This window comes from Ensifer sp., from assembly GCF_035999185.1.
Lineage (GTDB): Bacteria > Pseudomonadota > Alphaproteobacteria > Rhizobiales > Rhizobiaceae > Ensifer.
Genome location: NZ_DASYHB010000170.1, coordinates 229,043 through 286,713, shown reverse-complemented (window position 1 = coordinate 286,713; position 57,671 = coordinate 229,043). Strand labels below are relative to the sequence as shown.

Here is a 57,671-nt window from a genome sequence, read left to right as displayed (position 1 = left end):
ATCGCACATGGCCGACCGAAAGCGGCGATCTGCAAACGACAAACGGCGGCTTGCGCCGCCGTTCACCTATCCAATCCATCGTCTGGCCAAGTCCAGACGCAAACTGGAAACTCTCGCGCAATTACTCCGCGGCATAAAAACCGTAAAGCACCGGCATCAGCCCGACGAGCGCTTCGAAACGCTTGAAGGACTTGCGCTCCGGTCGCGTCCAGCCGGTTTCGGCGAGCGCCGAAAGCCGCGGGAACACGAGGCGATCGAAAACGGCGCGATCGGTCATCGGTTCCGACCAGATGCAGCACTGCACGCCGAGCAGGTGCTTTTTCTGCGCATCGGTCCAGCCCTCTACCGGATCGAAGGTGTAGAGCCTTTCCGGATCGGACCAGCCTGCCCAGCTGGCACCAGGCTCCGACCAGGCCGGGCTATTGGCCATGTCGAGATAGTAGACCTGTCCGGGGCAGACGACGATGTCGTAGCCTTCCTCGGCTAGCGCTGCCGACGCCTCGACGGTGCGCCAGCCGAACAAAAGCGACTTCGCCTTGTCGATGACGTTGCCGTGGGCCGCCTCCTGCCAACCACCGGTGACGCAATCGCGGTTCGCAAGGAACGCCTGAATGCGCGCCAGAAATTCGCCCTGCAGCACTGCGGCGCCCGATCCGTCGATCTCATCGGCGCCATGGGTGTTGGTGACGACGTTCAGGCGCTTGGCATGCGTTTCGGCAACTTCGTCCCCGGCGAGCGCCCGAAGCCGCGCGAGCGCCTCCGGCGAGCCCGACCAGGCTCCAAGCGGCACTTCGTCGGCGCCGACGTGGATCGCCCGCATGGGGAACAGTTCGATCAATTCGTCGAAGATGATCTCAAGCACGCGGTAGGTTTCTTCGCGCGCCGGGTTGAGGCAATTGTCCGGGAAACCCTGCACCGAGTGATAGCTGCCCTTTTCCTCAGGGTCGCGCAACTCCGGTATCGCCTGCAGCATCGCATAGGAATGCCCGGGAATGTCGATCTCCGGCATCACCTCGATGCCGAGGCTCGATGCGAGCGCCACGATCTGACGGATCGCCGCCTTGGTGTAGTAGCCGCCGGTCGGCTGCGGGCCCGAACCGAGCAGCGGCGGGATCTTGCGGCCATGGCCACGCCAGGCGCCGATTTCCGTCAGCGCCGGATAGGCGTCGATCTCGACGCGCCAGGCCTCGTCGTCGGTGAGGTGCCAGTGGAACCGGTTGAGCTTGTTCCAGGCCATCAGTTGCAGGAAACGCTCGACTTCGGCGGTGCTGTAAAATTGCCGGGCGACGTCGAGATGGGTGCCGCGCCAGGACAGCGCCGGCTCGTCCTTGATTTCCCCGCCCGTCGGAAACACGAAGGTGCCGGGATGAAGCCGCGCACCGCGCAACACCTGCCCGAGCGTGATCAGGCCATAGAGGATGCCGGTCTGCGTGCTGCCGGCAACGGCAACACCGGCTGGCGAGAAACGGATCGTGTAGGCTTCGGGGCCAAGTTCGGCAGCCTTCGACAGCGAAACCGGAAAGCCGCCCTCGGCCTCTGGCCGGACGATGCCCTCGATCGGGAACAGGCTTGCCGTCAGATCAGTGAAAGCCTTCGCCGCGCTCGCCGCTTCGTCGCCCTCCGCCGTGAGATCAAGGCCCGGAGGCGCCACGAGCTGGCCGGAAACGGAGACGGCCTCAGGCCACGGCACGATCGACACCGGAACCGGAGCGACCTTCGGCACGGGATAGACGGCAGCACCGCGCTTCAGTTCGGCATTGTCGCCATGGGCCCGCGAGGCGAGCACCGCAACCGGCGCCATCGCGCCATCGGGAAGCACCAGGAAGGCGGCGTTGGCGCCATCGGTCCAATGGCGCGGCTCGTAGCTCATGCCGTGCGCCTTGAGCGTCCAAGTGGCGCCTGGCGCGAGCTCGAAGCCTTCCGGTGGTGCGAACTCCGCGTAATTGGACAAGCGAACCAGCAACTTCCCGCCCTCGATTTCGGTTGCGGGATCGATGCGCGCCGGCCCGGAAACGCCAAGGCGAAAGCCCTTGAGCGGGCGATCCGAATTGTTGGTCAGCGTCAGCGCGTAGACGGACCGGTCAGCGGTGCCGACCGGGACCCAGAGCGTTTCCAGCAGGAATTCAGATTTGGCGGCAAACGTCATCAAGCGGCTCCATGGAAGACTGATTTCGAGAGCCGGCCGAATGGCCGGCGGGTTGTTCTTGAGGGGTGGCTGTCCTTGGTTCACATAGCTCACGTCGGGGCTTGGCCAAGGGCACGGACGAAATGGTTTACCGATACCTCTTCCACCGCATCCGACATCGGGCGGCTCGCACGCCGCACATTGTCGGCATGGGCGAGGAAGCGGGCGCTCTGCCCCGGAACGAAGGGGCGATCCGGGTCAGGCACGGCCGAAAGCAGAAGCTGGGTATAGGGATGGCGCGGATCTCCAATGACCGCGCTGGTTTCGCCCCACTCGACCATCTGCCCGGCAAACATCACCACGACCTCTTCGGCAATGTGGGCGGCCGTGGCGATGTCATGGGTGATATAGAGCATGGCGAGGCTTCGCTCGCGCTTGATGCGCGCGAGAAGCTCCAGAATATCAAGTCGGATCGACACGTCGAGCATCGATGTCGGCTCGTCGGCGACGAGCACGTCCGGTCCGACAGCGAGCGCCCGGGCGATGTTGACCCGCTGCCGCTGGCCGCCCGAGAGTTCATGCGGAAATTTTCGCGCCGTCACATCGGGGTCCAGACCGACATCGGCGAGCAGACGCGCGACTGCGACTTTCGCTTCGCCGGTGTTCTTCGCGTGGGCATGCAAAAGCAGCGGGCGCGCGAGGTGATGGTAGACGGAGAACACCGGATTGAGCGAGGCGAAGGGGTCCTGAAAAACCATCTGGATCGCGCGGCGGCGCAACTTCTCGGCGGCGCGGTCCCCCGCCTCGGTCACGTCGGCCCCGCGAAACTGCATCGTTCCGGCACTCGGCACATCGAGCCGCGCGACAATGCGGGCACAGGTGGTCTTGCCGCAGCCGGATTCGCCGACGAGGGCCAAGGCCCGCCCGGGCTTCAGCGACAACGAGATCCCCCTCAAGGCCTCCACGGCACCAAACGTGCGCTTGATATCCGTGAGGCGAACGATCGCGTCCTGTTGGTCAAAGGTTGTGTTCGAGACCGGCATCACGTTCATTCGACGACCCCAAGGCTGCGGTTGGCGTGCGGCAGTTGCGGGATCGCGCCCCAGAGTTTTCGCGTGTAGTCATGTGTTGGCGCGCGGCTGATCTGGTGGGTGTCGCCGACCTCGACCAGTTGCCCCTTCAGCATAACACCGATGCGGTGGCAGAGCTGCGCCATCAGCTGCAGGTCATGGGTGATGAACAGCACCGAGAAGCCGAGGCTACGCTGCAGGTCGACAAGCTGCTCCAGGATCTCCCGCTGCACCACCACGTCGAGCGCCGTCGTCGGCTCGTCCATGATGATCAGCTCCGGCTTCAAGGCGAGGCAGATGGCAATCACGATCCGCTGCCGCATACCGCCGCTGAACTGGTGCGGATAATCATCGAGACGGCCCGCCGGAATGCCGACGAGCTTGAACATTTCTTCCGCCCGGGCGCGCGCCTGCGGCCGCGTCGCGCCTGTGTGGCGGCGCAGCACGTCGAAGAACTGCGCCTCGACCCGCATCAGCGGGTTGAGCGAGTTCATGGCGCTCTGGAACACCATGCCGATCCGCCGCCAGCGGACTGTCTGAAGGGCAGCTTCCGGCATCTTGAGGAGATCCTGACCATCGAGCAGGATCTCGCCGCCGGCGACCCAGGCCGGTGCCTTCGATAGGCGGGTGATCGCATAGGCAATCGTGCTCTTGCCGCAGCCGGATTCGCCGGCAAGGCCGAAGAGCTCGCCGCGCCTGACCTCGAACGAGACGTTGTTGACCGCGCGGAAGGCACCTGCGTCAAGCAGGTAGTCGACGTTGAGATTGCGGATCTGAAGCAGCGCGTCGCTCATCGGGCCGCCTCCAGTTGCCGGCGGCGTAGCCGGGTGAGACGAAGCCAGCGGCTGAGCGCCGGACCGGAGCGAAGCTGCGGATTGGCGATCTCGTCGAAGGTGAAATTGATCAGCGCGAGACCGAGGCCGACAAGAGCGATGCCGGCGGCCGGGACGGCGATGTCCCACCAGGCGCCGACCATGATCGCGGAGGAATTCTGGGCGTTGTAGAGCATGGTGCCCCAGGTTACCCGGAGCGGATCACCGAAACCGAGATATTCGAGCGTCGTCTGGGCGACGATCGCATAGATGATGCTGCCGACGACGTTGATGCCGATCAGCGGCACCAGATTCGGCAGGATCTCGACGAAGATGACGCGCCAGTGCGGCTCGCCGACCATGCGTGCCGCCACCACGAATTCACGCTGCCTGAGCGCCATGGTCTGCGATCGCGTCATGCGCGCCCCCCAGGGCCAGGAGGTGAGCGCAATGATCGCCATGATCGCCAGCGGCCCGACCGTGCCGGCGAAGGAGGCAAGCAGGATCAGCAAGGGAATGTTGGGAATGACCAGCACCGCGTTGGTGGCGAGATCGAGCGTCGCATCGGTGCGCCCACCGAAATAGCCGGCGACAAGGCCGACGATGGTGCCGAGCGCGGTGATCGCAAGACCGGTGGCAAAGCCGACCGCCAGCGATGGCCGCGCGCCCCAGACGAATTGCGCAAAGACGTCGCGTCCCATCTTCGTCGTGCCGAAGTAGTGCTCAACGGTCGGCGGCTGGTGCGAGCGGCCGACCCGTTCGCTTGGATCTCCGGGCGCAATGACAGGCGCGAACAGCGCCATCAGGCAGAGCGTGACTATGATGACGAGCCCGGCGACGGCTTTCTTCTGCCGCCAGAACAAGGAGACACCCGCATTCATGCCCTGCCCTCCCGGATGCGCGGGTCGACCACGCCGTAAATGATATCGACGAGCAGATTGGCGCCGAGTGTCGCGATCGTCATCAACAGGAGCTGTCCCTGGATGACCGGATAGTCGCGCGCGACGCTTGCCGTGTAGAGTGTCAAACCGAGGCCGGGATAGTTGAAGACGATCTCGGTGACGATCGAGCCGCCGAAGACGGCCCCCAGCATCAGCGCGAGATTGGTGAGCACTGGCAGCATGGCGTTGCGCGCCGCATACCCGAACATCACGGCCGCTTCGGACAGCCCCTTGGCGCGGCCCATGGTGACATAGTCTTCGCCCAGCACGGAAATCATGCTCGAGCGCATCGTCGTCTGAAACTCGCCGATGAGATAGGGCGAGAGCGTTAGCACCGGCATGACCGCATGCAGGAAGACGCTGCTAAAGAAGGTGAAGTTCAAGCCGGGATCTAGGCTCGGATCATAGGCGTAACCGACCGGCAGCAGCCGGAGCGTGACGCCGAAGGTGAACAGCGTCGCAAGCGCAATGATCACCGGCGGCACCGCGATCAGCACGACCGAAAAGGGCGAAACGAAACTGTCGAAACGGCCGCCGCGACGCCAGGCGGAGACTGCGCCGAGCAGTACGCCGACGCAGAGCGAGAAGACGATGGCGGTGAAGACAAGGAACGCCGTCCAGCCGGCCGACCGGCCGAGCACCTCGACCACCGTCTGCGGATAATACTTGACCGAAACGCCGAGATCGAAATGGGCGAGCCCGACGACATAGTCGACGAACTGCCGCCAGATCGGTTGCTCGATCGCGCCGAAGCGCGCCTTGATCGCCTCGATGGCCGCGGGCGTTGCCCGCGGTCCGAGTTGGGCGATCATGCTGTCGACGGGGCTGCCCGGCATCATCCGGGGAACCGCGAAGTTCATGACGATCGCGAAAAGGAACGCCACGCAATAGACGGCAAGCCGTCGACGGGAAAGTCGCATCGTTGAGGCCCGCTGTCGCTTATTGCACGGGCTTGAGGCGGAGCAGATGCACCAGCCGCATCCGGTTGTTGTCGTGGTCCTCCGGGTTCATGACCGGCTCGTCCTTGGTCACCCAACCGGTGAAACGCTTGGTCGAGAACTGGTACCAGGTCGGACCGTTGAACACCGGCACGACCGGCAGGTTGTCGGCGACGATCACCTGTACCTGGTCGAACAGCGTCTTGCGCTCCTCGTCCGTGGTCGCGCGGCGATAGTCGTCGAAGACCTTGTCGAGTTCGGGGTTGGAATAGCGCGACGGCGCGCTGGTGATGCGGCCGCCAAACGCTGTTGACAGCGACTGGAAATAACCGCGGAACGGTGTCGGCCCGTCGGCGCGCGAGTTCATCACCGCTTCGAACGTACCGTCGAGGATCTGCTTCTGCCACTGCTCGTATTCGGGTGTGGCAACGGACGCGTTGACGCCGATCTTGCGCAGGCCCTCGGTTGCGATCTGCACGGCATCGATCCAGTCGGTCCAGCCATTCGGGACGATGATCGGGAAGGCAATCGGCTTGCCGCTCGGTGTGGTGCGGAAACCATCGCCGTCCTTCTTGTAGCCGGCGTCGTCAAGCAGCTTGTTGGCCTTGTCGATGTCATAGGCCATCCACTCGTCCTGCGTGCCCTCGGCTGCCTTGTTGCGCCAGCTGTCGAATCGCGGCGGCAGGCCGCTTGCATGGGTGTTGACGACGGGATAGCCAAAGCCGGCAATGTCGACCATCGCCGTGCGGTCCATTGCCAGGCTGAAGGCGCGGCGGAACGCCATATCGTTGAAGGCCTCGGCATTGCCGGCATTCGACGACTTGAGGTTCATCTGGAACGACACGGTTTCGGCCGGCGGCTGCCAGTAGCCGTTATGCTCGGCGTCAAGGCCGACATAGGTCTTGTCGATCTGCGGCAGGAACGAGCCGAACCAGTCGATCGACCCCTCGGGCAACAGCGCCAGCATCTGGTCGTTGCCGGAGATCTGCGGCAGCTTCAGGCAATCAACCTTCAATGAGGCGGCATCCCAGTAGTTGGGATTGCGGCACTGCTCATAGACCTGCGGTGTGAAGCGGCGAATCTCGGTCATCGGACCGGAACCGACGGGCGTCTCGTTCTTGAAGGCGAGCGGGTCCTTCACATCCTTCCAGATATGTTCGGGCACGACGGGAAAATCGGCAAGCGATTCTGGAAAGTGCGTATCGACGTCCTTGAGATTGATCTTCACTTCCGTCGGCGACGGCGCTTCGACCGAGGCAACGGTTTCACCAACGCCGACCGTATCGACCGCCGGGTTCTTCAGCATCATCTCTAACGTAAACTTCATGTCGGCAGAGGTGAGTGGCTTGCCGTCCGACCACTTGACGCCGTCGCGCAGCGTGTAGGTGATCGACTTCAGATCGTCGGCAAATTTGTAGGCCGTTGCCAGCCTCCAGACCGGCTTGCCGCCGTCATAGTCGTTGAAGATCACCAGCGGCTCGTAGACGAAATCCATGGTGCTCTGGCGCCGGCCGCCGAGGTCGAACGGGTTGAAATTCTGTACCCAGCTCGTCTGTTCCTCGATGTGCATGGTGAGAACGGATTCAGCGCGGGCTTCAGTGGCTGCCACCATCATCAGCGCTGCAGCGACTGCCCCGAGACGCCATCGCCCGGCGGTCGCCCTCGATTTTCCGGCCTCCCGCGCCAGACGCAAAAACCGCATTTCCTCGACTGCCGTCATGACGAATTCCCCCTCAGGTTTCGTTGATCGAACTATTAAGTCAAGTTATTTGACTTAACGATAAGACCGTCAAAGTCGCGCTGTCAATCGGGGTCTTTTCGCCCTGGCTAAAGTTATTACGAGAACCGCCAAGTGGTATTTGGAAGTCGAATACCACTTTCAAAAAATGCGATCTGATGGGGCATGCAGGCGGTCTCGACCGGGTCCGAAAGGTTGCTGGTCGCGTGTGTGGCGGGCAGAATCACGCCGTCATGGATACCGCCGAAAGCGCCGGGACTCCCCCGCTGAGCGGAGAGCCCCTGACGCACAACCTCAAAAGGGCGACCGTCGCGGGTTTGCCGCGACCGATCGAGTTTCCCGCATGCGGTCACAATACCGCAGTGCCCTGCCTGCCTTTATGAGACGGTGCGCGTGCGCCCGAAGGCGCGAAGCAACAGGTTCACCGAGACGGCGACCTTGTCGATATCGGGAATGTCTTGAGAATAGCGGCCGGTGTAGAGCTTGACGATCATCCTGTCGCGCTCGGCGCCGCTGAGGTCGTAGTAGAGATGCAGGTAGTAACGCCGCTCGTCGCCGGAGCGGGTGATGTCGCCGCGCCGCTGCGTGACATGCCTGAATTCCGCGCGAATGGGTTCGAAGCCGTCAAGTCTCAGCGTCACCTGGGTCGATTGGAAGCGCGCCTCATTGGCCACCGCCACGACGGCCTTGTCGAGCGAGAGGCTGACAACGCGGCCCGGCGTGCCATCGACATTGGCAGGCTCGTCCAGCTTGAAAGCCTGGAACAGACGGCGCGGCTTTTCGAAACAGATGAGCGAGGCAATAACGAGAACGACGATGTTGATGCCTGACCAGACAGCGCCTATGGCCGAGAACGACCCTTGGACCCGCGCCGTCTCCGGAACGAGATTGATCAGAAGACCGAGAGCCGTGACCGCAATGAAGCCGGCAATCCAGGTGAAGGTGTAAGCGTCGAAGGTGTTCGCATCGTTGCTGCTGCCCTTGGGCGTGACCTTGAACGGTTTGCCGAACGGTCGCACCAGGCTGGAGACGACCGTCGGCAGCATGCGGAAGGTCGCAAACGTACCAACGGCGCTGGAAACCACCGGTAGGTAGCGTGTCGGCGTGATCCAGAGCATCAAAAGGAAATATGCGGCCAGAACGGGGAGCTGGTTCGAGACGTAGTCGGCAATGCCGGTGAAATGCAACGGCAATGCGCCAAACCACAGATAAGCGATTGGAACGATCAGGACGATCAGGCGGACGACGTATTGCACCAGCCAGGACATGGGAAGGAACATGATGCGCTGGAAGAGCGTGAGGCCCGGCCCGCGCAAGGGTCCATTGTGAAGAAAGAGCGTCTGGATGCCGCCCTGGCACCAGCGCTCGCGCTGCACGAAATAGCCGGTAAGGTTTTCGGCCGCCAGCCCCATCGACAGGCGCTCGTTGAGGTAACGGGTCTTGTAACCCTTGTTGAGCATCGACAGCGTCGTGAGCAGATCTTCGGTGATCGATTCCGTTGGGAACCCGCCGATTGCATCGACCGCCTTGCGGCGGGCGATGGAGCAGGAGCCGCAGCAGAAGCTGACGTCCCAGACGTCGCGGCTCGGTGCGATCTCGTCGAAGAAAAGCCGCTGTTCGTCCGGCCAGATGTTTTCCAGGCCGAGGTTGGACTGGACCGGGTCTACGTTGAAGAAATGCTGCGGCGTCTGAACGATGCCGATCGCCTCGTCGGAGAAGAACGGCAAGGTACGCTTGAGAAAGTGGCGATAGGGCACGAAGTCCGCGTCGAAAATGGCAATGAAGTCACCCGAGCTCGCTCGCAGCCCGCTGTTCATATTACCGGCCTTCGCATGCGCGTTATCGGGCCGCGTAACGTGGGTCGCGCCCCGCTCCGCACAAAATTCCTTCAGCCATTCACGCCGGCCATCGTCGAGGACGTAAACTCTGAACTTGTCCTTCGGATAGTCGAGCGCCAGGGCTCCGACGATCGTGCGCTCCAGCACATCAAGTGGCTCGTTATACGTGGGAATGAAGATGTCGACGGTCGGCAGGTCGTGTTGATCACGGGAGAAGAACGCCTTTCCGAGGCGATCGGCCTCGGCGCTGCGATCGACATAACGGCTCATCAGAATGAGGAACAGCACAACCTCGGTAAAGGCAAGCAACTCGATGATGAAGACGAGCCAGACCCAATAGACGTTGGCGCCATCAGCAGGATAGGGGAGCACGGTTTCGGTGAAGCGCCAAAGCATGTAGCGCAGCGCGACGGCACCGACCACGGCGCAGGTGATGGCTCGCGCCCAGCTTTGATGCCGCGACCAGTTTGACGGCCCGAGCAGGAAGAAGGCGATCACCAGAAGCGTGGGCGCCAGCGCTAGAAGAGGTTGAACCACAGACCCTTGATCCACCGTGCCAGTTGGAAACTATGCTTGGAGATGCGCACCTGCGCCGTCCGGCCCACCTGACAAAAATTGCCAAAGTCCGAATTGAGGGCGGACGGCAGGAGCTGAATGCGGATCTGGGCGTCGCGTTCGTCGGCCTCCGGTTCCTTGGCGGCAAGGTTATCCTTTTCGACAACAGCAGAAGAGCCTTTGACCGCCTGCACTTTCCCTTTGAAGACTTCGCTGCGCCCGAGGAGACGAATCTCCGCCTCGCGCCCCGGATAGATCTCGTCGTAATCGACTTCGGGAACGAGGATATCGACGAAGAGTTCGCGACAGTCGAGGATGCGCATCAGTTCGTTGTTGAGGATGACATTGGAGCCGTTGACGACGTTGCGGCTCCAGACGACCCCACCGAAGGGTGAAGCGATGTCTGCAAGTTCAAGACTGCGAACGCGTTTCTGCTCCTCAAGCATTTGGCGCTTGGTCTCGTCGGCACGTGTCCTGTTTTCAGCGATGCGGGTGTTGAGATCGTTGATCCGCACGATCACTTCGTCCTGGCGCTGACGCGAATAGGGCACATCGTTCTGGCCATCGCCAACGACAAAGATCCCTTGGCGCAACGCTGCCAGGCGCTGCTCGAGCAGTTCCAGCGACAGATGGCTGATCTCGACTTCTCCGCCGGTCGCAGCGCCTGCGGCTTCGGCCGCCTCCACCATCTTGCGTGCAAAAATCCCCTTCGCCTCCAGTTCCTGACGCCGGTCGAGATCGACCTTCGCGGCGGAGTCCTGGGCACGCGAGACCTCAACCCGCTTTTGCAGGATGCGAAGCTCTCGTTCGACGCTGGCTATTGTCGCCGTCTTGAATACTTCGAGCCGCTCGGCAAGTTGATCGCGGAGCGCAATCAGTTCATTGCGTTCCCTTTCGAGCGCGATGACCCGATCGGTCGCTGTCTTCGATTCAGCATGCAAGGAGGCAAGAATTGCCCGATTGACCCGTTCGTTGCCGATGGTCAGCAGGGTCTCCCCTTCCGCAACAGGCGTCCCGATCCGCGGCGGCGCCTGGCCGATCTCGCCGTCAATGGGCGCGTTGATTGCTGCGAAGCGCGCGTTGACTGTGCCATCGAGGCTCGTAAAGCCCGTCAGGCCCGGCAGCAGCACCACAACTGCGAGCACCAGGAGCAACAGACCAACCGAAATGCGCGTGACGCGATGATTTAGGATCATTCAAGCCGTTCCCACCACAACCACGGCCCCGGCAAACGCCGAACGGCGCACTCGCCCAGCCGCGCACAGAGGATCGTGCAGGACAGCACAGCGAGCAATCCTCAGAATTGTGTGTTTTTTGCCAATCGGTTAACCATTTACGAATGGTTTTCGGTCGTCGATGACGCCTATTAGATGTTGTGTGTCGTCACCGCGCAGGTTTCAGGTCTGCGGGGATGGGGCCCCGCCCACGGCACCACAGTGCGACCCCTTGTCCGCCTGATTGCGTCGTGGCAACGGCGGAACCGAATGCGACCCGACGCCCATCGAGAGCTTACCCGGCAATCCGGAGGCTCGGTCGCGCGCGCGTTTCGGACAGGCCGACGGACCCGTTTGGATGGGAATGGCGCCCCATAGATAAAGCGAGATACCAATTCCCGAGCCGGGCCAATCTCGGCCAAGCCCGTTTATGCCAAAGGGCCTGTCACCCGGCGCGGGACAGTTCGAGGTCTATTCCGCTGCAACGGCCGGCGGATAGGGAACAATGGTTGTCTTGTCATTAGCCTTCGCCTCGACTTCGACCGGCTCCGTTGTCCCCTTCTTCGGCTCACGCCCGAAGAAAAGCGCGTAGCCAGCGGGCAGCACCAGAATGGTCAGCACGGTCGCGACCAGAATGCCGCCCATCATGGCGTAGGCGAGTGGGCCCCAGAAGACGCCGCGGGAGATCGGGATCAGCGCCAGCACCGCCGTCAGCGCCGTCAGCGTGATCGGGCGGAAGCGCCGGACGGCCGATCCGATGATCGCCTCGGCACGATCCATGCCGGCGGCAATGTCCTGGTCGATCTGGTCGACGAGAATGATCGAGTTGCGCATGATGATGCCGAGCAACGCAATGACGCCGAGGATCGCGACGAAGCCGAAGGGCGCACCGCTGATCAGGAGTGCCGCCGCCGCACCGATGATGCCAAGCGGTCCGGTGGCAAGAACCAGCATCGCCTTGCCGAAGTGCTGCAGCTGCACCATCAGCAGGATGACGATCACGCCGAGCATGATCGGCGCCTTGGCTGCGATCGAGGCCTGGCTCTCGGCGGAATCTTCCGCCCCGCCCTGGATGCCGATCGAGTAGCCGGCAGGCAGGCTGTCGCGCAGCGACTGCATGTCGCCGAACATCTTCATCGCCACGTCGTTCGGCTGCACGCCGTCAGGCAGGGTGCCGCGCACCGTGATCGTCGGCAGTCGGTCGCGACGCCATTCTATCCCCTGTTCGAGCACCGGCACGATCTTGGCGACCTGCGAGAGTGGCACGAAACCGCCGAAGTCGGTCGGGATCAGGATGGAGTCGACGGAGCTTAAGAGCTTGCGGCTGTCGGCCGGCTCTCGGGCGACGATGGCCACCGTCTCTTCGCCGTCGCGGAAATTGTCGAGCGGTGCTCCGGTGACGCTCGCCTGCAGCATCTGGCGGATACGCTGCGAGGTGACGCCAAGCGCGCGGGCGCGATCCTGGTCGATCACCAGTTTCATGCCCGGCACCGGCTCCAGCCAGTCGTCGTGAACGGCGCCCAATTGCGGGTTCTCATGGAACTTCGCCTTCACCCGGTCGGCGATGCGCCTGACCTCGTCGCGATCCGGTCCCATGACGCGCATTTGCACCGGCCAACCGGTCGGCGGACCGAGGAACAGGCGGTCGACCTTCGACCGGATCGACGGGAAGTCGGCGGCAAGGATCGCGCGCATCTTGGCAATCAGCCGCTCGCGCGCCGGCTCGTCCTTGGCCATGACAAGCAGCTGGGCGAAGTTCGGATTGCGTAGTTGCTGGTCGAGCGGCAGGAAGAAGCGTGGCGCGCCTTCGCCGATATAGGTGGCGATGAAGCGCTTGTCCTCGTCGTCCATCATCCGGGCCTCGAGGGCCTTGGCCTGCTTTTCGACCTCCTTGATGCTGGTGCCTTCGGGCAGCCACAGATCGACGAGGATTTCCGGCCGCGACGACTGCGGGAAGAAGTTCTTCGGAATGAACTGGAAGGCCCAGAGGCTGACGAAGAAAATCACCAGCGTTGTCGACAGAACGATGACGCGGTGGCGCACGGCCCAGGTGACCGTGGCGCGCAGGTTCCGATAGAAGCGCGTGTCGAAGACGTCATGATGGTTGCCCGCGTGGCTGCGCTGTTTCAGGAGCATGTTGCCGAGCCATGGGGTGAAATAGACGGCGACGAACCAGGAAACGACGAGCGCGATGCCGACCACGTAGAACAGCGAGCGCACATATTCGCCGGCTGTGGACGCGGCAAAGCCGACCGGGATGAAGCCGGCCGTGGTGATCAGCGTTCCCGTCAGCATCGGAAAGGCGGTGGAAGTATAGGCAAAGCTTGCAGCCTCGACCTTGACGAGCCCTTCTTCGAGCTTTCGTTCCATCATCTCGACGACGATCATGGCGTCGTCGACCAGAAGCCCGAGCGCGATAATGAGTGCGCCGAGCGAAATGCGCTGCAGATCGATGCCGAGCTCGTACATGATGGCGAAGGTGGCGGCGAGTACGAGCGGAATGGTGATCGCGATCACCAGGCCCGAGCGCCAGCCGATCGACAGGAACGACACGACGAGCACGATCGCAAGCGCCTCGCCGAGCGCCTTCATGAATTCGCCGACGGCCTCCGTCACGACTTCCGGCTGGTTGGAAATCTGGTCGACCTTGACGCCATAGGGCAAGGATTCTTCAAAACGCTGATAGGTCTCCTCGACCGCCTTGCCGACATCCGTCACCTTGAAGCCCTTGGCCATGACGACGCCGATCTGCACGCTGTCCTGGCCATTGAAGCGGAACTTGCGCTGATAGGGGTCCTCAAGCCCGGAACTGACCGTGGCGATATCGCCGAGCCGGGTGATCTGGCCGCCGGCCCGAAGCCTCAGGTTCTTCAGATCCTCCACCTTGTCCAGGCTGCCTTCGACCGAGATGCGCACCGAGCGCGCGCCTGTGTCGATGGCACCGGCAGGGTCGATGTTGTTCTGGCCGGCGATCGTGCTGCGCAGGTCGTTCAGCGTCAGGCCACGCTCAGCCAGGGCCTTGGAGGAGACATCGATATAGATCTTCTCCGGCTGGTCGCCGATGATGACCGCCTTCTCGACGCCGGGCGTCGTCAACAGCATGTCACGGGCCTGGATCGCGAACTTCTTCAGTTCCGGATAGCTGTATCCCTCACCGCTCAGCGAGTTGAGCGTGATGAACGTGTCGCCGAACTCGTCGTTGAAATAGGGGCCGAGCAAGCCTTCCGGCAGCTCGCTCGCGATGTCGCCGACCTTCTTGCGGACCTGATAGAAGGCATCCGCCACCTGCTGGGCGTTCGTATCGCCTTCGACCTGCAGCGTGATGATGGCGCTGCCGGCGCGGGTGTAGGAGCGCACGAAATCGAGATGCGGCGTTTCCTGCAGCTTGCGCTCGATTTTGTTGACGACCTGATCCTGCATCTCCTCGATCGAGGCGCCCGGCCAGAAGGCCTGCACGACCATGACGCGGAAGGTGAAATCCGGATCCTCCTTCTGACCCATGCGCATCAGGCCGAAGACACCGGCAAGAATGATGAGACCGAACAGGAAGCGCGCCATGCTCGGATGCGCGATTGCCCAGCGCGAAAGGTTGAAAGGCCGCTTTTCGTCAGAGGAGGAGGTGGTCATCGGATCGGTCCCGCGGGGTTTTCTGGGCTGTCAGCGCACGATGCTGGTTTCGCCGGCTGCGGCGGACTGGTGCGTGGCGTCGTTGGAGATCGTGACCTTGAGATCATCCGTCATGAACTGCGTTCCTGCGGCAACGACGAGATCGCCGACAGCAAGGCCGTCCGTGACCCTGACGCCGTCACCGGTGAAATCGGCAAGCGTGACCGGGCGGCTGCGGACGAGTTCCGTGCCGCGATCAACCACCCAGACGATCGGGTAGCCGTCCTTCTCCGCCAGCGCGCTCAGCGGCACGGACACGAAGGACGCACCGTTGCCGGCCGACGCCTCGACGCTCGCCGTCATGCCAAGCAGGACGCGCGGATTGTTCGGCAGGCTGACGCGCACGGAGAAGGTGCGCGACTGCTGGTCGGCGCTGCCGGCCACCTCACGTACAGTGCCGTCAAGCGACAGTCCCGCGTCGGCCCAGAGCCCGACCTTGACCCCCAAACCTGCCTTGAAACTGGCAATCTCGGTTTCGGGCACGGCGATCTGGACTTCCTTTTCGCCTTCCACGGCAACGCTGGCGACAGGCGTGCCCGAACCGACGACCTGGCCGACGTCGGCATTGATCGTGGTCACGATGCCGGGCCGGTCGGCGACGAGGCTGGTATAGGTCACCTGGTTTTTCGCCTGGGACAGCGCCGACTTCGCCGCGTCGCGCGTGGCGATCGCCTGGTTGTAGCTCAGCACCGATTGATCGAACTGGGCCTGGGAGGCAAACTTCCGCGCCAGCAGTTGCTCGGCACGATCGCGCACGAGCTTGACCGTCTCGACCTGGCGCTCGGCCGCGTCCAGGTTGGCGGACGCGCTGCGCACTGCGAGTTCATAGTCGGTCGCATCGACGCGGGCGAGCAGATCGCCGACCTTGACCCGATCGCCGACATTGACGGCCCGCTCGACGATTTTGCCGCTGACGCGAAAACCGAGGTTCATTTCGGTGCGCGCCCGAACGGAACCGGAATAGCTGAGCTGGCGCACATTGTCAGCCGCTGCGATCTCGACAACCTTGACCGGGCGCACGACGTCGGAGGTGTCGGCCTTTTCTTCGGAGCAGCCGGCCAGTGCCATCGAAAGGGTTGAAAGCAAAGCAACAGTGGCAAAAAACGAACGATGACGACCAATTTCAAAAGGCATAAACATATTCGCACTCCTAAAAAATAGGCCGATGCCGTCGCGCAGCATCGGAAGCATCCCGGCTAAATCTTCAGCGCCTTGATGGCGAATTCGATCAGTTCTTCCGGGCTCGCACGGTTCGACTTGCTCAGACATTGGGCAACCATCTGTGGATGACAGAGCGTGACCGTCGCGGCGCCAAAACAGCGCGACGCCGTATCTGCGTCCTGCTCCGGGAATTCGCCGCTCGCTATCCCCTCACGAATGACATCGGCAAGAAGCGCGTCGATCCTGTCGATATGCTTGTCGATCACGTGCCATTCTCGTTCGATGGCGACGACCACCATCTCGTGCACCTTCGTATTGTCGAGCATGAGCTCGACGGTCATCTGATGTTGCGCATGCACGTAGCGACGCAGGCGCTCGCTCGCGCTGACGGGCTGGCGGCAGATTTCCTGGGCAAGCTGGTAACTTGCAGCGAGCATGCGCGCGCACAGCGCCTGGTGGATCTCGGTCTTGGAGGCGAAGAACCTGTAGATGTTGGCCGGCGACATGCCGAGCTCGCGGGCAATGTCGGCAACATTGGTCTTGCTGTAGCCGAAATACCGGAACAGTCCCTCGGCCGCATCGAGGATACGCGTGATGTTGTCCTGCCGCGTCTGGTCCACGACGGTATCGTTGCTCACAGGCATCGTTTGTCTTTCGATTTACGACTGACGAATTTTGTATTTCGTCAGTCGTAAATCGAAATGGGACAGCGGTCAACGGCAAAGGTTGGTTCGGGCGATCACGATTTGAGACCGCCAGACGGTTCGCAAAAACCGCGAACCGCTCCGCGCCGATATTGCCGATGCAACGACCGTTGACTCGACACGCTATGGTGGTTACTCGCGATGAGCTTTTCGGATTCTCAAAGGGTTAGCAGTTCATGGCCACCGGTCTTATCGCCCTCCTCGACGACGTTGCAGCCATCGCCAAAATGGCGGCCGCCTCGCTGGACGACGTTGCCGCCCAAACCGCCAAGGCCAGCGTCAAGGCGGCGGGCGTCGTGATCGACGATGCTGCCGTGACCCCGCGCTATGTGGTGGGCCTGACGCCGGAAAGGGAGTTGCCGATCATCGCCCGGATCGCCGTCGGCTCCTTGAAAAACAAGCTGCTCTTCCTTTTACCCGGCGCGCTGCTGCTCGGCTATTTCGCGCCCTGGGCGATCACCCCGCTGCTCATGCTTGGCGGCATCTATCTGTGCTACGAGGGTGCCGAGAAGTTGTATGGCGCCGTTTTCCCGCATGCGGCGCACGCCCATGAGGAAGCGGTCCTCGGCGAAAAGAGCGATCCGGTGGCACTTGAAAACGAGAAGGTTTCCGGCGCCATCCGCACCGACTTCATCCTTTCCGCCGAGATCATGGCGCTGACGTTGTCAATGATCGCCGATGCCGGCATCTACATGCAGGGCGCGGTTCTCGCCAGCGTCGGCATCCTGATCACGCTCGCAGTCTACGGCGCCGTCGCGCTGATCGTCAAAGCCGACGATGCCGGCGTCGCGCTGGCAAAGAACCCGCTCTCCGCCCTGCGGCTCTTCGGCCGCGGCCTCGTTTTCGGCATGCCGGTGTTCCTGAAAATTCTTGCCTCAATCGGCACCGCGGCCATGCTCTGGGTCGGCGGCAGCATTCTCGTGCACGGCATGGCGCAACTCGGCAAGGCCGGACCGGAACACCTGATCCACGATCTATCCGAAACGGTCGCTCATGCGCTCGCCTTCGCACCGGGTCTGGTCGGCTGGTTGACGACCTCGGCGCTCCAGGCCTTGCTTGCCATCGTCGTCGGGGCCGTGACCATCGTCGTCATGGGCAATGTCGTCGCGCCGATCTGGGGTCGCCTCAGGCCCGCAAAGGGCTGATCCGGCGCGAAGCCGCGCCGCGATCGACTTCTCAAAACCTGCCCACCTCAAAGGTCCCCAGGCATGACCGCAAACGACAATGGGTATCGTCCGGCCGGGACGCACCTTCTCTTGGACTTTTGGGGAGCGAGCGGCCTCGGTGACAAGGATGGCATCGACGCTGCCTTGCGGGAAGCCGCCGACGCCTGTGGTGCGACGCTGCTTGACATGCGCCTGCATCAGTTCGGTGGCGAAGGTGGCGTGACCGGAGTGGCGCTCCTGGCGGAATCCCATATCAGCATCCACACCTGGCCGGAGAACGGCTACGCCGCGCTCGACATTTTCGTTTGCGGAGGCTGCGACCCCGAGAAAGCAGTCGCGCCGCTTCGGCAAAGGTTCAATCCGGCACGTTTCGAAATCACGACCGTCGCAAGAGGGCTGCGCGCGGATATTTCGAGCAAGGGTTGTACCACCCCCTTGAACGAAGCGCCGAAGCCCCATAAGCCTAGCTTCGATTTTTCATAGCGTACGATACAACGAGCCTTCGATGGACCTCAGGAATTTCGTTCTCGATGACGTGGCGCGAGCGCCGGCGTTCATCCTTCTCTACCTCGTGCTGTTCCTGCTTTCGAAATGGCTGAAGGGGGTGTTGCGGCCCTATGACATCGACCACGAGCTCGCGACCAAGGACAATCACGCCGTGGCGCTGGCGACCAGCGGCTACTATCTGGCGACGGCGGTCATCTATTGCGCGGCCCTTATCGGCCCCTCCAACGGCCTGCGAGAAGATCTCATTGCCGTGGGCGGCTATGCTTTGCTCGGGCTGGTGATGCTCAATTTCAGCGGCTGGTTCGCCGACCTCGCGATCCTCAGAAAGTTCTGCGACACGAAGCAACTTATTCAGGAAAAGAATGCCGGGGTCGGCGCGGCGCATTTCGGCATCTATCTGGCAACTGGTCTCATCGCGGCCGGCGCCGTATCGGGGGAAGGCGGCGGCGTCGTTTCCGCCATCGTTTTCTTTATCCTTGGCCAGATCTCGCTGCTCGTCTTCGGCTTCGTCTACGAGAGATTGTCGCCCTACGACATTCACGAACAGTTGCAGAACCGGAACACGGCTGCAGGCATCGCTTTCGGCGGCCACATCATCGCGCTCGCGATCATCGTGATGAATGCCGCAGCCGGCAATTTCATCGACTGGAAAAGCGACCTGGCACAGTTCGGCCTGGCAAACCTGATCGCCTTCATCTTCCTTCCGGTCATTCGGCTGGTGGTCGATCGCCTGGTCATCCCAGGCCAATCGCTGGCGCGGGAAATCCGCGACGACCGGAACGTCGGTGCGGGCATCCTGGAAGCGACGAGTGCCATCGCCTTCGCCGCCGTTCTTGCATTTCTGCTTTAGTCGGACGGCTGGCATGTCGAAGGTGCTCCCCGGGCAATCTAACAAGCGTGGCACACGAGCGGACCCGTCCGGTCTCGACTATGGCCGGATCGCGTCCGTCTATCTGGTCTTCGGCCTCCTTGGCCTGTTCACGGCCTGGGTCTTTAGCTGGCAATCGGAAAAGATCTTCGCGGGTCCGCCAAATCCTGCGGCAAGCGTGGCAGCGACAGATGAACCGCAGGAGGCCGGAGAACAGGTTCCGACGCAGAACTTCGGGCTGATCGGACCGTTTTCCGTTACCAAGGCCAACGAGGTTTTCCGTGTAACAGTGGCTGCCGACGTCCAGGTGAACAGGTGGTCTTTCGTCGAGGCCGAGCTGCTCGACGCTGAAAGGGACTACTTGTTTTCCTTCGGCCAGGAGCTTTGGCACGAGACCGGTTGGGACAGCGATGGCTCTTGGGCCGAGGCCGATGAAACCTACGAGATGAAGCTTACGGTTCCCTCGGCAGGCCAATACTACCTCAACATCAAGACGCAGGGCGCCGTCGCGCCGAATTACGTCACCGTCGCCATCCACCGGGTCTATGGCAGCAGTATCCCTCACCTGATTTTCGGCGTCCTGACGCTGCTGATCGGCATCGTTCTCAACGAAATTGCCAACCGGACAATCGTCCGGATCGCAGCGAGGGGCTTCAAATGAACGATGCGACCAGGCGCGTGGTGTATGCAACGGCGACGATCTTGAGTGCGATCTATCTCGTCCTCTTCTACTTCGCACTCGATGGCTACGGCTATTCCGGCCACGGCGGCTCTCACGCCCGCGCATCCCGTTGGTATTGGGGTGGCCCTGAAACCTTTCATGACCCGAACAACCGCGCCGGCAGCGTCGACGGCACCAACCGGCTGGGTGGCGGACCGGAAAGCGGCAAGTGAGCAAGGTTGACGACCAGGCACAGGCAAGCGGCAGCGCCAGGCAATCCCTGACGCTGGTCTTCTGCGCCTTCATCTCCGGGCTTTGCTCGATCATCTACGAACTGCTGATCGCCACCACCGCCTCCTACTTCCTCGGCGACAGCGTCAAGTTCTTCTCGCTGACCATCGGCATCTACATGGCGTCGATGGGGGTCGGCACGTACCTTTCGAAATACATCGAGAAGGACATCCTGGTCCGCTTCGTGCAGATCGAACTGGCGCTGGCGTTTCTCGGCGGCGTCAGCATTCCCGTGCTCTACTTCTCCTATGCCTGGACCAGCTTCTTCATTCATTTCTACCTGTTTTTCACGGTCGTAATCGGCGTCCTCATCGGGCTGGAGATTCCGTTCCTGACGCGGCTGATGGAGCGCTACAGCCAGCTCAAGGTGAACATCGCCAACATTCTCTCCTTCGACTATTTCGGCGCCTTGATCGCGACGATTTCCTTCCCGTTCTTCCTGCTGCCCTTCTTTGGCGTCTACCAGTCGTCGTTGCTCTTCGGCTTCGCCAACATGTCGATCGGCTTCGCCATCTTGAAAGTCTTTGCGGACGAGATCGGCGAGAGGTCCCGGCCGCTGATGCGCCTGACGCTGATCCTGACGGCACTCTTGGTGGCACTGATCGCGCTGTCGCACACGTTCCTCGATCGCTGGGACCAGAGCCTTTACGAGGACCGCATCATCTACAGCGAGCAATCGCGGTATCAGCGCATTGTCGCCACGCGCGACCGGGACGACCTGAGGCTCTATCTCGACGGCAATCTGCAGTTCTCGTCGATCGACGAATACCGCTATCACGAGGCCCTCGTTCACATCCCGCTGTCGCTGAGCCCAAGGCCCGCCACTCGCGTGCTCCTTCTCGGCGCGGGCGATGGCCTGGCGGCGCGAGAACTGCTGAAATATCCTGGTATCAAGGAGATCGTGCTGGTCGATCTCGACCCGGCCATGATCCAATTGGCCAGCACCAACCCGCAGATCCTGGCGCTCAACGGCGGCGCGCTGCAATCGGAGAAGGTCAAGGTCGTGCTCGCGGATGCCTTCGGCTTCCTGCAAGACAATCGCCAGCCCTTCGACTACATCGTCGCCGACCTGCCGGATCCGAACAACAGCGGGCTCGCCCGGCTTTACAGCAAGCAATTCTATCGGCTGGTTCGCAACAATCTCGTGCCGGGCGGATTGTTCGTGACCCAGGCGACGAGCCCGTACTTCGCGCCGAAGGCGTTCGCGAGCATCGCCAGGACCGTCGAAGCGGCCGGCTTCGGCAACCTCTATCCCTACCACGCCAACGTACCCTCGTTCGGCGATTGGGGTTTCGTGCTGGCAAGCGATACGCCGCTCGATACGTCACGCGTGGCGCTCGGCGTTTCCACACGCTACCTCGATCAGGCCAATGTGGCGAAGCACTTCCTGTTCGAGAAGGACATCGTCGCAAGCGGCGTCGAGATCAATACGCTCGATCGTCCCGTGCTGCTCGACTACTACCTCGCCGGTTGGCGGAACTACCGCTAAGCCTCCCGCCCTTTGCCTGGAGGCGCCCGCGCCGAAAAAGTGCAGGCATGATGGATGCCCGTCGAGCCTTCCATCATGCCGATTGCCGGCCTTCTTCGGGCTAGCGCTTGTACTTGACGCCCGGCAGTACGCAGAGCATTTCGTAGAGCAGGTTCGCGGCCGTGATCGCCGTCGTTCCCGTTGTATCGAACGGTGGGCTCACCTCGACGAGATCGGCGCCGACCAGATTGAGACCGCGGCAGCCGCGGATGATTTCGAGTGCCTGGATGACGGTGAGGCCACCGATTTCGGGCGTGCCGGTGCCCGGAGCATAGGCCGGGTCGAGACTGTCGATATCGAAGGTCAGATAGGTCTTGTGGCTGCCGATCTTCGCACGGATGCCTTCGATCAGCGGCGCCAGCGACTTGTGCCAGCACTCCTCGGCCGGGACGACGGTGAAGCCCTTGTCGCGCGACCAGTCGAAATCGTCTGACGCATAACCGGTGCCGCGCAGGCCGATCTGGAACACGAGGTTCGGGTTGAGGCAGCCGTCCTCGAAGGCGCGGCGGAACGGCGTTCCATGTGCGATCTTCTCGCCGAACATCGTGTCGTTGATATCCGCGTGGGCGTCGACATGGATGAGCGCGACAGGCCCGTGCTTTTCGGCAATCGCCTTCAGGATCGGATAGCTGATCGTATGATCACCGCCGAGCGTCAGCGGAATGCAGTCGTGCTTGAGGATCTCAGCGATGTTGCGGGTGATGATCTCCATGTTGGCCGGCAGGTTGAAGGTGTTGATGGCGATATCGCCAATGTCAGCCACCTGCAGGCTCTCGAATGGGGCTGCCCCGGTCGCCATGTTGTACGGGCGGATCATCACGGACTCGGCGCGGATCTGGCGCGGTCCGTAGCGCGTGCCGGAGCGGTTGGACGCGCCGATATCCATGGGGATGCCGACGAAGCAGGCATCGAGACCCGAAGCCGACGTCGCCGTCGGCAGGCGCATCATCGTGCCCGGGCCGCCGAAGCGGGGCATGTCGTTGCCGCCGAGCGGCTGGTTGAATGTCTCATCCATGGAAGCTCTCCCTTTTGATTTCGCCGGAACCCTATCAGGCGCTGCAGGCCGAGAAATGCCCAACGATCGAATGTTACTTCGATCGCCATCAAACCAACATGTCCGAACAGCGCAGGCGGGCGTCGATTGCCATGTACGACGACTGCTGGCCTGCCGCACCTAGCCAAAGGGAGTGTTGCCCTCGCGGGAGCCGCCAATCACTTTGGCGAAAACAAAAACAGGCCGTCCTTGGGAGGAACCATGCAAAACTTAACTCGCACCGCCCTGCGCTCCATATTTGCCGCGTCGCTCGCGGCCATCGCCGTCTCAACGACCGCCCGGGCCGAAGACAAGCTCTTCATCTACAATTTCTCCGACTACTTCGCCGAAGACACGGTCTCGAACTTCCAGGCACGCAGCGGTGTCGAGACGCGGGTCGACTTCTACGATTCCCTCGAGGTGCTCGAAACCCGGCTGCTTGCCGGCGGCAGCGGCTTCGATGTCGCCTTTCCGAGCGCGACTGTCGGCGAACGCCTGATCCAGTCCGGCGCGCTGAAGCCGATTGATCCAGCAAGCCTGAAGAACTACGGCAACCTCGACAAGGAGCTGCTGAAACTTGTCGCCGAACATGACCCGGACAACAAATATCTCATCCCCTACATGTGGCTGACGACCGGCGTCGCCTACAACGCGAAACTCGTCAGCGAGCGGCTGCCCAACGCACCGGTCAACAGCCTCGACATGTTCTTCAAGCCCGAGGTCGCCGCGAAGTTTCAGGATTGCGGCATCGGCATCGTCGATGCGCCGAACGAGGTGATCCCGATCGCGCTCAACTATCTCGGCCTCGACCCCTACTCCACCAAGCCTGATGATCTCGACAAGGCGAAGGAACTGCTGCTGAAGCTGCGTCCCTTCATCCGCCACATGCAGAGCGGCCAACTGGTGGCCGACATGGCCTCTGGCCAGCTTTGCCTGGCGCTGATGTGGAGCGGCGACGCCGGCATTGCCGCTGCCCGCGCCGAGGAAGCAGAGACCGGCGTTGCCGTCGACTATTCCATCCCCAAGGAAGGCACGATCATCTCCTTCGACACGATGGCGATCCCGGCAGACGCGCCCGACGCCGATCAGGCGCTCGCCTTCATCGATTACATCCTTGAGCCGAAGACCGTCGCTGCGATCAGCAACCATGTCTTCTACGCCAACGCGAACGCAGCGGCGACCGCAGAGGTTGATGCGGCGATCCGCGACAACCCGAACATCTACCCGCCTGCCGACGTCCGCTCCAAGCTCTTCGTCGACAAGTCGCTGCCGCCGCGTCAGACGCGCGAGCGCACCCGCGTCTGGTCGGCCTTCCGAGCCGGCCAATAGACGAACCGTCAACAGCAGGACCAGACCCCGTGCACTCCTATATTTCGATCGAGAACCTGGCGAAGTCCTATGGCGTCGTCAGCGCCGTCAACAACATCAACCTTGGTATCGGCAAGGGCGAATTCTTCTCGCTCCTTGGCCCCTCCGGCTGTGGAAAGTCGACGCTGCTGCGGATGATCGCCGGCTTCGAGACGCCGACATCAGGCGCCATCAAGTTGGAGGGGGCCGACATCACAGACGTCCCGGCCCATCGCCGTCCAACCAACATGATGTTCCAGTCCTATGCGTTGTTTCCGCACCTGACGGTCGGCAGGAACATCGCCTTCGGGCTGCAGCAGGATGGTCTGGCCAAGCCCGAGATCAAGAAGCGCATCGACGACGTCGCCGAGAAACTGCAGCTCACCGCGCTGCTCGACCGCAAGCCGGCGCAGCTTTCCGGCGGTCAGCGCCAGCGCGTGGCGCTGGCCCGTGCCCTCGTCAAACGACCGAAGGTGCTGTTGCTCGACGAGCCGCTCGGCGCGCTCGACAAGAATCTGCGCACCGAGACCCAGCTCGAACTCGTCCGCCTGCAGCGCGAACTCGGCCTCACCTTCATCATCGTGACCCATGACCAGCATGAGGCAATGACCGTTTCCAGCCGCATCGCCATCATGAAACAGGGCCAGGTGCTGCAGGTCGGCTCGCCCCTGGAAGTCTATGAAACGCCGCAGTCGCGCTATGTCGCGAAATTCCTTGGCGAGACCAACGTTTTTGCCGGCGGTCGGGCTGAGCGCAACGGCGACGAACTGCAGATCGACAGCGGCGAAGCGGGCGGGCGCGTGCATGCTGCCTTCACCGACAGGATCGCGCTCGATGCGCCGTTCTGGGTCTCCGTCCGCCCCGAACGGGTACAGCTCGCGACCTCGGGCGCCGGCCTCGAAGGCACTGTCGAGCAACTCACCTATACCGGCGTCGAGCGGCATTACCGGGTTCGGCTGACGTCGGGCGCAACGCTCGACGCGCGCCGGGTCAACCATGGCTGCGAGAGCGACCTTGGCGTCGGCGACCGGGTGTTTGCGAGCTGGTCACCGCAGGCAAGCCGCCTGCTGGCCGAATAGGGGGTCGACATGTCTGCCGTCACGACCACATCTGAAAGCGCGAACTGGGGCAGCCGCCTTCTGATCGCCATTCCCTATGCCTGGCTTCTCGTCCTGTTCCTGGCACCCTTCGCGCTCGTTGCCGTCATCAGCCTGTCGACGGTGCGCCTCGGCATGCCGCCGTTCGAGCCGTTGACCGCCTGGGACGGGTCGATCCTGAGCCTGAGGCTCAACTTCGAGAACTTCCTCTACGTCCTGACCGACGACACCTATCTCCTGGCCTACCTGACGAGCCTGAAAATCGCGGCGATCTCGACAGCGGTCATGCTGCTGATCGCCTATCCGCTCGCCTACGGCATTGCCTCCTGCGCGCCGTCCTCCCGTTCGCTCCTCGTCTTCCTGGTGATCGTGCCGTTCTGGAGCTCGATGTTGATCCGCGTCTATTCCTGGATGAGCATTCTCAGGAACGACGGTCTTTTGAACGCTTTTCTGTTGAAGGTCGGCCTCATCAGCGAGCCGCTGCGCATCCTCAACACCGAAACCGCGATCTATATCGGCATCGTCTACACCTACCTGCCCTTCATGGTACTGCCGATCTATTCTACGCTCGCGAGCGCCGACCGGACATTGATCGAGGCGGCACGCGACCTTGGCTGCTCCAGAGTTTCCGCCTTCTGGCGGGTCACATTCCCCTTGAGCCTGTCCGGCGTGGCTGCCGGTTGCGCGCTGGTCTTCATTCCGGTCGTCGGCGAATTCGTGATCCCGGATCTGCTCGGCGGTGCCGACACGCAGATGATCGGCCGTGCCATCTGGCTCGAATTCTTCAACAACCGCGACTGGCCGATGGCCGCCGCCGTGACCATCGTGCTCCTGGCGCTCCTGGTCGTGCCGATCGTCTATTTCCAATCGCGCCAGTCGCGCAGCCGCACTTGAGGAGCCAGACGATGACGAAACCAAGCTGGTTCAACCGACTGTCGATCCTGTTCGGCCTCGCCTTCCTCTACCTACCGATCGTCGTGCTCGTCATCTACAGCTTCAACGGTTCGAAGCTCGTGACAGTCTGGGGCGGGTTTTCGACGCAATGGTACGCGACGGCTCTCAACAATCCCTCGATCATCGAGGGTGCCAAGGTCAGCTTCCTCGTCGCGGCCGTGTCGGCAACGGTTGCCACCGGTCTCGGCATGCTTGCCGCCGTCGTCATGGTGCGGCTCAGGCGCTTCCGCGGCCGGGCATTGCTCAACGGCATGCTGCTTGCTCCAATGGTGATGCCGGAGGTGGTGATGGCCGTCTCGATGCTGCTGATGTTCGTCACGCTCGGGATCGACCGCGGGCCGCTGACCATCACCCTGGCGCACGCCACCTTTACGCTCTGCTTCGCAACCGTCGTGCTGCAATCGCGGCTCATCGAGCTCGACGCCTCGCTTGAGGAAGCGGCTCGCGATCTCGGCTGCCCGCCGGCCAAGGCATTCGTCAGCGTTGCCTTACCAAACATGGTCCCGGCGATCGTCTCTGCTTGGCTCCTGTCCTTCACCCTGTCGCTCGACGATCTCGTCATTTCGAGCTTCACCACGGGGCCGGGTGCATCGACCCTGCCGATGAAGATCTACTCGCAGATCAAGTTCGGCGTCACACCCGAGATCAACGCCGTCTCGACCATGATCCTCGGCATCGTCGTCCTAGGGCTGGTCGGCGCGCAACTGGCCTCGCGGCGCACGCAGCAAAAGGGCGGATAGCGCCCTTTTGCTAAGCACGGAACAGTTTGACGGACGCTGGCACAGGCGTCGAGCACTAAACCTCTAGGCCGCGTGACGGTTTGCCTAGAAGCCTAGTCCACGCACCGCAAGGTCGACCTGCTCTGCTGTCGGAAGAGCAACGTCAACGACAAGGCCATCCTCGTCCGGGCCCAGAGGCTCAAGGGCGGCAAGCTGGGATTCAAGCAGCGAGGCGGGGAAGAAATGTCCTGCGCGGTGCGAAAGCCGGTCGGCCAGAACGTTGCGGGCGCCGTGGACATGCACGAAGCGCACCCGGGGCGCTCCGCTGCGCAGGATGTCGCGATAGGCGCGTTTCAGGGCCGAGCACCCGATCACCGAGGGGCGACCCGCCGCCTCGTCCTTGGCGATCTCTGCCGCAAGGGCTTTCAGCCATGGGCCGCGATCGTTGTCATCGAGTGGAATGCCGGCGGACATTTTGGCCACGTTCTCTGGCGGATGGAAGCTGTCGCCCTCGATGAAGCGCCAACCGAGCCTTTCGGCAAGCGCCTCCCCGACCGTGGTCTTGCCGCTGCCGGAAACGCCCATCACCACAATGTGCTGCAACACCATGCTCATAGTATCCACCAGCCGACGAGCGCGAAGGCAAAGCCGATGACGCCGAGCAGCGTTTCCATGACCGTCCAGGTTTTCAGGGTAGTGCGTTCGTCCATCTGAAGGAAGCGGCCGACGAGCCAGAACCCGGAATCGTTCACATGGCTCAGGACCGTCGCGCCGCAGGCGATGGCGATGACAAGGAAGCACAAGTCGAAGGAGCTCAGTCCGGTGGTCGCAGCCACGGTCGGCGCGAGAAGTCCCGCCGTCGTCGTCAGCGCCACGGTGGCCGAACCTTGCGCCACGCGAAGGGCGGTCGCGATCAGGAAGGCGGCCACGATCAGCGGCATGCCGATCGCCTCCAAGCTGCCGGCAAGCGCCTGACCGATACCGCTTGCGCGCAGCACGCCGCCGAACATGCCGCCGGCTCCGGTTACCAGGATGATGCCGCAGATCGGGCCAAGCGCACCGTCCATCAGCTTTTCCATATCCTTGGCCGTACGTTGGCCGCTCAGCACCCACATGCCGACAAGGACAGTAATCAGGAGAGCGACCGGTGTCTGCCCTGCCATCCGCAGGACGCTGACCCAGAGCGCATCCCCGTCGAGCACCTTGGCGGCAGCCAAGGTGCCGAGGCCGGTGTTCAGGAAGATCAAGGCAAGCGGCAGCAGCAGCACGAGCATGACAGTCGCAAAAGTCGGTGGCGTCTGGTCGTGCGAAACCTCGCTCGGGGACCCGAGAAGGGTCGGAACCGGCAACTCGAAGCGTTTTCCGGCCCACAGGCCGAAGAGGTAGCTGCCGAGATACCAGGTGGGCAACGCGACAACGAGGCCGACGAGCACGAGGAGGCCGATATCCGCCCCCAAAAGCTCGCTTGCGGCGACGGGGCCCGGATGGGGCGGCAGAAAGGCGTGCATGACGGCGAAGGCACCTGCCGAAGGCAGCGCATAGAGCAGCACCGAGCCGCCGAAGCGGTGGGCAACGCTGAAGATGATGGGAAGCATGACGACGAGGCCGGCGTCAAAAAAGATCGGGAACCCGAACAGAAGCGAGGCTACGCCGAGCGCCATTGGCGCGCGATCGTGGCCGAACTGCCCGATCAACCGGTCGGCAAGCACCTGCGCGCCGCCCGAGACCTCCAGCATCCGCCCGATCATCGCGCCAAAGCCAACCAGCAATGCAACGGAGGCAAGCGTCGAACCGAAGCCCTGCAGCAGCGTCGGGACCACATCCTTAAATGAGATGCCGGTCACAAGCGCGGTGAGCAGGCTCACCAAGACCAACGCCACGAAGGCATGAAGGCGGAACCGCAGGATGAGCAGAAGAAGCAGCCCTACGGCTGCAGCCGCGATGAGCAAAAGCGTCATTGTCCCGTGGACGGGTTCGATCGAAGTCATGAATTCCCTTTACGCAGAAGTCGGTGCGAAGGCCGTATAGTTTCTCGCCTCGTCCTGCAACCTCGGCCAGGAAGGGAATTGGGCATAAGCAAGTGCCCCGCGTCCTACGGTCACAGGCGCAGCCTGACTGGTCTACCGGGATCGCGCCGGGCCTGAGACACCGGAGAAAAAGGCATCAGCCGCTTCAGGATGAACTGCTGGCCGGGCGCCAGGCCGCGAGAAGCGCAAACAGGTTTTCGCCCGCGCCTTCGAACGCCATGGCGGTAACGATCAATGCGAAACGGGCGTGCCGCCTGGAGACAGATAGCTTGTCAGCGGATCCTCGAAGGCGCTGCTTGCCGACGAAACGGCGTCGATGAACAACGAGAACAGGGCCGTCTGTGAGGTGATATCAAGCTTGGCGTAGAGATTGCGGCGATGCAGTTTTACGGTTGCCGGCGAAATACCGAGCTTTTCCGCAGCACCCTTGACCGAGTAGCCGCGCAGGATCATCTGCGCGACCTGGCACTCGCGATCGGTCAGCACACTGCGGCCAAAATTGCGGACCGCCAGCGCCAGGGCGTTTTGAAGCGGTGAACCATCGTCGTCGCCGAGGCTTTCGGGGCGCAGATCACGATAGTGCCTGAGCACCGCCATGCTGAGCAACGGCGCAGCACCTTGCAGGAAATCCTGGTCTTCGCCGCTGAAGGCCGCATGCGAATGGCGACGCGCGAGCGAGATTGCGATCTTGGTATCGGCATCGATGCCGATGAAGACGTTGAACTCGTCGTGCAGGCCCGAATGCCGATAATAATCGCGATAATACTGCGACCGGTCGAAGGACGGGTCGATCTGCCTCAGGCGATAGAGCCCATCGTCACCGTTGTCGAGCGCCAGCCGATAGAACGGGTCCATCCGATAGGGCCCCTGCAGATACGCGCGGATATCGGAAAGCCCCTTGTCGGTGCGCCAGTCGTTAAAGAGGATCTTCGGCGCGGCACCGCGGCGATAAAGGAGCATCAAGCCGGCATCGATAGCAATATGCCGCTTCAGGGACTGCGCCAGCCGATCCTGAAAATCCGAGCAGCCGACACCCGCCATTAGCGACAGGGCCAGATCACCCATGCCTGGCGTCTGCTGCGTGCTTGCACACACTTTGACGATCATCTCGTTGCTCATGATGTTCTCCTCCGGGAGGCACATTAGGGGAAGGTTGAACGCGCAGCAAGCAATGGATGATCACTACGGATTTTCCAAAACTATCATTTGCCAAGGCAAAACAACGCCAAGCGACGCAACAGGCTGGCGGCCAAGGCCGGAGCGGGCCCCGAACAGGAGCCCTCCAACCCTGAACCTAGCCCTTTGGCGTATTCCGGGCGTTGCCGCGCGCGCTTAAAAAATGAGGCAAGTCGCGCAGCAAAGCGGCGGCGAACGAGGCGGATCTCGGCTGTCGGAACACGATCATTCTCCGACGACGATGCTTTCCGCCCGGACCGAAAACCCAAACTCTGGCGGCCGGCACGGGATGCCGCCCGCCTTCATGAAATGGAGTGAACATGTCGAAGGTCATCAAACTCGGGCGCAACGGCGTCGGCCTGCGGGAACTTGAGAAGTGCAGCGTCGTCCCGCCGGAAGCGATCCTGACAGGCTTTGCCGACGAGCTTGGCGACGTCCACTTCGAAAGCCCGGACAAGGCCGTGACGATCGGCACGTGGCAGTCGACGCCCTATGCGGAAATGCTCTCCTACCCCGACGGCAACGAGTACAGCGTCATCCTCTCCGGCAAGGTCGCGATCACCAATCCGGACGGATCGGTGGAGACCTTCGCGGCTGGCGAAAGCTACATCCTGCCGGCCGGTGTCGAAGTTCGTTTCGAAGTCATCGAGACGATGCGCAAGGTCTACGTCCTCTACTCCGCACCCGCCGCGAACTGATGTGAGCGCCCCATGACAAAGGTAAGAAGCAAAGCGCTTTCAGATGTAAAGATGACGCCTTTCTGGCTCGACCGGCCGGATGCGCCCGAGCCGAAAGAGCGACTGACGCGTCATCTGAAGGCCGATCTCGTCGTCGTCGGCGGCGGCTTTACCGGATTGTGGGGCGCCATCCAGGCGAAGCAACGCCAGCCCGAAATCGACGTCGTCCTGATCGAGAAGGGCTCTGTCGCCAACGGCGCTTCCGGTCGGCCCGGCGGCGTCGTCTCGACCTCGGTGATGCACGGCCTTTCAAATGCAGTGCGTATCTTTCCCAAGGACATCGCCGCGCTCGAGCGCTTGGGCCAGGAAAACATGCACGGGTTCCTCCAGACGATCGAGGACCATCAGATCGACTGTCACGCGGAATGGGGCGGCGAGCTGACGGTCGCCGTCGACGACGCCCATATCGAAGCGCTGCACGAAGAACACGAACTCCACCTGAAATACGGCCACCAGGCGACCTTCCTCGATCAAAGTGCCGTGCGCGCCGAGATCAATTCGCCGCGTTACAAGGCCGGCGTCTGGTCAAAACACATCTGCGGCACAGTCCATCCGGCGCTGCTCGCCTTCGGGCTGAAACGAGTTGCGCTGACGCTCGGCGTCCAGATCTTCGAAAACACGGAGCTGACGGGCCTCGAAGACCTCGGCAACGGCATGAAAGCTCACACGCCCTTGGGCAGTGTCACCGCGCCGAAGGTGCTGCTCGCCACCAATGCCTTTGCCTCCGGCCACAAGAAGATCAAGCACCGGGTTGTCGCAGTGCGTGACCGGGTTCTGGCGACGGAGCCACTCTCGGCGGAACGTCTGGCATCGATCGGCTGGAGCCATCGCCAGGGCGTTTACGACACGCGCACGCAGATGAATTACATGCGGCTCACCAAGGACAACCGCGTCATCTTCGGCGGACGCCTCGCCTATGCCTTCGCCGGCGATCCTTTCCCATCGGTCGACAAGGAACTCGATACCTACGAGCCTCTGGCCGCCGCGTTCTTCGATACGTTCCCGCAGCTCGAAGGGCTGCGCTTCAGCCACGCCTGGAGCGGCCCGATCGATCTGAGCACCCGCATGGCGGTGCATTTCCAGCGCTACCACAGCGACAAGGTCGTCTATGCCGGCGGCTATTCCGGTTTCGGCGTCTCTGCCTCCCGTTTCGGTGCGCGCATCGCGCTCGATATCCTCGACGGATCGAAGACCCCGGAGAGCCGCCTGGATTTCGCCACCAGCCTGCCGAACACCATTCCGCCGGAACCGTTCCGCTGGCTCGGCGCGCAGATCACCATGTATGCGCTCGACACCGCCGACAAATCCGGCGGCTGGCGCAAGCCCTGGCTGAAGATGGTCTCGGCCATGGGCTTCCCGCTCAGCTGACAATCCGCCGGGCGGTCGGCGAGACCGCCTGTTTGCAGTCATCGCCGGACGCGACTGGGGAACTGTCGCAGCCGGCGTGAGGCGTGCCCGCGCTTCCCGTCGGCTGCCAGGTGATACGGGCAAGGCGCGCCCTCCCACGGCAGAGCCCTCAAGGTCCAGGCGCAAGCTGTGGTAGCGAACCGTTAACCATGATTAGATAGCCGGGGTCATCAAGACCGCTGGCTGATTCGCGAGCGTTCGTTAGCACCGGTGCCATCCATGCGAAAAACACCGCTCGCGGTACTTTCCCAGCGTCTCGGCCTTTTCACGGCACTGGCCTCTTTCGCCTTGAGTGCACCTTCTCTCGCCCAGTCCGTATGGACCGGCAGCAGCGACAACGAATTCAGCAATGGCTCCAATTGGACGCCGGCCCTCCCCGGCGCGGGCGACGCAGCCGAGGTGAACACCGGCTCCCCGCAGGTCACCAACGATCCGACGATCCGAGAACTCGGCGTCAACGGCGGCAATGTCACGATCACCAATACCGGTGCGCTGACGGTCACCAACGGAAGCACGATCAATTCGGGCAGCATCAGCATCAACGCGGGCGGTGCCTTGAACTCGAACGTCGACCTGAACGGCGGCAGCCTGTCGATCGATGGCGACCTCAACGGAAGGCTGAACCTCAACAGCGGCAACGTGTCGGTCAACGGGACGCTCGATAGCGCCGTCGTCGGCACGACCACGGCGCTCAGCAACAACGGCCAAGTCGGCGACGTCAGCGTTTCGGCCGGCGGCACCTTCGTCAACAACAGCGGCGCGATTGCCGGCGCGGCGGTTAACGCCGGCACCGCCTCCAATGCCGGAACACTCGGCTCGCTGACGAACACAGGCGGAAACTTCACCAACAACACCGGCGGCACGATCACCGGGAAAACGACGGTCGCCGGCGGCACCGTCACCAACAACTTCGTCGTCACCGACGCCGATGTCGAAGCGGCCGCCGCTTTCGTCAACAACAACGGCGCGACCGGGGGCAACGTCAAAAACGCCGGCACGACGACCAACGCCGGCACGATGGCCTCGCTCAACAACGAGGGCGGAAGTTTCACCAACAATTTTGGCGGCGAAGTCACCGGTCAAACGACCGTCTCGGGCGGCAGCATCACCAACAACGCGACGCTTGGCGCCGTATCGGTCGGCGCAGCCGGGAGGTTCACCAACACCAGTGGCGCCATCGCCGGTGCCGTTGCGAACGGTGGTGCCTCGTCGAATGCCGGGACGATCGCCGCCTTGACGAACACGGGCGGAAATTTCACCAACAACGCCGGCGGCACGATCACCGGGAAAACGACGGTCGCCGGGGGCACCGTCACCAACAACTTCGTCGTCACCGACGCCGACGTCGAAGCAGCCGCCGCGTTCGTCAACAACAGCGGCGCCACGGCGGGCAACGTCACGAATTCCGGCACCGTCTCCAATGCCGGCACGATCGCTTCGCTTCGCAACGACGCCGGAACCTTCACCAACAACGGTGGCGGCCAAGTGACCGGCAAGACCACGGTCGCCGGCGGTAACGTCGTCAACAACGCCGTGCTTGCTGACGTCGATATTAGCGCGAAGGGTGCCTTCACCAACAACAGTGGTTCCCTCGCCGGCGTTGTCACCAATGCCGGGGCCGGCTCGAACGACGGAACGATCGGCTCGCTCGTCAACACCGCCGGGCTGTTTTCCAACACGGGAACGATCAGCGGCGCGGCCACGATCGCGGGTGGCGAGCTTGCCAACCAGGGCACCATTGCCGGGCCGGTTGACGTGTTTACCGGCGGCCTGCTCTCCGGCGGTGGCGTCGTCGGCGGACTGACGGTCAATGCCGGCGGCACGATTGCGCCCGGCCCGGGCATAGCGACCGTTGCCGTCAACGGCGACCTGACGTTGCGATCCGGTTCGATCTTCGAGGTGGATGTCGATGCAGCAGGATTATCCGACCGCCTCGCCGTTTCGGGCACGCTTGCCATTGAAGGCGCGAGGCTGGACATTCTTGCCGGAAGCGGCGTCTACGCTCCGACGACCAGCTATACGATCCTGACGGGTGGCGCCGTCACGGGAGCCTTCGGCGAAGTCACCAACACCCTCGCTTTCCTGTCGCCGACCTTGACCTACAACCCAACGGGCGTCGATCTCCGGCTCGACCGAAACGGTGTGGAATTCGCGGACTTGGCGCAAACGGCAAACGGACAGGCCGTGGCAAACGCCGTCGAAGCGTTGGGACCGTCAAACCCGCTCTTTCTCGCCATCCTGTCGCTGGACGCAGAAACCGCCAGCCAGGCCTTTCCGCAGCTGACGGGAGAAGTGCACGCCTCCGCCAAAAGCGCGCTGCTATGGGACAGCCGCTTCCCGCGCGAGGCCATTCTCGGCAGAACAAGCGCCGTGGCCGCCTCCCGTGCGGCGGACGACGGCGCTTTCTGGACATCGGGTTTTGCAGCATCGAGCAGATTGTCCGGCGACGGCAATGCCGCTGGCATTGACGCGCGCACCGCCGGCATCATTCTTGGTGCCGACTGGGTCGCTGCCGACGACTGGCGCTTCGGCGGCATCCTCGGCTACAGCCATCTCACGCTGCAACCGGAAGCAAGCGCGGATGCCTACCATGCCGGCCTCTATGCCTCCGGGCCGATCGGGCCGCTCGACTTGACGGGAGGCGCGATCTATTCGCACAACGAGGTCTCGACCCGGCGCGACGTTGCCTTCGGCTCGTTCTCCGACACGCTTAAGACGGACTACGACAGCGCGGTTGCGCAGGTTTTCGCGGATCTGTCCTTTACGCTCGAAACCGACGTTGCCCGCCTACAGCCTTTCGCAAATCTTGCCTATGTCAGGCTCGAAACGGATGGTTTCCAGGAGAATGGCGGCGCCGCCGCCCTGTCGTCCGGCGATGCTTCGGATGAGCTGACACTGACGACGATCGGCGTGCGCTGGTGGGCAGACCTGCCGGTGGAGCAACTGCCTCTCGCCGTGTCCGGCCTGCTCGGTTGGCGACATGCCGCAGGCGACCTGACGCCTTCGGCGCGGCTTGCCTTTGCCGATGCCAGCCCCTTTACCATCGCCGGCGTTCCCGTGGCGCGGGACACTCTGGTCGTGGAGGCGGGATTTTCCGCCAGGCTCTCCGACACTGCGCGGCTGGCGATTACCTATCTCGGCGAGTTCGGTAACGGCGTCCAGTCAAACGCCGGCCGGGCAAACCTGACCGTCGATTTCTAAGGCCCTCTCCAGACCGAACGCATGAAAGGCGCCGCGATCCGCGACGCCTCGAAATTCACCGGCACTTTGGCCGGAGGTGTCATTTTCCGACGGTGGCGACCGATGCCGTGTCGGCGAAGACGTCTGGATAGGAGTGCTCGAGCGTTTGTGCGATCGCGCCGGCAAACCGCTCGTTGGCGATCTTGTTGGGATGCGCGTCGGACGGCGACACCCAAAGCGTTTCCGGCACGAGATCCTCGACCGACGGGCGCAGATCGAGGAAGGGAACGCCCTCGCTCGCGGCGATTTTTTCAACGCCGGCTGTCACTTCCGGGAACGGGTACTGCTTGATCTCGTGCAGTTCGGGATAGTTGACGATAACAAGCTTGAGGCCATGCTCCTTGCAGTAGCGCGCAAGCTTCTGGATCGCCGCCTGCCCGTCTGTCCAGCCGGGCTGCCCGTTCTCATAGAGACCCCGGTAATACGCCTTCCAGTCGGCCCGCCCGAGGAAGATGCGCGAGATCTTGTCGACGGCGGAGGCCAGCACGACGTAGGCCTGTGAATACTCGCCCCAGCCCACCTTATGCCGGCGTGGAGTCTGCTCGGCATCGTTGATGAAATAGTTGAGAACGACGATATCCGGCTTGAGCTTGTATCCGTTGGTCAGGAAGTAGGCGACTTCCATCTGTGTGTTGTAGTTACCGACGCCGGTGTTGATCACCTCGTACTTGCGCCCTCCGGTCGCGGCACTATTGAGCACGGTCTCCAGTTGCCTTGACGGCGTATCCTCTTCCTTCACGCCCCAGCCGAAGGTCAGCGAATCGCCGAGCATCATCACGCGCACCGCGCCGTCTGGAACCGGCGCCACCTCCCTGTTGCGCAATCCGATCGAGTTGATGTCCACTTGCGCGCCCATGAACACGCCGCTGGTGTTGGGGATATGCTCGTGGCCGATCGCTGGCTCGGCACTGACGCGCTTGAGATCGCGGGCGTATTTCCACATCTCCAGGTCGAAATCCATGCCGTTGTCGAAAACGGTTCGCGCCAGACCTTCGATCATGAGACCGCAGAGGACGAGGCTGAAGCCGGCGGCGAGAATGGCGAGCAACGCGCGCTTCACCACGGACGACTTCGGTACGCTGTTTTCTTCCATTTGAACGGCTCGTGATGCGTTGGAATTCATCGGATCTTCCTCTCAGCGCCACCAATCATGATCCGACCTGCGAGAACTGGGTGCAATCGGGCTCAACCGGAGCGGTTTTTACGAAGTCGTGCTTGCCACCTGCCAGGCCTTTGCCGTCGCTCCAGCTGTTGAGCAGCCACTCGTCGATCGTCTCTGCCACCAGGAAATGCCCGAGCGGAGAAAGATGCTTGTCGCCGATGCCATAGGTCTTCATCGGGTTGTTGGCGGCGAGTTTCTCGGTCGGGTCGACCACATAGACACCGGGTGTCGCAGCGGCGAAGGCATTGATCATTTCGCGCTGCTTTGCCGGTTGCAGGCCGTCGTCGCGGCCCGCGAGTTCCGCCCATCCGGGAAGGACGACGACCAGCAGGTCGGCACCGTTTGCACGGGCGTCAGCGGCAAGGCGAACAAACAGCCTGCGTGTCAGTTCGATAGCGTGGCCCATGTCGCGACGGGACGCCCTGTCGCCGACATAAGGCCGAAGCAGCGTCGAATAGAACCAGTTGTAGAGCTTGCTGTGTTGCCACAGGTAGAGATGCGCCTGCAGCGCGAGGCTCGGCTTTTTCGTCTCGGTGCCCGCCGGCTCGACCGTGATGTCGACCGACTCCGGCGTCATCACCGCCCGCTCCGAATTGTCCTCGATGTCGGTGCTCAGCGACAGACCGACGATCACCAGCTTGTGCGGGATGTTGGGCGCCTTGTCCTCGTAGAGCCGGATCTCGTTCGGCTGCCCGTAGCCGCCCGTGCCATAGTTCTTGAGCAGGAGCTGCGGATGCCACGCGTTCAGGAGCGAACTGAAGGTCTCGCTTTCCTTGACGAGCGAGCCGCGGACCATCGAGTCGCCGAGGACGAACACCGGCGACCCGGTTCCCGTGGCATTGTCTCGGAAACCGTCGCTGTTGATCTGCACGCGGTTCCACGGATCGAGCGGGCTGAACCGCTCAAAGTAGCTGTTGCCCGGTATCTCGGTATAACCATAGAGCGCATGGGGCTGATGGCGCGCGCGCGGGATCCCGCAATAAACATACTCGCCTTCGCCGACCGGAAGCTGCAGGCTTGGCACGAAGCGCAAGAGCATTTCGCAAATGAGAATGGCCGCAAGACCCGAAACGACGATGATCAGCCCGTCCATCGCGCCGGCAAAATTGCGCGACCGGCGAATGCGCTGAAGAATGCCAGCTGGACGGGGTTTGTTTTGGCCAATGAAATCCGCCGGGGCGGCTGTTGGGTTGTTGAGCGCGTCCTGATGTTCGACTTTTCGGGACATGTTGGCTGACACCTTGATTGTGCGATCTTATTGGAACATTTACAGGTTGCGTCGCTTCATTCTTGATCAAGCACTTCCGAGTTCACGCAAATAGGAACGCGCCAGACTGGCCAAATAGGTGATCGTCCTTCTTTGCCCCTTCGGCGCGGACGAGCCGCGCTTCTGTTCGCCAGGGGTCACAAGCCTGACGCGCTTCGAAGAATCTGGCTTCAGCGTCTCGATCGAGCGCAGCAGACAGGGCAAGATCCCATATCCGGTCAAAAGATCCCGAAACATCGCGGTCGCCGCGTAGACGACCTCGGCGGCCTCTACAGCCTCGCGAACGCGGGCACCGTCAGACATCTTGACGTAGAGCACACCGGGAATGAGAAGAGGCAACGTCGGCACGACGGGATCCAAGACGCGATTGACCGCTGCCGGCGTTACCTCGTTCAAGATAAAGACGGTAAGCCGCTTCTGGCTTAAACGATAACCCTTTATGATTATCTCGACCGGAAGCTGACCGTCTGTTTCCGCTATTTCAATAACACTTTGAACATACATAGTGGCTCTCCGGAACAGAGAAGAACACCGAGAATATTTTTTTGACTACGAGAACATGAATTGAATTTTTATACAGCGACATGAGCTTCTGAGGTTTGCACTTCTCTGCCGGAGACGCCTTACAATTCCAACTCTATCTCAGGATTTCCGATCTGAATATATACGGATGGATATACTCCGGGGCACTTTCTGAGGTCCTGCTCCCCTGGGGCGAAGTGCCCGAACGACGGCCCAGGAGCGCGACCCCTGATGAGAAAGACGACGATGGAAAGCAGGCCTGCGCGCTCACGCAGGGCTTTTCGGGAGCCTGTTGGCGAGATTGGCAAGCTCGACCCGCGTCGAGATGCCGAGCTTGCTGTAGATGCTGTGAAGGTGCAGCTTGACGGTGCCTGGGGAGATGCCGAGTTTTGCGCCGATCTCCTTGCTGCGGATGCCGGAGGCTGCCAGGCGCGACACCTCGATCTCCCGTTGGGTCAAAAGCTCGACCCCCGGCGTTTGCACCGCCTCCTGCGTCCGTATCCGATCGAGCGCGGACCTCAGCGCCTGGTCCTGGAAATAGGTCTTGCCGGCGGCAACGGCACCGATGCAATCGAGCAGGGTGTCCGGCGCCTGCTCCTTGAGCACGATGCCGTTTACGCCAAGCCGCATCGCTTCGGCGATCTGGTCGTCTGCGATATCGGCGGTGAGAATGATGACGGCGATCCGCTTCCCATGGCCACGCACCCGACGGATGAATTCGAGCCCGTCCATCTGCGGCATGCGAAGGTCGGCGATCACGATGTCGGCGCTGCGGTCGGCCAGGACCTGAAGCGCGTCCTCGGCGCGCTCGCAGGTGGCGACAACCTCCCAGCCAGGCACGGTCTCGATCAGGCGGCGAAGCCCGTCAAGCACGATCCGGTGATCGTCGACGACGATCGCGCGAAGCGCTATTGCGGCATCGGCAACATGACCACCACCCGTGTCCATTCCGCTATCCTTTCGATGGCAAGCTTTCCGCCGCGCGCGGCCGCGCGTTCGCGCAGGCTGCGGGGTCCTATTTTCTCACGTTCCAGTTCGGCATGGTCGACGCGCTCGCCATAACCGAAGCCGACACCGTCATCGTCAATCGTCAGCACGATCGAACCCTTGTCGATCCGGACGGTGATCCGGACCTTTTGCGCCCCGCCATGCCTGACCGCGTTGGCGGTGGCCTCGGAAGTCATGCGTGCAAGCTCATAGGTCAGAGCCAGGGGCAGATCGATGCCGGACGGCGGATCGAAGGTGATTGATACGTCGATCTGCCATTGTTGTCTGAGCCGCACTGCAACCGCCTCGAGCTGCCGCTCCAGGTGCATTTCTCCTGCGACCTGCAGGTTGCCGCCCGGCTCCAGTGCCCGAATGAACCCGCGCAACTCCCGCTGCTCGTCCAAGAGCATCGCCTGGATAGTGTCGAGGCGTTCGGCAAGCACCTCCGGACGCACATCAGTGAGCTTTCGCAGCGACTGGAGTTGCAATGCGGTGCCCGCAAGGGCCTGGAGGACACCATCGTGCAGATCGCGGCCGATGCGGATGCGCTCGTCCACCGCCGCCTCGTCGCTCAATCGCCGCACGAGGATCGCCTGCTCGAACAGCGCCTTTATCCGGTCCGCGATGATCTCGGCGATCGCAACGTCGTCAAGCGTAAGCGCCGGCGGCTCCAAGGCGAACAGGCGCGCCTGGAGGTCATCGACCTGGAAGTAGGTCGACACGGCGGAATTGATCTGAAACGCCTCGACGAGTGCGGGGGAGATTGGCGGGTCGCTGTCCGACCATTGATTAAATCGCCCATCGCCCACATGCACGAGAACCCGACCGCGCCCCGCCTCGGTGACGAGCAGACTGCTGCGCAGCAGCTTTTCATCCGTCCACGAGCCGAAGGCGTCCGGCGGCATTTGCATAACCTCGAGTTCGCCCTCCTGCCACAGCGCCACATAGGTCCATGGCTCCTCCGCGTCGGTCCATAACAGAAGCGCGCGCGGCACCAGCATCACGTGGGCGGCATAGTCCAGCGCTGCGCGCGCCGGCCATTCGCGGCCCCGCGGCTGGGCCGGCGTTCGCTGGACAAGCCGCAGCAGCTCGGCCCTCACCGCCTCCTGGTGCGCGCCGAGCCACACCAGCAATGCCGCTGCGACAAAGATGAAGAGAAGCCGCGATGCGTTCGTCGTCGTGTCCGAATCCGGGTCGAGCAGATCACTGGTGTCGAAGTAACCGAGATAGAGCAGCGCGGCCAGGCAGACGAGGCCGGTATAGAGCGCACCGCGCCAGCGCCAATGAAGCGTCGCAGACAGCAGCGTGAAAGGCATCAACATGAAGAAGGGGCTCGCCGGACCGTCCGTCATCGACATGAACGTGGCAAAGGCTGCAACATCGATCACGTGGCGAACCAGCGTGCCGCGCACCCTCGATATTTCCGTACGCCAGACAAGAAAGGCGGCGGCGACCGCATAAAACAGATAGCCGATCAGCAGAAAATAGATCGGCTCGGGCGGCAGCGGCACGTGGGCAGAATCAAGCCAGGCGATCCAGACGCTGCCGGCGGCAAGCAGAATGCGCCCGACAGCAATCACCTTGTCGGAGCGGGCACGGAAAGTGTTTGCCCATACCTTGCGGCCAGAAGCCTGATCACCATCGATCGGGGACCGAGGGTCATGTCGCAGCCCTGCGCCCGCCGGGGTTACGCGCCACGTGCCGAAACGGTCAGACGGCTCCAGCTTCATACTTTGTCTCCGCCCTCAGCCGACCCGCAAAAATTCTGCAATGTGCGCGTGACGATCAAGAATGAACAAATGGCTCCCGACGAATGCCACTGGCCGTATCGTCAACGATAGGGACAGCGCTGATGTTGGGGCCGCTAAAAGCTTAACTACTCAAGTGACGCGAGCATACGCTTGTCTTGTCTTATGCTCAATTGCATTCGCGGCGAGTATATCCAAGGTTAGGGATGTCAGAAGCGCCCAACTCATCTTCGCACCGCCGACAGAGCCGCGTGGAACATGGCAGGCCGCCGAACACGCGCCTCAATATCTGCATGAGCCGCCAAGAAGCTGAGCCAGGATATGGTCTTCTATATCCATTGGCATATTGACCAGACCCAGTATTTGCCGCTCATATTCTCTCAATATAAATTACTAATTCGTTTTCAATCATCGGCACAATGAAGATTGTGCGAATTTTTAGCTAACCGCTCAGAGGTGGATAGCAATGAGCATTTCTCATGGACCATTGCACGAAAAGCCCCTGGAAGGGCCTTCGAACAGGAGCTTCGGCTACACCGTCGGAGGCATTCTGCTCGCGATCGCGATCATCAAAGCATGGCGGCATTCCGAGGTAACGATTATCGCGGGCGTGCTCGGCCTGATCGGCGCCGTTCTTGTCATCCTGGCCTTTGTCGCACCGTCGACTTTGACACGCGCCAACCGGCTTTGGATGAAGCTCGGTCTTGTTCTGTTCAAGATCGTCAATCCGGTCGTGATGTTCCTGATCTACGTCACGACTTTCGTGCCGATCGGCTTTTACCTTCGCTTGCGCGGGCATGATGCGCTGGCCGAGCAGTTCGACAAGAACGCCAAGACCTATTGGATCGACAAGCCAGAGGCCGGTGCGGTCGAGGCAACGATGAAAAACCAGTTCTGAATTTTAAAGAACCTAACCATTATTGTATCGGACAGAGGAAACGAAAATGGACCTTGCTAAGGAACTCCTCTCATACATGGGCAACCGTAAGAAATACTGGTTGCTGCCGATCTTGGTCATGACAACCATTTTCGGGACCCTGGTGGTACTGACGCAAGGAACGGCTGTCGCCCCCTTCATCTATACGCTGTTCTAAGGCGAAGATATCGTGCGTATCCTCGGTATCTCGGCATTTTACCACGACAGCGCGGCGGCGCTCGTCGAGGACGGGCGGATCGTTGCCGCCGCCCAGGAAGAACGCTTTACGCGCCGGAAACACGATCCCGACTTTCCGGCGCGGGCAATCGAATACTGCCTGGCGGAAGCGGGCTGCAGCATGAACGACATCGATCATGTCGTCTTCTATGAAAAGCCGTTCCTGAAGTTCGAACGACTGGTCGAGACCTATCTCGCCACCGTGCCCCACGGCTTCAGCTCGTTCCGGGTCGCCATGCCGGTCTGGATCAAGGAAAAGCTCTTCCAGAAGAAGATGCTGCGCAAGGATCTGGGCAAGCTTGCCGGCAAGAAGGAATGGGACGGGTCGCTGCTCTTCACGGAGCATCACCAGTCCCACGCCGCAAGCGCCTTCTTCCCGTCGCCCTTTTCTTCGGCGGCGGTGCTGACCATGGACGGTGTCGGCGAATGGTGCACGACGTCGCTCGCCCATGGCCGCGACAACCGCCTCGACTTTCTGAAGGAAGTGCATTTCCCGCATTCCCTCGGACTGCTCTATTCGGCCTTCACCTATTACACCGGCTTCAAGGTCAATTCCGGCGAGTACAAGGTCATGGGGCTTGCGCCTTATGGTCGGCCGCGTTTTGCCCAGACGATCCTCGACAACCTGATCGACCTCAAGGAAGACGGTTCGTTCCGGCTCGACCAGCACTATTTCGGCTATTGCACGGGCCTCAGAATGACCAAACCGGCCTTTCACGATCTCTTCGGAGGGGAGCCGCGCAAGCCGGAATCCCCGCTGACGCAGCGTGAAATGGACCTTGCGGCCTCGGTTCAGGCCGTAACGGAAGAGGCTGTGATGCGGCTCGCGCGCTTTGCGCGGCGCCAGACGGGAGAGAAGAACCTTTGCCTGGCGGGCGGCGTGGCGCTCAACTGTGTCGCCAATGGCAAGTTGCTGAAGGCTGGCATCTTCGACGACATCTGGATCCAGCCTGCCGCCGGCGATGCGGGCGGCGCACTCGGGGCAGCACTTTCGGTCTGGCACGAGTATCTCGGAAGCACACGCACGCCTAAGGACGGCGATGCGATGTCCGGCTCTTATCTCGGACCGGCCTTCGAGCAGGGTGAGGTCGAACAGCGGCTAGCCGCGGCCGGCGCCAAATTCGAGGTACTATCGGATGAGGACGTCACCTCGTCCACGGTCTCGGCGCTGGCTGAGGAAAAGGCTGTCGGATGGATGCAGGGTCGCATGGAATTTGGTCCACGCGCACTCGGCGGCCGTTCCATTCTCGGCGACGCACGCTCTCCGACGATGCAGAAGATGCTCAATCTCAAGGTCAAGTACCGCGAGAGCTTCCGGCCCTTCGCGCCATCGGTAAGGCGCGAGGATGTCGCAGACTGGTTCGACATCGACAAGGACAGCCCCTACATGCTGCTTGTCGGCGACGTGCTGGAAAGCCGCCGTCTGCATGCCAACCACCCGCAGGAAAACCTGTTCGGCATCGACCTTTTGAACGTGCCGCGCTCCGAAATTCCGGCGGTGACACATGTCGACTATTCCGCCCGTATCCAGACGGTGCACCGGGAAACCAACCCGCGCTACTGGGAGCTTTTGACACGCTTCAAGGCACGCACGGGCTGCCCGGTTCTTGTCAACACCAGCTTCAACGTGCGCGGCGAACCGATCGTCTGCAACCCGGAAGACGCCTATCGCTGTTTCATGGGTACGGAGATCGAGCGGCTCGTCGTCGGCAACTGCATGCTGAAGAAGGAAGACCAGCCGGCGCACCTGAAACAGGACTACAAGGAAAACTTCGAGCTCGACTAGTCAGCTGTACGATCTCGAAAAGGCCGAAGGACGCTCTGGAGCTGGGGTTCCCGGGCGTCCTTTGGCGTGTCGGTTCCACTTGGTCGATCGTGGGCCGATGTCCCTTGCGTGCAAGCCTGCGCGAGCCTCGGTTTGCCGTAGCGCGCTATCGACCGGCACGCACGCGCGGCGCGCCGCGAGACGCTTGCCGCCCCCCGAACTCACTCACAAGCAGCTTCACGAAAAACGGGACCAGTCCCGACTTTGCGCGCGACTTGTCAAAGGCGGCCTGGAACGGCGCCTTGTAGCTAAACAGATCCGGACGTATCGCGCGCAGCAGGCCCTGTTCGACATAGCGGCTGGCGAAATGATCGGGCAAGTAGCCGAGATACCGCCCGGAGAGGATCAACCGCGCTTCCGCCTCCATGTCGCTGACGGTCGCGCGCGGATTGGCGATCGAGAAGATCTTGAGGTCACGGGCATTCCAGTAGGACCGGCCGATCAGGTTGTAGGAACGGATGTCGTCGATCTCGATCGCGCTGTCGTCGCGCGAAAACAGCGGGTGTTCCGCGCCACAGTAAAAGCGTTGGGTCTCCTCGTAGAGATCGACGTATTCAAGCCCCAGTGTCGTGCGCGGAAAACTGGCGATCGCGATATGAAGCTCTCCGGTTATCACGTCGCGCAACAGCTCGTGCGGCGGCCGCGTGACGATTGAAAGCGCCACTTCCGGCGCCTCGTCGGTCATGCGGGCAAGCACGCTGGTCAGCCGGGACGTCGGGTCGGACAGGGTATTGTCGATGAGGCCGATCGAGAGCGTTCCGTTCAGCTGGTGCTGCAGGCCTTTCATGCGCACATCGAACTGATCGATCGAGCCGAAGAGACGCTTTGCCTCCTCGTAGACGGCGCGCCCTTCCTCCGTAAGGCGGAAGCCGGATCGGCCGCGCTGGCAAAGCGTCAGGCCGAGGCGACCCTCCAGCGCGGAGATATGGTTGGAGATCGTCGAAAGCGACAGATTGAGCTCCCCTTGCGCGGCCGCGAAACCGCCCGCTTCCACGATCGTCACGAAGATGCGCAGCAGCCGCACATCCAACGAGTCCAATGCCATTTCCCCGCGCCCTTACCTTGATTATGCTCCAAGTGAAGCGCGATTATTATGCATTATCGCGCACTAAGCCAGGCGATTTTCCACCTCGGAAAGGCGCGGAACAGCAACTCGCGCGCGCGTCCAAGCGGTCGAGTGCGCACGAAAAAACGACCGGCACCCCGTGGCACCGGTCGAAGGCATCAGATGGCTTGCACGGCAGGTGTCAGGGCCGACGGTAAACCTCGTTTCCGGCAAGATAGGTCGCTTCCACCTTGCGCTCGCGGATCGAGCGGTCGAGCGGTTCGGGCAGCGTGCCGTCGATGACGACGAAGTCCGCCCATTTGCCGACGCTGATCGACCCGATCTGGGCGCCCCAGGGCGTCATGTCCGCGCCGGCTTGCGTCAGACCGTGCAACGCCTGATCAAAGCTGACCGCCTGTTCGGGATGCCAGGGCCCATCGCCGAGACCAAAGGGGCTTTCGCGGAAGACGGCGTCGTTGATCTGGGTGAGCGGGCTCAGCGGCGATGTCGGCCAATCCGATCCGAAGACCAGCGGCACGCCGGCATTCAGCATCGAGTGCCAGACATAGGCCCTGGGTTCGCGGTCGGTACCGATCCGCTCGGTGATGTATTTGCCGATCGTGCCGGTCGCGTGGTTCGGTTGCATCGAGGCAACGACGCCGAGGTCCTTGAAGCGCTGGATATCCTTGGTCTCGACCACCTCGATATGCTCGATGCGGTTCGGCTGCGGCCGCGGCACCGAGGCTTCGGCAAAAGCGTCGAGAACGAGGCTGACGCCGCCATCGCCGATCGCGTGCACCGCTGTCGGGAAGCCGTTCTCGTTGGAAGCCCTGATCGCGGCTGCCAACTGCTCCTTGGTCTCGAAGGGCTTACCCTTCCAGCCGTGCTGGTCGGAGTAGTCCTCGTGCATGAAGGCCGTGCGGGTGGACAGGACGCCGTCGATCACCGACTTCGTATAGCCGAGCTTGAGCATCGGCCCCTTCTTCTCCTGCTCGCCGGAATCGGCGGCAACCTTGTCAACCTCCGCGCGGTCCTTGACCGCACCGGCAATCTTCTTCGGGTCGCCCTCGAAGAAACCGTACCAGACGCGCAGCGGCAACTTCTTCTCCGAAAGGATCGCGGCATAGTCGTGCACGGCCGCAAGATCGGACATGTCGTTGACGCCGGTGATGCCGAGGCTGTTGGCGAACTTCATCGTCTGCAGCAGGGCATCGCGGCGCTCGGCATCGGCGACCTTCGGCCGATGCTTCTCGACGAGATCGCCGGCGCTTTCGAGCAGGATGCCGCTCGGCTCGCCCTTGTCGTTGAGCACGACCTCGCCGCCTTCCGCGACCTTGGACTTAGCGGTGACGCCACCGACTTCCAGCGCCTTCGAATTGACCCAGTAGGAATGGAAATCGATGTCACGCAGGATGACAACACGATCCGGCACCACGGCGTCGAGATCTTCCTTGGTCGGCAGCTTGCCTTCGCCGAGCGTATAATCCCAGCCGCCGCCCATCAGCCAGACGCCCTTCGGCAGGCGTGCGTCGGCTTCCTTGATCTTTTCGAGCCAGGTCTTCTTGTCCGGAATGTAGGACAGGTCCACCCCGGTCACCATGTCCATGCCGGACGTCAGATGCGTATGACCATCAATGAAGCCAGGGGTTACCGTCTTGCCGCCGGCGTCGATCACCTTGGTCTTTGCATCCGCGAGCGCCTTGATCTCGTCACTGCTGCCGATCGCTGTGAACTTGCCGTTCTCGATGGCAAAGGCCTCAACCTTGGGCTTGGCCTGGTCGACCGTGCGCACATCGCCATTGAGGACGATCAGATCGGGTGCCGCCCATGCTGGCGCGCCGCCACAGGCGAGGATCGCCAGGAATGAGGTAGCGCCCATCGCCCTGCTAAATGCTGCCAATGTCATGAAGTTTCTCCTCCCGCGACTGCATCCCTCCAGCCCCCGGCGAGCCGCACCACCGACGTTGGGGCGATGATGCTCGAAATCCGGGAGACAGCGAAATACTCCCTCGGGCTAGGTTCGCTTCAAGAGTCATGGGACATCGGGCGCAGCCGTCGCGACGGCTCGCCGCTTCTTGTCCGTTTCGAAAGAGGGTTCAATCGCGCAACGCGCGCCGGTCGGCCCCACCAGGGCCAATTCCGACGCGCGGCATGCCAGACCTTTCCGCGGCGACCACCGGGATCAGCCGCGGATGGAGACAACTTGAAACGTGAGGGAAGCGTCCGGCTGGCGCCATGGCCTCCCTGTCGCCTGGCCGTTCTGGCTCAGGTAAAGAGCGCCTTGATGCGCGGCCACAAACCGATTGCGGAGCGCACCCGCCGCGCAGCATAGGCTGCACGCACGGAACTGCCGAAATTGCAGTCGCAGACGATGTCGTGCAACTGGTGGTCCGAGAGTTCGAAGAACCGTTTCGCTTCGCCGTAGCTGTCGTCGCCGAGGCCGGCGAGGCGCAGTTGCGTATCTTCGAAGGCGACGGTCATCGGCGAACCGTTAACCTGCATAGTGTGCCTGACGGCGGCGGATGCATGTTCAGTTCCCGAAAGTGTGCCCAAGCGTCGGCCCGGGTTCATTTCCAGGAGTTCGGCCCAGCGTTGGAGCCGTTCCGTTCTCGTCATTGAGGGATCGGAACGAATTTCGGCGAGCGCTTGCAACTGTTCTAATGTTTGATGCTTCATCGTCGTCTCTCCTAGTCCGAAGACGCGACCGCGGTGCGAGCCCCTCCACACAGAGATCGCCGCTCATCAAACTCACCAGTGCGAACCGCAGTTCCCTTGCCGAAGAAAAAAAGAAAGCTTGCGCGTACCGCTGCGGGAAGCTCGCTCTTTGGCCCAACCACCGCGGGCGGAACTGGCTGAATTTCGGTCGTTTGGCCGGCGGCAAGATCCGCCTTGGCGAAGCGCGACCTTGAGCTTCCATTCACGCCAAAGTCACTGGGAGCCGCCTGTATCACGAAGCGGAATCATGTCATGAAGCGACCGGCATTATCGGACAGGGCGAATGACCATGAAGAAGATCGGCTTTCTTTCCTTCGGACATTGGACACCATCACCCCAGTCCCAGACGCGATCGGCGTCCGACGCCCTCCTGCAATCCATCGATCTGGCCGTTGCGGCCGAGGAGCTGGGGGCGGACGGCGCCTATTTTCGCGTCCATCACTTCGCCCGCCAACTCGCTTCGCCCTTCCCGCTCCTAGCAGCGATCGGCGCGAAGACGCAACGCATCGAAATCGGCACCGCCGTGATCGACATGCGCTATGAAAATCCGCTCTATATGGCTGAGGACGCGGGCGCTGCCGACCTTATCGCGGGAGGGCGGTTGCAGCTCGGCATCAGCCGCGGCTCGCCGGAACAGGTGATCGACGGTTGGCGACATTTCGGCTACCGGCCACCCGAGAACGAAACCGAAAGCGACATGGCCAGAGGGCACGCGGAAGTCTTGCTCGACGTGCTTCGCGGAGAAGGCTTTGCCGAGCCCAACCCACGACCGATGTTTCCCAATCCTCCCGGTCTGCTGCGCGTCGAGCCGCATTCTGACGGGTTGAGAGAGCGGATCTGGTGGGGTGCAAGCTCGAATGCCACCGCCGTCTGGGCGGCGAAGCTCGGCATGAACCTGCAGAGCTCCACCCTCAAGGACGATGAAAGCGGCCTGCCATTCCACATCCAGCAGGCCGACCAGATCCGTGCCTACCGGGAGGCCTGGAAGGCAGCCGGACACACACGCACGCCGCGCGTCTCGGTCAGCCGCAGCATCTTCGCCTTGGTGGACGACCGCGACCGTGCCTACTTCGGCCATTCCAATCAGCAGGAAGACAAGATCGGGTTCATCGACGACCAGACGCGGGCGATTTTCGGGCGCAGTTATGCTGCCGTGCCCGACGTCCTTGTCGAGCAACTGGCAAAGGACGAGGCAATCGCCGAGGCCGACACGTTGCTCCTGACCGTACCGAACCAGCTCGGCGTCGACTACAACGCCCACGTCATCGAGGCGATCCTCCGGCACGTCGCGCCCGCGCTTGGCTGGCGCTAGCGTCCGCTAGGTCCCTGTGGTTCCCTCCGGCTAAAGTCGTATCAGGGAACGGGTGCCGGGTGGGCGATCCCCTGGTAGTAGTCGCCTTCGCCGCCGCCCCAATATTCATTGGTGTAGCGTTCCCGCTCGTCACCCAAGCTCTGTGCTGGCGGGCGGTAGACGTAGCCGTACGGGCCTCCCATCGGTACCGGCTCCATGTAGACGCTGCCCGTGGGCATGGGGTCGACATAGACCGCGCCGGGCGCCGGCTGCCGGTAATAATTGTTGTAGTAGTCGGCAAGGGCCGGACCGGCGGCTCCGGCAAGAGCCGACGAAACGACGACTGCGACAACTGGCAATTTCATGGAAATCTTCATGGGTTGCTCCTGTCTGCTATCGGCACTTGCCAGCAGCGGCAAAGGGCATGCGAACCGCCCCTCGGGCGGTCGCTACCCTGCCAGTAGTAACGCTTGACCGCGGCAACCGTTCCGCCGATCCGTACAAGAGTTAAGACAGGGCAATCCGCCGGTTTCGACCCCGACCATGATCTGCTTCAATGCAGGCCGAAAAGGTAAAGCAACGCCTCGCGATGGCGCACGAACTCAGGCGTGCTTCTGTCGCGCGGCCGCGGCAGGTCGATTTCGATCAGCCGCGGCTCACCGCCCTTCTCACGCGGCAGGATCAGTATCCGATCGGCAAGATAGATCGCCTCTTCGAGATCATGGGTGACAAGAACGGTCGTCACGTCCTCGTCGCGCCAGATGCGGGCGAGCTCCTGCTGCATGCTGATCTTGGTCATGGCGTCGAGCGCGCCGAGCGGCTCATCGAGCAACAGGATCTCAGGCTGAACTGCTAGCGCGCGGGCGATGCCCACACGCTGCGCCATGCCTCCCGAAAGCTGCCGCGGGTAGGCGCTCTCGAATTGCTGCAGCCCGACCAGCTGCACGTAATGCTTCGCCCGCCCGCGCGCCTCGCCCCGAGAAAGGCCTCGCGTTTCCAGCCCGAAGCCGACATTGTCGAGCACCGTCAGCCAGGGCAGGAGGCGCGGCTCCTGGAAAATGACGGCGCGATCGGCGCCGACGCCCTTCGTGACCTTGCCGTCGATCAAGACGTCTCCAACATCCGGCTCCTCGAGCCCCGCCAGCACGCGCAAAAGGGTCGTCTTGCCGGAGCCGCTGGCGCCGACGATCGCGAGCGTTTCGCCGGGCCGGATGTCGAGATTGATATCCTTGAGAACGGTAAGCGGCGCACCGTTCAGGCTGTAGGATTTGGAAAGGTGGCGGATCGCCACCTCTCCGCGACGATGGTCCTCTGCAACACTCATGTCCGGTCCTCAGTTGCTGGCCGACGCGCCGTCGACCGCGAAGAGCACGTCCTTGGGCGCGAGTTGCCCCTCCTTCAACTTGCCTTCGCGCACAAGCACGTCGATCCAGAACTGCAGGTCGTGATCACCAGGCAGACCGCCGGCGCGGACCCCATAGCCGCGGAAGTACTGGGCGATCTCAGGGTTTTCGCCGCGCTCCTTCAGCGCCTTTGCGAAGATCTGCTTGGTTTCTTCGGGATGCTCGCGGGCGTAGTCGAGCGCGCGGGCGGATTGAAGAACGAAGGTCTTCGCGGCCTCAGGATGGGCCGTCACGAAGTCACGCCGAAGAACAACGAAACCGCCGGCGATATCGCCGAGCACGTCCGTGTCGTCGAACACGGCACGCAACCCTCCGTTCTTGCGCGCGGCCCCTTCAAAGGTCGTCTGCCAGTAGCCAAACGCCGAGATATCGACCTGGCCGGAACGCAGGACCTGTTCCAGCTGCGGCCCCGGAACGACGATCTGGTTGGCCGCGTCCGAAGGCAGGCCGACCGAGTGCAGCGCCTCGCGGATGGTATAGTCGAGATGGGCTCCCAGCGTGTTGACGGCAATGCTCTTGCCGGCGATGTCCTTGATGCTTTTGATCGGGCTGTCTTCAAGCACGTAGAAGATCGACTGCACCTCGTCATTGATGCCGTTCGACGGGTAGGCGGCGACGAAGTCGTTGCCGCTGATGATCGAGTTCAGCACGGCCGAGGTGGCGGCACTGCCGATCTCGACGTCGCCCGACGCGAGCGCGATCAGCGAGGCCGGACCACCGGTGGCATAGCCGACATTCTCGATCGTAATCCCGGTTCCGTCGAAATAGCCGAGTTCCTGGGCGAATTCATGCGCCGAAAGGCCGCCTTGGCTGGCGAGGAAGCGCAGCTTGACCTCGTCGGCGGCAGTGGCGGGCACGGCGAGCCCGAGAGCAATCGTGGCCGAGAGCAGGAGATTGCGGGGATGGAAGGTCATTTCGAATTCCTTTCCGAAGAGAAAATTGACGCTGGCTGGTCAGGTGTTGGGCTGTGACCAACGGCAGAGGTTGCGCTGGAGCAGGACAAGCAAGGCGTTGGCCGCAAGCCCAAGCAGGGCCAGCAGCAGGATCGCGGCAAACATCAGCGGGATCTGGAAATTGTACTGGGCATTCATGACCTGGAAGCCGATGCCCTTGTTGGCGCCGATCATCTCGGCGGCAATCAGGAGAAGCAGCGCCGTGGTGGCCGAGAGCCGGAGACCGACGAAAATCGCCGGCACCGAGGCCGGCAGCACCACCCGGCGGAAGATCGCAAGCGGTCCGGCGCCGTAGGTGCGCGCCATCTCGATCAGCTTCCTGTCCACCTCCTTGACCCCGCCGATCGTCGACAGCAGGATCGGGAACAAAGTTGCCCAGAAGATCACGAACACCTTGGAGGTCTCGCCGAGACCGAGAAGCAGGATGAAGACCGGATAGAGCGCCAGCGCCGAGGTCTGGCGGAACAGCTGCAGGATCGGATCGAGAGCCTGCTCGATAAATCGGACCTGGCCCATGAGGAGGCCAAGCGGAATGCCGAGGGCAACGGCTGCGGCAAAGGCGATGCCCGACCGTTGCAAGCTGATGGCGATGTCGTCCAGCAGCGCACCGCTCGCAAGGCCATCCCAAAGTGCGGCGACGATCACGTCGAGCGGCGGGAAGACAGCGGGGTTGACCCAACCGATCGTGCTCGAGACCTGCCAAAGCACGAGAAAGGCGGCGACGACACCGTAGCGAGCGGCGAAGGCGGGTAGCCACCCGCGCCAGCGCGCTGGAGTGGGCGGCGAGGCCGGGAGCGGATTGCGCGCGCGGCTGTCGGCTCGACTGCGCCCCAGGCCCGCCGGCAGAAACGGATTGGCGTTTTCATACGACATGTCGGCGCCTCATTCCGCTGCCTGGACGACCGCTCGCGCGGCGGCCCAACGGTTGACCGGAAAGGGAAGGCCGAGATTTTCCCGGAGCGTCCTGCCCTCATAGGCCGTGCGAAACAGCCCGCGACGCTGCAGTTCCGGAATGACCAGCTCGACGAAATCGTCGAGTGCTGTCGGAAACCAGGGCGGCAGGATGTTGAACCCGTCGGCGGCTTCGTTTTCGAACCAGGCCTGAAGGGTGTCGGCGATCTGCTCGGCAGAGCCGACGATCGTGTAGTGGCCGCGCGCCGAGGCGATCCATTGGTAGAGCTGGCGGATGCTGAAGTTATTCTCGTCGGCGATCTGGCGGATCAGCGCCTGGCGGCTCTTCATCCCCTCGGTCGGCGGAGCCGGCGGCAATGGGCCGTCCAGGTCGTAGCCGTGGAGATCCAGCGTCCCGCCGGTCAGGCCGTTGAGCAGGCCGATCCCGTCCTCCTCGACGATCAACGATGTCAGGCGCTCGTATTTCTCACGCGCTTCGGCTTCGGTTTTGCCGACGAACGGTGAGACGCCGGGCATGACGAGGATGTGATCGGGGTTGCGGCCAAGGCCACGGGCACGTGCCTTGATGTCGCGATAGAATTCCTGAGCGGTTTCGATGTTCTGGTGGGCGGTGAAGATCACCTCCGCCGTTGCGGCTGCAAGCCCGCGTCCGTCGTCGGATTGCCCCGCCTGCACGATGACGGGATGGCCCTGCGGCGAGCGCGAGATGTTGAGCGGGCCGCGCACCTTGAAGTGTTCGCCGCGATGGTCCGTGTCGTGAAGCTTCGTCGGATCGAAGAAGACCCCCGTCTCCTTGTCGCGGACGAAGGCATCGTCCTCGAAGCTGTCCCAGAGTTTCTTGACGACATCGACATGTTCGGCGGCACGCCGATAGCGTTCGGCATGGGGCAGCTGCGTGTCGCGGTTGAAGTTCTGCGCCGTCGGATCGCCTGTCGTCGTCACCACGTTCCAGCCGGCACGGCCGCCGGAGATGAGATCGAGCGAAGCGAACTTGCGCGCCGTGGTGTAGGGTTCCTCATAGGTGGTCGACGAGGTCGCGATAAAGCCGAGATGCGTGGTCAGCGGCGCCAGCGCCGAAAACAGCGTCACCGGCTCAAAGCCCGCCACCCGCGCATTGCCGCCTTCACGTGCGCCGCCAAAACCGATCGCCAGACCGTCGGCCAGGAAATAGGCATCGAACAATCCGCGTTCCGCCGTCAGCGCCAACTCCTTGTGAAATTCGAAGCTGGTCGCGCCGTCGGCCGGCTGGTCGGGGTGGCGCCAGGCCGCAATATGCTGCCCGCCGCCGGGAAGAAAGGCTCCAAGCCGGATCTTGCGTGTCATCTCAATCCTCTCCTCTTTTTGCCGCAAGCCCGGTGGGCCCGCGTGCTCCGACGTGGCGCATCGCCAGGCCGCAACCACTCAGGCAGCTTACATTATCTACATCTTTTATAGAGAAAGAGGATTTCTCCCTAACTCGGCGAAGGTGAAATGTTTTTGCTATTGTGGAGACGATACGGGCTCATCGGCCGTTCGCAGGCCGGGAACAGGCTGTGCCACGGTGTGAACGAGCTAGTCCGCTATCGCTCTAAAGGCGCGTCGCCAGCGGCTTCACGCCTGATCCCTGACCGCATCGATCAAGGCGCGGAAGCCCGCAGACAGATGACGGCGGCTCGGATAGTAGAGATAAAGCGGCTCTTCCGGCTGGCACCACGTATCCAGAACCTGGATGAGTGCGCCGCTCGCAATCTGCTTTGTAACCCGGTTTTCCCAGACATAGGCCAGCGCCACGCCGCTTTCGGCCGCCTGGACCATCAGTTCGTGATCATCGAGCGACAGCGGTCCGGTCGGATTGAAGGTGACCGATTGCCCGTCCTTTGCAAACTCCCAGGCATAGCGCGCGCCGGACGGGAACATGTTCTGGATGCAAAGGTGGCTTTTCAGATCGTGCGGCGTCTCCGGTTTCGGCCGGCGCGCGAAATAGGCGGGTGAACCGACGACGACAAGGCGCAGCCGCTGCTTGAGCCTGAGGGCTATCATGCCTTCGCTGACCCGTTCGCCAAAACGGATCCCCGCATCGAACCCCTCGCCGACGATATCGACAAGACGATCGGTGGCGCTGATTTCAAGCTGGAGGTTGGGGTTGTTCTCGAGCAGCGGCCCGATGACGTGACCGATGACGAAGGGCGCGATCGAATTCGGGACGTTGATCCGGACACGACCAAAAGGCGTATCGCGAAACTTGTTGAGCGCATCGAGCGCCGAGGCGATCTCGCCGAAGGCGGGGTCGACATAGGATTGCAGAAGCTCGCCCGCCTCCGTCAGCGAGACGCTGCGTGTCGTGCGGTTCAGGAGCCGAATGCCGATCCGGCTTTCGAGATTGAGCACCGCATGGCTGATTGCAGACGCGGTAACGCCCCTCTCCTCGCCCGCCTTGCGAAAACTCCGGTGCCGGGCAACCGCGGCAAAGGCCGCGAGTTCTGCAAGTTCCGACGCGCGCATTACTGAGCACCATTCATCATAGTTTCGAGAATAACGAATCTTATGCAGTGAAGCACTTTGCGTCAAATTCCTCTCGTCAGCACGGGATGCGGACGCCGAATGGCTCCGAAAGAACCCGTCAAACCCTCAAAGGAGTTCGTCATGAAGGTCTGGTTTATCACGGGTGCATCACGCGGCCTCGGCGCACTGATGACCAAGGAAGCCCTTGCGGCGGGCGACGCCGTCGTCGCCACCGCGCGCAATCCGGCCACGGTCACCGAGCAGCTCGGCACCCACCCCAATCTTTTCGCCGTTGCCCTCGACGTCACCAACGAAACCCAGGCAAAGGAAGCGGCCGCAGCAGCCATCCAGCGTTTCGGCCGCATCGACATCCTCGTCAACAATGCCGGCTACGGACTGCTTGGCGCTGTCGAGGAGGCAACGGCCGAAGAGGTCGAAAAGCTCTATGCCACCAACGTCTTCGGGCTGCTCAAGGTCACCCGCGCCGTGTTGCCCCACATGCGCCGGCAGCGCTCGGGCCATATCCTGAACTTCTCGTCCATCGGCGGTTACTTCGGCTATCCCGGCTGGGGTGTCTATGGTTCGACGAAGTTCGCGGTCGAGGGACTTTCGGAATCGCTTGCCACCGAGGTTCAGCCCTTCGGCATCAAGGTGACGATCGTCGAGCCGGGCTTCTTTCGCACCGACTTCCTTGCCGAGAACTCGCTTGCGGTCAGCGCTGCCGCGATCCCCGACTATGTCGGCACGCCGGCCGGCAACATGCGTGACTTCGCAGCCGGCGCGAACCATGCCCAGCCCGGCAACCCTCAAAAACTCGCCGCCGGCATCGTGACCCTGGTGAATTCGGCCAACCCGCCGCTGCGCATGCCCTTCGGCAGCGACACGGTCGCCGTGATCGAGGAGCAGAATGCGAGCGTCGCGTCGGAGCTCGCCGCGTGGCGCGAACTTGCGCTCTCCACCGATTTCGTCAAGGACGCCTCCGCCTGACCCTTCGCCGAGCCTTTGGCCCCGCTCGATTAGAGACGAGCGGGGCCAGGGACGTTGCCCCGTCGAGGCAGCCGCGGTGCGCCGCTGTCAACCTTGGCAGCCGCCGCTTGATCGGCGAAAATTATTCCACTCTGAGTGGTTTGCGCGACAAAGGGTTCCTTATCTTCCCGCCGTCCTTCGATTAATTCTTGAGCACTTTCGTCGGCTATTGCCCAAATTATGGCCGCCGCCATCCAGTTGAGAGTGCAGCACGTGTCCCAAGCATCCGCCAAATCCCCATCAAAACCGATCTACGCCTCCTTCGGCTTCCAGGTGCTCGCCGCCATGGTCATCGGCCTCCTGCTCGGCCTCATCGCCCGCAACATGGGCGCCGACGCCGCCGGCAACCCGAACTGGCTGACCGTCACGCTGCAGACGATCGGCTCGATCTTCGTGCAATTGCTGCGCGCCCTCGTGCCGCCGCTCGTCTTCACCGCCATCGTCGCCTCGATCGCCAACCTCGCGACTCTGCAGAATGCGGCCAAGCTTGTCTGGCAGACGCTTCTATGGTTCGCGATCACCTCGCTGATCGCCGTCGTCATCGCGATTGCGCTTGGTCTCGCCATCCAGCCGGGCATCGGCTCTGCGGTCTCGCAGGAAGCCGCGAAGGCGCCTTCCTATGCGGGCTCATGGCTCGACTTCCTCAAGGGCCTCGTGCCCGCCAACATGCTCGGCCTTGAAGCCAGCACCAAGCTCACCGACAACGGTGCCGCCACTTCGTTGAACTTCAACGTCTTGCAGATCCTCGTCGTCTCGATCGCCGTCGGCGCCGCGGCGCTGAAGGTCGGCGACGCCGCCAAGCCGTTCCTCGTCTTCAACCAGTCGCTGCTCGCGATCGTGCGCAAGATCCTCTGGTGGGTGATCCGACTGACCCCGATCGGCACGATCGGCCTGCTCGGCCGCGCCGTCGCCCAGTACGGCTGGGAAACGCTCGCGCAGCTGACCTGGTATGCCGCGGCCGTCTATATCGGCCTCGCCATCGTGCTCTTCGTGGTCTATCCAGCACTGCTCGTCGCTCATGGGCTGAAGCCGTCGCGGTTCTTCGCCGGCGCCTGGCCCGCGATCCAGCTCGCCTTCGTTTCGCGCTCCTCGGTCGGCACCCTTCCCGTCACCGAGACCGTGACCGAAAAGAGCCTCGGCGTGCCGCGTGAATATGCCGCCTTCGCCGTTCCGCTCGGCGCGACCACCAAGATGGACGGCTGCGCTGCCATCTACCCGGCGATCTCGGCAATCTTCATTGCGCAGTTCTTTGGCGTCCCGCTCGGGATCCAGGAATATGTCCTGATCGTCTTCGTCTCGGTGCTCGGCTCCGCCGCAACGGCTGGCCTCACCGGTGCGACCGTCATGCTGACGCTGACGCTGTCGACGCTCGGCCTGCCGCTCGAAGGCGTCGGCCTGCTGCTTGCCATCGACCCTATCCTCGACATGGGCCGCACCGCTGTCAACGTCGCCGGCCAGGCGCTGGTGCCGACGATCGTCGCCAAGCGCGAGGGCATCCTCGACGAGACCGTCTACAACGGCGACAAGGTCGTCGACGATCTGGAGCCGCTCGCGGCCGCGGCACGCGCGGCCTAACGTTCCAGCCAAGGGAACCGACGAAAAGGGCATGCGGGCAGATAACCCGCATGCCCTTTTTCGATTGCGCATCCGGCCGCGCCAAG

Annotated in this window: 48 protein-coding genes; 19 read left to right on the top strand and 29 right to left on the bottom strand. The window is 62.4% G+C overall.

The annotated features are described in order from the left end of the window. Nucleotides 1-121: 121 nt before the first annotated feature. The 11 genes from VGO04_RS22710 to VGO04_RS22660 form a co-directional block, all read right to left on the bottom strand. Complete coding sequence (locus tag VGO04_RS22710; protein ID WP_327498211.1) at nt 122-2,146, bottom strand: beta-N-acetylhexosaminidase; 2,025 nt, start codon at nt 2,144-2,146, stop codon at nt 122-124. Between the two features lie 89 nt (nt 2,147-2,235). Beyond that, nucleotides 2,236-3,177: an ABC transporter ATP-binding protein gene (locus VGO04_RS22705; RefSeq protein WP_327498210.1), complete on the bottom strand. Its 942-nt coding sequence runs from the start codon at nt 3,175-3,177 to the stop codon at nt 2,236-2,238. Beyond that, on the bottom strand, nt 3,174-3,989 hold the full coding sequence (locus VGO04_RS22700; protein ID WP_327498209.1) for an ABC transporter ATP-binding protein: 816 nt from the start codon (nt 3,987-3,989) through the stop codon (nt 3,174-3,176). The genes VGO04_RS22705 and VGO04_RS22700 overlap by 4 nt, the downstream gene beginning before the upstream one ends. Further along, a complete protein-coding gene (locus VGO04_RS22695; protein WP_327498208.1) occupies nt 3,986-4,888 on the bottom strand; it encodes an ABC transporter permease in 903 nt (300 codons plus the stop codon). Before VGO04_RS22695 ends, VGO04_RS22700 begins: the two co-directional genes overlap by 4 nt. Beyond that, entirely contained in the window at nt 4,885-5,868 is a 984-nt protein-coding gene (locus tag VGO04_RS22690; protein WP_327498207.1) for an ABC transporter permease, read from the bottom strand. Before VGO04_RS22690 ends, VGO04_RS22695 begins: the two co-directional genes overlap by 4 nt. Nucleotides 5,869-5,887: 19 nt before the next feature. Next, nucleotides 5,888-7,501 carry an ABC transporter substrate-binding protein gene (locus VGO04_RS22685; protein WP_327498294.1) on the bottom strand — a complete coding sequence of 538 codons (1,614 nt, stop codon included), beginning with the start codon at nt 7,499-7,501 and terminating at the stop codon, nt 5,888-5,890. A 500-nt stretch (nt 7,502-8,001) separates the two neighbouring features. Next, a complete protein-coding gene (locus tag VGO04_RS22680; RefSeq protein ID WP_327498206.1) occupies nt 8,002-9,999 on the bottom strand; it encodes a glycosyltransferase in 1,998 nt (665 codons plus the stop codon). Next, complete coding sequence (locus VGO04_RS22675; RefSeq protein WP_327498205.1) at nt 9,981-11,213, bottom strand: HlyD family efflux transporter periplasmic adaptor subunit; 1,233 nt, start codon at nt 11,211-11,213, stop codon at nt 9,981-9,983. Before VGO04_RS22675 ends, VGO04_RS22680 begins: the two co-directional genes overlap by 19 nt. 489 nt (nt 11,214-11,702) lie before the next feature. After that, nucleotides 11,703-14,858, bottom strand: coding sequence for an efflux RND transporter permease subunit (locus VGO04_RS22670; protein ID WP_327498204.1), 3,156 nt, complete (start codon nt 14,856-14,858; stop codon nt 11,703-11,705). A gap of 30 nt (nt 14,859-14,888) precedes the next feature. After that, the gene (locus VGO04_RS22665; RefSeq protein WP_414650586.1) at nt 14,889-16,037 is read right to left on the bottom strand and encodes an efflux RND transporter periplasmic adaptor subunit; all 1,149 of its coding nucleotides are present in this window, start codon (nt 16,035-16,037) and stop codon (nt 14,889-14,891) included. A gap of 56 nt (nt 16,038-16,093) precedes the next feature. Beyond that, nucleotides 16,094-16,702 (bottom strand): TetR family transcriptional regulator, encoded by a 609-nt coding sequence (locus VGO04_RS22660; RefSeq protein ID WP_327498203.1) that lies wholly within the window; start codon nt 16,700-16,702, stop codon nt 16,094-16,096. A 236-nt stretch (nt 16,703-16,938) separates the two neighbouring features. Here VGO04_RS22660 and VGO04_RS22655 point away from each other — a divergent pair, with 236 nt between their 5' ends. From VGO04_RS22655 to VGO04_RS22630, 6 genes are all read left to right on the top strand, one after another. Beyond that, entirely contained in the window at nt 16,939-17,907 is a 969-nt protein-coding gene (locus VGO04_RS22655) for a DUF808 domain-containing protein (protein ID WP_327498202.1), read from the top strand. A 63-nt stretch (nt 17,908-17,970) separates the two neighbouring features. Next, nucleotides 17,971-18,411 (top strand): adenosylmethionine decarboxylase, encoded by a 441-nt coding sequence (speD, locus tag VGO04_RS22650; RefSeq protein WP_327498201.1) that lies wholly within the window; start codon nt 17,971-17,973, stop codon nt 18,409-18,411. Nucleotides 18,412-18,433: 22 nt separating this feature from the next. Further along, entirely contained in the window at nt 18,434-19,285 is an 852-nt protein-coding gene (locus VGO04_RS22645) for a DUF350 domain-containing protein (RefSeq protein ID WP_327498200.1), read from the top strand. A 13-nt stretch (nt 19,286-19,298) separates the two neighbouring features. Continuing rightward, nucleotides 19,299-19,964 (top strand): hypothetical protein, encoded by a 666-nt coding sequence (locus VGO04_RS22640; protein WP_327498199.1) that lies wholly within the window; start codon nt 19,299-19,301, stop codon nt 19,962-19,964. After that, nucleotides 19,961-20,197, top strand: a complete 237-nt coding sequence (locus VGO04_RS22635; RefSeq protein WP_327498198.1) for a hypothetical protein — start codon at nt 19,961-19,963, stop codon at nt 20,195-20,197. Before VGO04_RS22640 ends, VGO04_RS22635 begins: the two co-directional genes overlap by 4 nt. Then, complete coding sequence (locus VGO04_RS22630) at nt 20,194-21,744, top strand: polyamine aminopropyltransferase (RefSeq protein ID WP_327498197.1); 1,551 nt, start codon at nt 20,194-20,196, stop codon at nt 21,742-21,744. The genes VGO04_RS22635 and VGO04_RS22630 overlap by 4 nt, the downstream gene beginning before the upstream one ends. Before the next feature lie 100 nt (nt 21,745-21,844). Here the strand turns inward: VGO04_RS22630 and speB are convergent, their stop codons facing one another. After that, entirely contained in the window at nt 21,845-22,798 is a 954-nt protein-coding gene (speB, locus tag VGO04_RS22625; protein WP_327498196.1) for an agmatinase, read from the bottom strand. A 240-nt stretch (nt 22,799-23,038) separates the two neighbouring features. Between speB and VGO04_RS22620 the strand changes: the two genes are divergently transcribed. The 4 genes from VGO04_RS22620 to VGO04_RS22605 are packed head-to-tail and all read left to right on the top strand — an operon-like array spanning nt 23,039 to nt 26,954. Further along, nucleotides 23,039-24,145 carry an extracellular solute-binding protein gene (locus tag VGO04_RS22620; protein WP_327498195.1) on the top strand — a complete coding sequence of 369 codons (1,107 nt, stop codon included), beginning with the start codon at nt 23,039-23,041 and terminating at the stop codon, nt 24,143-24,145. A 29-nt stretch (nt 24,146-24,174) separates the two neighbouring features. Then, nucleotides 24,175-25,242, top strand: a complete 1,068-nt coding sequence (locus tag VGO04_RS22615) for an ABC transporter ATP-binding protein (RefSeq protein WP_327498194.1) — start codon at nt 24,175-24,177, stop codon at nt 25,240-25,242. A gap of 9 nt (nt 25,243-25,251) precedes the next feature. Next, nucleotides 25,252-26,154, top strand: coding sequence for an ABC transporter permease subunit (locus tag VGO04_RS22610; protein WP_327498193.1), 903 nt, complete (start codon nt 25,252-25,254; stop codon nt 26,152-26,154). Nucleotides 26,155-26,165: 11 nt separating this feature from the next. After that, the gene (locus VGO04_RS22605) at nt 26,166-26,954 is read left to right on the top strand and encodes an ABC transporter permease (RefSeq protein ID WP_327498192.1); all 789 of its coding nucleotides are present in this window, start codon (nt 26,166-26,168) and stop codon (nt 26,952-26,954) included. 84 nt (nt 26,955-27,038) lie between these two features. On the opposite strand, the gene VGO04_RS22600 is transcribed toward VGO04_RS22605, so the two are convergent. From VGO04_RS22600 to VGO04_RS22590, 3 genes are all read right to left on the bottom strand, one after another. After that, the gene (locus VGO04_RS22600; RefSeq protein WP_327498191.1) at nt 27,039-27,542 is read right to left on the bottom strand and encodes a gluconokinase; all 504 of its coding nucleotides are present in this window, start codon (nt 27,540-27,542) and stop codon (nt 27,039-27,041) included. Nucleotides 27,543-27,544: 2 nt separating this feature from the next. Next, nucleotides 27,545-28,921: a GntP family permease gene (locus tag VGO04_RS22595; protein WP_327498190.1), complete on the bottom strand. Its 1,377-nt coding sequence runs from the start codon at nt 28,919-28,921 to the stop codon at nt 27,545-27,547. Between the two features lie 270 nt (nt 28,922-29,191). Continuing rightward, nucleotides 29,192-30,079 (bottom strand): helix-turn-helix transcriptional regulator, encoded by an 888-nt coding sequence (locus tag VGO04_RS22590; RefSeq protein ID WP_327498189.1) that lies wholly within the window; start codon nt 30,077-30,079, stop codon nt 29,192-29,194. A gap of 377 nt (nt 30,080-30,456) precedes the next feature. Between VGO04_RS22590 and VGO04_RS22585 the strand changes: the two genes are divergently transcribed. The 3 genes from VGO04_RS22585 (at nt 30,457) to VGO04_RS22575 (ending at nt 35,481) form a co-directional block, all read left to right on the top strand. Continuing rightward, nucleotides 30,457-30,834 (top strand): cupin domain-containing protein, encoded by a 378-nt coding sequence (locus VGO04_RS22585; protein WP_327498188.1) that lies wholly within the window; start codon nt 30,457-30,459, stop codon nt 30,832-30,834. A 51-nt stretch (nt 30,835-30,885) separates the two neighbouring features. Further along, the gene (locus VGO04_RS22580) at nt 30,886-32,241 is read left to right on the top strand and encodes an FAD-dependent oxidoreductase (RefSeq protein ID WP_327498187.1); all 1,356 of its coding nucleotides are present in this window, start codon (nt 30,886-30,888) and stop codon (nt 32,239-32,241) included. Nucleotides 32,242-32,499: 258 nt separating this feature from the next. Beyond that, nucleotides 32,500-35,481, top strand: a complete 2,982-nt coding sequence (locus VGO04_RS22575) for an autotransporter outer membrane beta-barrel domain-containing protein (protein WP_327498186.1) — start codon at nt 32,500-32,502, stop codon at nt 35,479-35,481. A gap of 79 nt (nt 35,482-35,560) precedes the next feature. Here the strand turns inward: VGO04_RS22575 and VGO04_RS22570 are convergent, their stop codons facing one another. The 5 genes from VGO04_RS22570 to VGO04_RS22550 all read right to left on the bottom strand — a co-directional run bounded on the left by VGO04_RS22570 (nt 35,561) and on the right by VGO04_RS22550 (nt 41,188). Further along, a complete protein-coding gene (locus VGO04_RS22570) occupies nt 35,561-36,643 on the bottom strand; it encodes an SGNH/GDSL hydrolase family protein (protein WP_327498185.1) in 1,083 nt (360 codons plus the stop codon). Between the two features lie 25 nt (nt 36,644-36,668). Beyond that, on the bottom strand, nt 36,669-37,910 hold the full coding sequence (locus VGO04_RS22565; RefSeq protein WP_327498184.1) for a hypothetical protein: 1,242 nt from the start codon (nt 37,908-37,910) through the stop codon (nt 36,669-36,671). Between the two features lie 66 nt (nt 37,911-37,976). Next, entirely contained in the window at nt 37,977-38,453 is a 477-nt protein-coding gene (locus VGO04_RS22560) for a hypothetical protein (protein ID WP_327498183.1), read from the bottom strand. 285 nt (nt 38,454-38,738) lie between these two features. Then, on the bottom strand, nt 38,739-39,419 hold the full coding sequence (locus VGO04_RS22555) for a response regulator transcription factor (protein ID WP_327498182.1): 681 nt from the start codon (nt 39,417-39,419) through the stop codon (nt 38,739-38,741). Continuing rightward, the gene (locus VGO04_RS22550; protein ID WP_327498181.1) at nt 39,380-41,188 is read right to left on the bottom strand and encodes a sensor histidine kinase; all 1,809 of its coding nucleotides are present in this window, start codon (nt 41,186-41,188) and stop codon (nt 39,380-39,382) included. The genes VGO04_RS22555 and VGO04_RS22550 overlap by 40 nt, the downstream gene beginning before the upstream one ends. A 484-nt stretch (nt 41,189-41,672) precedes the next feature. On the opposite strand from VGO04_RS22550, the gene VGO04_RS22545 reads away from it, so the two are divergent. Genes VGO04_RS22545 through VGO04_RS22535 form a run of 3 tightly spaced genes read left to right on the top strand, consistent with a single transcriptional unit; the run spans nt 41,673 to nt 44,145 of the window. Next, complete coding sequence (locus VGO04_RS22545) at nt 41,673-42,104, top strand: SxtJ family membrane protein (RefSeq protein WP_327498180.1); 432 nt, start codon at nt 41,673-41,675, stop codon at nt 42,102-42,104. Nucleotides 42,105-42,150: 46 nt separating this feature from the next. Then, nucleotides 42,151-42,300 carry a DUF5989 family protein gene (locus tag VGO04_RS22540; protein ID WP_327498179.1) on the top strand — a complete coding sequence of 50 codons (150 nt, stop codon included), beginning with the start codon at nt 42,151-42,153 and terminating at the stop codon, nt 42,298-42,300. Nucleotides 42,301-42,312: 12 nt separating this feature from the next. After that, nucleotides 42,313-44,145: a carbamoyltransferase gene (locus VGO04_RS22535; protein ID WP_327498178.1), complete on the top strand. Its 1,833-nt coding sequence runs from the start codon at nt 42,313-42,315 to the stop codon at nt 44,143-44,145. Nucleotides 44,146-44,290: 145 nt separating this feature from the next. Here VGO04_RS22535 and VGO04_RS22530 read toward each other — a convergent pair whose 3' ends face one another. The 3 genes from VGO04_RS22530 to VGO04_RS22520 all read right to left on the bottom strand — a co-directional run bounded on the left by VGO04_RS22530 (nt 44,291) and on the right by VGO04_RS22520 (nt 47,905). Continuing rightward, on the bottom strand, nt 44,291-45,223 hold the full coding sequence (locus tag VGO04_RS22530; protein ID WP_327498177.1) for a LysR family transcriptional regulator: 933 nt from the start codon (nt 45,221-45,223) through the stop codon (nt 44,291-44,293). Nucleotides 45,224-45,431: 208 nt separating this feature from the next. Beyond that, on the bottom strand, nt 45,432-47,135 hold the full coding sequence (locus tag VGO04_RS22525) for an amidohydrolase (RefSeq protein WP_327498176.1): 1,704 nt from the start codon (nt 47,133-47,135) through the stop codon (nt 45,432-45,434). A gap of 359 nt (nt 47,136-47,494) precedes the next feature. Next, nucleotides 47,495-47,905 carry a hypothetical protein gene (locus VGO04_RS22520; protein WP_327498175.1) on the bottom strand — a complete coding sequence of 137 codons (411 nt, stop codon included), beginning with the start codon at nt 47,903-47,905 and terminating at the stop codon, nt 47,495-47,497. A 328-nt stretch (nt 47,906-48,233) separates the two neighbouring features. Here VGO04_RS22520 and VGO04_RS22515 point away from each other — a divergent pair, with 328 nt between their 5' ends. Further along, a complete protein-coding gene (locus tag VGO04_RS22515) occupies nt 48,234-49,256 on the top strand; it encodes an LLM class flavin-dependent oxidoreductase (RefSeq protein ID WP_327498292.1) in 1,023 nt (340 codons plus the stop codon). A 41-nt stretch (nt 49,257-49,297) separates the two neighbouring features. Here VGO04_RS22515 and VGO04_RS22510 read toward each other — a convergent pair whose 3' ends face one another. From VGO04_RS22510 to VGO04_RS22485, 6 genes are all read right to left on the bottom strand, one after another. After that, entirely contained in the window at nt 49,298-49,612 is a 315-nt protein-coding gene (locus VGO04_RS22510) for a hypothetical protein (protein ID WP_327498174.1), read from the bottom strand. A 176-nt stretch (nt 49,613-49,788) separates the two neighbouring features. Continuing rightward, nucleotides 49,789-50,559 (bottom strand): ABC transporter ATP-binding protein, encoded by a 771-nt coding sequence (locus tag VGO04_RS22505; protein ID WP_327498173.1) that lies wholly within the window; start codon nt 50,557-50,559, stop codon nt 49,789-49,791. A gap of 9 nt (nt 50,560-50,568) precedes the next feature. Then, a complete protein-coding gene (locus tag VGO04_RS22500; RefSeq protein ID WP_327498172.1) occupies nt 50,569-51,552 on the bottom strand; it encodes an ABC transporter substrate-binding protein in 984 nt (327 codons plus the stop codon). A gap of 39 nt (nt 51,553-51,591) precedes the next feature. Further along, entirely contained in the window at nt 51,592-52,464 is an 873-nt protein-coding gene (locus VGO04_RS22495) for an ABC transporter permease (RefSeq protein ID WP_327498171.1), read from the bottom strand. A gap of 9 nt (nt 52,465-52,473) precedes the next feature. Further along, nucleotides 52,474-53,826: an LLM class flavin-dependent oxidoreductase gene (locus tag VGO04_RS22490; protein WP_327498170.1), complete on the bottom strand. Its 1,353-nt coding sequence runs from the start codon at nt 53,824-53,826 to the stop codon at nt 52,474-52,476. Nucleotides 53,827-54,093: 267 nt separating this feature from the next. Further along, nucleotides 54,094-54,984 (bottom strand): LysR family transcriptional regulator, encoded by an 891-nt coding sequence (locus tag VGO04_RS22485; protein ID WP_327498169.1) that lies wholly within the window; start codon nt 54,982-54,984, stop codon nt 54,094-54,096. Nucleotides 54,985-55,125: 141 nt separating this feature from the next. On the opposite strand from VGO04_RS22485, the gene VGO04_RS22480 reads away from it, so the two are divergent. Together VGO04_RS22480 and VGO04_RS22475 are read left to right on the top strand one after the other, a co-directional pair. After that, complete coding sequence (locus VGO04_RS22480; RefSeq protein ID WP_327498168.1) at nt 55,126-55,971, top strand: oxidoreductase; 846 nt, start codon at nt 55,126-55,128, stop codon at nt 55,969-55,971. Nucleotides 55,972-56,190: 219 nt separating this feature from the next. Continuing rightward, a complete protein-coding gene (locus VGO04_RS22475) occupies nt 56,191-57,585 on the top strand; it encodes a dicarboxylate/amino acid:cation symporter (protein ID WP_414650585.1) in 1,395 nt (464 codons plus the stop codon). Nucleotides 57,586-57,671 lie beyond the last annotated feature (86 nt).

Coding starts and splice junctions, on each gene's coding strand:
- VGO04_RS22710 (WP_327498211.1), bottom strand. CDS start 2,146: ATGACGTTTGCCGCCAAATCTGAATTCCTGCTGGAAACGCTCTGGGTC.
- VGO04_RS22705 (WP_327498210.1), bottom strand. CDS start 3,177: ATGAACGTGATGCCGGTCTCGAACACAACCTTTGACCAACAGGACGCG.
- VGO04_RS22700 (WP_327498209.1), bottom strand. CDS start 3,989: ATGAGCGACGCGCTGCTTCAGATCCGCAATCTCAACGTCGACTACCTG.
- VGO04_RS22695 (WP_327498208.1), bottom strand. CDS start 4,888: ATGAATGCGGGTGTCTCCTTGTTCTGGCGGCAGAAGAAAGCCGTCGCC.
- VGO04_RS22690 (WP_327498207.1), bottom strand. CDS start 5,868: ATGCGACTTTCCCGTCGACGGCTTGCCGTCTATTGCGTGGCGTTCCTT.
- VGO04_RS22685 (WP_327498294.1), bottom strand. CDS start 7,501: ATGATGGTGGCAGCCACTGAAGCCCGCGCTGAATCCGTTCTCACCATG.
- VGO04_RS22675 (WP_327498205.1), bottom strand. CDS start 11,213: ATGATCCTAAATCATCGCGTCACGCGCATTTCGGTTGGTCTGTTGCTC.
- VGO04_RS22670 (WP_327498204.1), bottom strand. CDS start 14,858: ATGACCACCTCCTCCTCTGACGAAAAGCGGCCTTTCAACCTTTCGCGC.
- VGO04_RS22665 (WP_414650586.1), bottom strand. CDS start 16,037: ATGTTTATGCCTTTTGAAATTGGTCGTCATCGTTCGTTTTTTGCCACT.
- VGO04_RS22660 (WP_327498203.1), bottom strand. CDS start 16,702: ATGCCTGTGAGCAACGATACCGTCGTGGACCAGACGCGGCAGGACAAC.
- VGO04_RS22655 (WP_327498202.1), top strand. CDS start 16,939: ATGGCCACCGGTCTTATCGCCCTCCTCGACGACGTTGCAGCCATCGCC.
- speD (WP_327498201.1), top strand. CDS start 17,971: ATGACCGCAAACGACAATGGGTATCGTCCGGCCGGGACGCACCTTCTC.
- VGO04_RS22645 (WP_327498200.1), top strand. CDS start 18,434: ATGGACCTCAGGAATTTCGTTCTCGATGACGTGGCGCGAGCGCCGGCG.
- VGO04_RS22640 (WP_327498199.1), top strand. CDS start 19,299: ATGTCGAAGGTGCTCCCCGGGCAATCTAACAAGCGTGGCACACGAGCG.
- VGO04_RS22635 (WP_327498198.1), top strand. CDS start 19,961: ATGAACGATGCGACCAGGCGCGTGGTGTATGCAACGGCGACGATCTTG.
- speB (WP_327498196.1), bottom strand. CDS start 22,798: ATGGATGAGACATTCAACCAGCCGCTCGGCGGCAACGACATGCCCCGC.
- VGO04_RS22620 (WP_327498195.1), top strand. CDS start 23,039: ATGCAAAACTTAACTCGCACCGCCCTGCGCTCCATATTTGCCGCGTCG.
- VGO04_RS22610 (WP_327498193.1), top strand. CDS start 25,252: ATGTCTGCCGTCACGACCACATCTGAAAGCGCGAACTGGGGCAGCCGC.
- VGO04_RS22605 (WP_327498192.1), top strand. CDS start 26,166: ATGACGAAACCAAGCTGGTTCAACCGACTGTCGATCCTGTTCGGCCTC.
- VGO04_RS22600 (WP_327498191.1), bottom strand. CDS start 27,542: ATGGTGTTGCAGCACATTGTGGTGATGGGCGTTTCCGGCAGCGGCAAG.
- VGO04_RS22595 (WP_327498190.1), bottom strand. CDS start 28,921: ATGACTTCGATCGAACCCGTCCACGGGACAATGACGCTTTTGCTCATC.
- VGO04_RS22590 (WP_327498189.1), bottom strand. CDS start 30,079: ATGAGCAACGAGATGATCGTCAAAGTGTGTGCAAGCACGCAGCAGACG.
- VGO04_RS22585 (WP_327498188.1), top strand. CDS start 30,457: ATGTCGAAGGTCATCAAACTCGGGCGCAACGGCGTCGGCCTGCGGGAA.
- VGO04_RS22580 (WP_327498187.1), top strand. CDS start 30,886: ATGACGCCTTTCTGGCTCGACCGGCCGGATGCGCCCGAGCCGAAAGAG.
- VGO04_RS22575 (WP_327498186.1), top strand. CDS start 32,500: ATGCGAAAAACACCGCTCGCGGTACTTTCCCAGCGTCTCGGCCTTTTC.
- VGO04_RS22570 (WP_327498185.1), bottom strand. CDS start 36,643: ATGAATTCCAACGCATCACGAGCCGTTCAAATGGAAGAAAACAGCGTA.
- VGO04_RS22565 (WP_327498184.1), bottom strand. CDS start 37,910: ATGTCCCGAAAAGTCGAACATCAGGACGCGCTCAACAACCCAACAGCC.
- VGO04_RS22560 (WP_327498183.1), bottom strand. CDS start 38,453: ATGTATGTTCAAAGTGTTATTGAAATAGCGGAAACAGACGGTCAGCTT.
- VGO04_RS22555 (WP_327498182.1), bottom strand. CDS start 39,419: ATGGACACGGGTGGTGGTCATGTTGCCGATGCCGCAATAGCGCTTCGC.
- VGO04_RS22550 (WP_327498181.1), bottom strand. CDS start 41,188: ATGAAGCTGGAGCCGTCTGACCGTTTCGGCACGTGGCGCGTAACCCCG.
- VGO04_RS22545 (WP_327498180.1), top strand. CDS start 41,673: ATGAGCATTTCTCATGGACCATTGCACGAAAAGCCCCTGGAAGGGCCT.
- VGO04_RS22540 (WP_327498179.1), top strand. CDS start 42,151: ATGGACCTTGCTAAGGAACTCCTCTCATACATGGGCAACCGTAAGAAA.
- VGO04_RS22525 (WP_327498176.1), bottom strand. CDS start 47,135: ATGACATTGGCAGCATTTAGCAGGGCGATGGGCGCTACCTCATTCCTG.
- VGO04_RS22520 (WP_327498175.1), bottom strand. CDS start 47,905: ATGAAGCATCAAACATTAGAACAGTTGCAAGCGCTCGCCGAAATTCGT.
- VGO04_RS22515 (WP_327498292.1), top strand. CDS start 48,234: ATGAAGAAGATCGGCTTTCTTTCCTTCGGACATTGGACACCATCACCC.
- VGO04_RS22510 (WP_327498174.1), bottom strand. CDS start 49,612: ATGAAGATTTCCATGAAATTGCCAGTTGTCGCAGTCGTCGTTTCGTCG.
- VGO04_RS22505 (WP_327498173.1), bottom strand. CDS start 50,559: ATGAGTGTTGCAGAGGACCATCGTCGCGGAGAGGTGGCGATCCGCCAC.
- VGO04_RS22500 (WP_327498172.1), bottom strand. CDS start 51,552: ATGACCTTCCATCCCCGCAATCTCCTGCTCTCGGCCACGATTGCTCTC.
- VGO04_RS22495 (WP_327498171.1), bottom strand. CDS start 52,464: ATGTCGTATGAAAACGCCAATCCGTTTCTGCCGGCGGGCCTGGGGCGC.
- VGO04_RS22490 (WP_327498170.1), bottom strand. CDS start 53,826: ATGACACGCAAGATCCGGCTTGGAGCCTTTCTTCCCGGCGGCGGGCAG.
- VGO04_RS22485 (WP_327498169.1), bottom strand. CDS start 54,984: ATGCGCGCGTCGGAACTTGCAGAACTCGCGGCCTTTGCCGCGGTTGCC.
- VGO04_RS22480 (WP_327498168.1), top strand. CDS start 55,126: ATGAAGGTCTGGTTTATCACGGGTGCATCACGCGGCCTCGGCGCACTG.
- VGO04_RS22475 (WP_414650585.1), top strand. CDS start 56,191: ATGGCCGCCGCCATCCAGTTGAGAGTGCAGCACGTGTCCCAAGCATCC.